Genomic DNA, 56643 nt, shown 5'->3' on the forward strand with positions numbered 1-56643 from the left:
CCAGACCCGTACCGTGCCGTCTTCTCCGCCACTGGCCACGCGTCTCCCGTCAGGTGACCATGTAGCGCTCCACACCATGCGCTCGTGGCCGCGCATCCCTCGCCCCGTCCGCAAGGGGCGCGGGGAACTGCGCGAAAACCCGACCACCGGGCCCCGTCCGATCAGCTCGCCTCGCTCCCGCAGGGGCTCAGTGGCGGTGCATTCGTCCTGCTATCGCATGGCCCACGAACAGGTACACCACCGCCGCCAGCCCGTACCCCGCGACCACCCGCGCCCACGCCTCGTCGAACGTGAACAGGTCATGGGACCAGCCCGCGAGCCAGTCCGCCGCGCCGTGCACGAACCGCACCAACTCGTTGGCCCGGTTGGCGTCCAGCAGATACATCACAATCCACAGGCCCAGGATGAAGGCCATGACATCGGCGACGGCCGCGATGACCGTGCCGGCCTGATTGGCACCGCGATATCTAGACGACATGGACTGCGGATTGCCCGAACCCCCGTCCGCAAACGTCACCCGAACGGCCCTGTCGGGGCGGCGTACCCCCGTGGTGCGGGTGAGGCTGCCGGTAGAGCAGCCGTCCCCGCCGAGGTCCGGAGGAACCCGTGCCCGCACCTGTACACCACCGCCCCCGCCCCCGCATACGCTCCCTCGTCCTGACCCTCACCCTGTGCACCACCCTGCTCGCCGGCGCCACCGCGTGCGGTACCAGCAGCACCGCGCAGGAGGCCGCCGCCTACATCGCCGTGGCCACGCCCTCCCCGTCCACCCCGGCGGAACGCCAGAAGTTCGCCAAGACCCGCTTCGTGGCGAACGCCGGCCTCGCTGCCGGGGCGACGTACCAGTGGATCGTGAAGCCGTGGAAGGCGGGCGCGTTCAAGAAGGGCGCCAAGGGCCGGAGCGCCGCACTCGTGAAGGCGGGCCTCGCGGGCACCTTCGCCTACAACCGGCTCAAGGCGGCCCAGCGCAACGCGCAGGGCGACCCCGCGCTCGCCAAGGCCCTCGCCCCGCTCGGCGCCGCCATCGACTCGCTGAAGGGCCTGCCGGCCCGGCTGCGCGGGGGCGACGAGTCGGCCGCCGGCGCCTTCGACGACGTCATCGGCAAGGTGAAGGGCGCGGGAAGCCGCGCGGGCGCACCCGTCGGCAACCAGGTCCCGACCACCCGCCAGCTCGCCGGGGGCTGACCTGAGTCTTCCTCACATCTCGTACACTCCTGTCGAGTTGATCATTTCACTCGACAAGGACGCGCATCTTGGCCTCTGCCCGGCTCCGCCGCACGACCCGTCTCGCCGCCACCTCGACGGCCCTCGCCCTCTGCCTCCTCCCGCTGTCCTCGGCCCCCGCCCTCGCGGCCGGCACGAACCCCTCCGCCCCGCATCTCGACGCCGTCGAGAAGACGTTGCGCGAGGTGTCGCCCGGCCTCGAGGGCCAGGTGTGGGAGCGCACGGAGGGCAACCGGCTGGACGCCCCGGCCGACGACCCCTCCGGCTGGCTGCTCCAGACCCCGGGCTGCTGGGGCGACGCCGGCTGCGCGGAGCGGGTGGGGACCAAGCGGCTGCTGGCGAAGATGACCGAGAACGTCGCACGGGCCCGGCACACCGTGGACATATCCACCCTGGCGCCGTTCCCCGACGGGGCGTTCGAGGACGCGATCGTCTCCGGGCTCAAGAGCGCGGTGGGCAACCGCGGTTCGGGCGACCGGATCAAGGTGCGGATCCTGGTGGGTGCCGCGCCGATCTACCACCTGAACGTGCTGCCGTCGAAGTACCGCGACGAGCTGGTCTCCCGGCTCGGCGACGCCGCCGACGGCGTCAGCCTCAACGTGGCCTCCATGACGACCTCCAAGACCGGGCTGTCCTGGAACCACTCCAAACTGCTCGTCGTCGACGGCCAGTCGGCGATCACCGGTGGCATCAACGGCTGGAAGGGCGACTACATCGACACCACGCACCCGGTGTCGGACGTGGACCTCGCCCTCACCGGCCCGGCGGCGGGTTCGGCGAGCCACTACCTGGACCAGCTCTGGTCCTGGACGTGCCAGAACAAGAGCAACCTGACCAAGGTCTGGTTCGCCGCCTCCGCGCAGGCGTCCTGCATGCCGACCCTGTCCGACTCCACCGCGCCCTCCTCCCCCTCCTCCCCGCCCGGGGACACCCCGGTGATCGCCGTCGGCGGACTCGGCGTCGGGATCAGGGACCGCGACGAGTCCTCGACGTACGGCCCCGAGCTGCCGACCGCCCCGGACACCAGGTGCGGTGTCGGCCTGCCCGACCACACCAACGCCGACCGCGACTACGACACGGTCAACCCGGAGGAGAGCGCCCTGCGGGCGCTGGTGGGCAGTGCGACCAGCCACATCGAGATCTCCCAGCAGGACATGAACGCCACCTGCCCGCCGCTGCCGCGCTACGACATCCGGCTGTACGACGCGCTGGCCGCGAAGATGGCCGCCGGGGTGAAGGTCCGCATCGTCGTCAGTGACCCGGCCAACCGCGGCGCGGTGGGCAGCGGAGGCTACTCGCAGATCAAGTCGCTGGCCGAGGTCAGTGACGTCCTGCGGGCGCGCCTGACCCGGATCACCGGCAGCCGGGCGAGTGCCGACGCGGCCATGTGCGGCACCCTCCAGCTCGCCTCCGCCCGCGTCGCCGACAGCGCGACCTGGGCCGACGGCAAGCCGTACGCGCAGCACCACAAGCTGGTGTCGGTGGACGGCTCGGCCTTCTACCTCGGCTCGAAGAACCTGTACCCGGCCTGGCTGCAGGACTTCGGCTACATCGTGGAGAGCCCGAAGGCGGCCTCCCAGCTGGACGCCGAACTGCTCACCCCCCAGTGGAAGTACGCCCAGCGCACCGCCACCTACGACTACGCCCGCAACACCTGCCCGTCCTGACCGGGACGAGCACGAACTCCCGCTGTTTTCCTAGGCGTTGAGTTCGGCCAGCACGCGCAGGGTGTGAGGGTCCGGGGACAGTGCCAGAAGGTCTGTCACCGGGCCCTCGCGCCACGACTCCAGGCGCTCCGCGATGCGTTCACGCGGGCCCACCAGGGAGATCTCGTCGGCGAAGGCGTCGGGGACGGCCAGCACCGCCTCCTGTCTGCGCCCCTCCTGGAACAGGCGCTGGATGCGGCGCGCCTGCTCCTCGTAGCCCATGCGGGCCATGAGGTCGGCGTGGAAGTTGCGGGCCGCGTGGCCCATGCCGCCGATGTAGAAGCCGAGCATCGCCTTCACCGGCAGCAGGCCCTCGGCCACGTCCGCGCACACCCGTACCTGGGCCATCGGGGCGATCAGGAAACCCGGCCGCAGGTCGGTGAGTGCCGCCTCGTAGGCGCCCGGGCGGTTCGGGGCCCAGTACAGAGGGAGCCAGCCGTCCGCGATCCGGGTGGTCTGCGCCACGTTCTTCGGGCCCTCCGCGCCCAGCAGCACCGGCAGGTCCGCGCGCAGGGGATGCGTGATCGGCTTGAGGGGCCTGCCGAGTCCGGTGCCGTCCGGGCCCGGGTAGGGCAGGGGGTGGAAGCGGCCGTCCAGCGCCACCGGGGCCTCGCGGCGCAGGACCTGGCGCACGACCTGCACGTACTCCCGGGTCGCGGTGAGCGGCGAGGCGGGGAACGGGCGGCCGTACCAGCCCTCGACCACCTGCGGCCCGGACAGGCCGAGGCCGAGCATCATCCGCCCGCCCGACAGATGGTCCAGGGTGAGCGCGTGCATCGCGGTCGTGGTGGGGGAGCGGGCCGCCATCTGGGCGACCGCCGTCCCCAGTCCGATCCGTGACGTCCCCGAGGCGATCCAGGTCAGCGGGGTGAAGGCGTCCGACCCCCAGGACTCGGCGGTCCACACCGAGTCGTACCCGAGCCGCTCCGCCTCCTGGGCGAGGGAGAGGTGGTGCGCCGCCGGGCCGCGACCCCAGTAGCCGAGTGCCAGTCCTAGTCGCATCCCGCCTCCGCGCGAACGGTCGTTGACGGTCCGTCAGGTCGTGTCGTGCGACTGTAGGGCAACGGCCCCCCGCCCGGAAGGGCGAGGGGCCGTCGAAGCGGGTGGCGGGTCAGCCGCGCTGGATGCCGCTCGTGTCCTGGAGCACACCGCGACGACCGTCCTGCGTCTGCGCCACCAGGCCCGGACCGCGCTGCTCGACGGCCAGGTACCAGGTGCCCGGGGCGAGCTCGGCGATCGGGTTCGGCGAGCCGTCCTCCCCGTACAGCGGACGCGGCACCGGCACCGCGAACCAGAACGGCGCGAAGTCGGAGGCCGCCGCGGCCGCCTGCGGCTGCGCCGCGGCCTGGGGCTGCATCTGCGCCTGCGGCTGGGGCGCGCCGAAGGCCTCGCCCTGCTGCGGCTGCGGGCCGCCGAACGACTGCTGCTGCTGGACGCCCGGGTAGCCGTAGCCGGCGCCCTGCTGCATGCCGTAGGGCGCCGGGGCGGCGGGCTGGGGCGCCGACAGGAGCGCGGCGTTCAGGGCTGGGACCAGCGGGGTGGCGATCGCGGCGCCCGCCAGCAGCAGGGCGGCGATCAGGCCCAGGATGAGTCCGGCGCCCGCGCCGACGTCCGCGCCCTGGTAGACGTCGCTGAACGCGCCCAGCGGGTCCAGGATCGTCCAGAACGACGTCCACGCGGCGAAGACGGTCAGGGCGACGCCGACCTGGCCGAGGTCGAGGCCGATGACCTTGCGCGGCTGCGGAAGCGCGCGGGTGAGGACGATCAGAACCGCGCCCACGATGCCGGCGACGTACATGCTCATCACGCGGCCGAGGTCGTCCCAGGCGTTGAAGCTCTTGCTGCCGGAGCTGTCGAACATGTCCAGGAACGACGCGATGAACAGCAACACCGCTGCTCCGATCACCACGCCGTCGCCTCTAGTGAGGGAGCGGATATTCACTTCGGGTCCTTCGTCTGTCGTCTGAACGTCGTAGTGGAGGCGTCGCCGTCACCGCCTCGGCCGTGTCGGCCGGTGGCGCTGTGCTGGGCGCGGGGGTGGCCCCTCATCGTCGGGATGACACTATCGTCTGCCCGGCGCGGGTGTCCGCCCGGTTCGGATCGTTGATCGCTACCCGCGCAGGAAGCCCACGATTCCCTCAGAGATCCCTTGCGCCGCCTTCTGCCGCCACGCGCCGCTGGTGAGCTGCGCCGCGTCCTTGCTGTCGCGCATGTTGCCGCACTCGATGAACACCTTGGGGACCGTCGACAGATTGAGGCCGCCGAGGTCGCCGCGCACGACCAGGCCCGTGCCGTGGCCCAGGTAGTTGGAGGGCGCGCTGCCCGTGGCCCGGACGAAGCCGCCCGCGATGTGCTCGCCGAGGGACCGCGACGGGGCCACGATCGGCCGGGTGTCCGCCGCGCCCGAGCGCACCGCGTCGGGAAGGATGACATGGAACCCGCGGTCGCCGGCCGGGGCGCCGTCCGCGTGGATGGAGATCGCCGCGTCGGCGTGCGCCTGGTTGCCGATCCGGGCCCGCTCGTCCACGCACGGGCCCCAGGGCCGGTCGCCGTCCTGGGTGAACTTCACCGTGGCGCCCTGCTTCTGGAGGGTCGTGCGCAACCGCCGTGCCACGTCCAGCGTGAACCGGGCCTCGGTGTAACCGGAGTTGGTGGCCGTCCCGGTGGTGTCGCACTCCTTGCTGTTCGTCCCGATGTCCACCTTGCGGCCGATCTCCGAGGCGTGCCGGAAGTTGCCCGGGTTGTGCCCCGGGTCGATGACCACGACCTTGCCCGCGAGGGAGCCGGAGCCGGCGACGTGGGCACCCGGTGTCGCGGCGGGCGGCACGGCGGGCCGCTTGGCGTCGTCCTGCCCCGGGGACGCGGTGCCGGAGGCGGTGGTGGCCGGGGAGCTCTTCGCCGACGCCGCGCCCGAGGGGCCGTGACCGGGGGCGGCCACGGCCTCGTAGACCAGCCATCCCACCACCGCGGCCGGCACCAGCGCGGCCAGGGCGAGGGTCAGCGGACCGCGCCGGGTGCGGCGGGGCTCGGGGGCATCGAACTCGGGACCTGCGTACGACATGACTGCGACCCTAACGGCCACCCGGCTCCGGCCGTGCGCGTGACACCGGGACGCGTCGGAAGCGAGGCGTCGGAGAGCGAGGCGTCGGCACCGGGAGCCCGGCGGCGGGCGGCGCGTGGCCGACGGCGTGTGGCCGGCGACGGGTGCCCTGCCCGCTACCGCTCCGCGGGCGCCGTCCGCCGCAGCACGCGCAGGGAGCCGGTCGCCGACACCTCCGTGAACTCACCGGACTCCAGCGCCCGCAGGTACACGCGGTACGGCGCCTGGCCGGTGAACTCGTCCTCCGGTTCGGGGAAGACGTCGTGGATGACGAGCAGCCCCTCGGGCGCGACGTGGGGGGCCCAGCCCTCGTAGTCGGCGCCTGCGTGCTCGTCGGTGTGGCCGCCGTCGATGAAGACCAGGGCGAGGGGGGAGTTCCACAGCGCCGCGATCTGCGGGGAGCGGCCGACGAGCGCGATCACGTGCTCCTCCAGACCGGCCCGGTGCAGGGTGCGCCGGAAGGTGGGCAGGGTGTCCATCAGGCCGATCTCGGGGTCGACCGTCTCCGGGTCGTGGTAGTCCCAGCCCGGCTGCTGCTCCTCGCTGCCGCGGTGGTGGTCGACGGTGAGCGCGCTGACCCCGGCGGACCGGGCGGCGTCGGCCAGCAGCAGGGTGGAGCGCCCGCAGTACGTGCCGACCTCCAGCAGCGGCAGCCCCAGCCGCCCGGCCGCCGCGGCGGCCTCGTACAGCGCGAGTCCCTCGTGGCGCGGCATGAACCCCTTGGCGGCCTCGAACGCGGCCAGGGTCGTGGGGTCGGGCGCCGGGGACATGAGGGCTCCTTGGGAGGTGGCGTACGCGGGTGCAGGCGCCCATGCTGCCGCACCCCCCGTCGCGTGGGCGAACGGGGGGTGCGGGTGCGTCACCGGTCGGGGTGACCGTCAGGCGGTGGGACCGTCAGGCGGTGACCGTCTCGCCGGGCAGGGACAGGTCCAGGGGCACCGTGCCGTCGTCGCCCGGGTGGGTGGCCGAGGAGGCGTGGGGGCCGTGGCCGGTGGCCATGGCGGCGACCACGTAGGGCCCCTCGCTCGGCACGGCCAGCGCGTAGCTGCCGTCCTGCGCCGACAGCGTGGCGCCGGCCTGGCGGCCCCGCCGGTCGATCAGCGTGACCTTGGCGCGGGCGACCGGAGCGCCGTCGGCGCCCAGGACCCGGCCGCGGAAGCCGCGCAGGGCCTCCTCGGCGCGCTCCAGGGCCGCGTCCTCCTCGCTGCTGGCGCGCAGCTGCGGCACGGCGGCCGGGCGCTGGCGGGGCAGGAAGAGGGCGAGCAGCAGGCCGAGGGCGACCGCGGCCGTGGCGATCAGGAAGGAGACGCGGAAGCCGTGCATGGTCGGGATCGTGAAGCCGTGCACCGTCTGCGCGGTGTTGGTGAGCACCATGCCGATGACGGCGCTGGAGACCGAGGTGCCGATGGACCGCATCAGGGTGTTCAGGCCGTTGGCCGCGCCCGTCTCGGAGGCCGGGACGGCCCCGATGATCAGCGCGGGCAGCGAGGAGTAGGCGAGGCCGATGCCGGCGCCGATGACCACCGAGGTGACCACGGTCTGCCAGGCCGCGTCCATCAGGCCCAGGCCGCCGCCGTAGCCGATGCCGATGATCACCAGGCCGGTGATCAGGGTCGCCTTGGGGCCGTAGCGGGCGGACAGGCGGGCGTAGACCGGCGCGGTGAACATCATCGTCAGGCCCAGCGGGGCCACGCACAGACCCGCGACGACCATCGACCGGCCCAGGCCGTAGCCGGTGGCGGAGGGGAGCTGGAGCAGCTGGGGCAGGACGAGCGAGATGACGTAGAACGAGACGCCGACCATGATCGAGGCGAGGTTGGTCAGCAGCACCTCGCGGCGGGCGGTGGTGCGCAGGTCCACCAGCGGGGCGCTGATGCGCAGCTCCATCACGCCCCACAGGACGAGGACGACGGCGGAGGCCGCGAACAGGCCGAGGGTGGTGCCGGAGGACCAGCCCCAGTCGCTGCCCTTGGTGATGGGCAGCAGGAGCAGCACGAGGCCGGCCGACAGGCCGATCGCGCCGAGCACGTCGAAGGTGCCCTCGGCGCGGGCGGGGGACTCCGGTACGACCAGGAGGGTCAGCACGATGGCCAGGACGCCGAGGCCGGCGGCACCGAAGAACAGGGCGTGCCAGTCGGTGTGCTGGGCGACCAGGGCCGCGGCGGGCAGCGCGAGTCCGCCGCCGACGCCGATCGAGGAGCTCATGAGCGCCATCGCCGAGCCGAGCTTCTCGCGGGGCAGCATGTCGCGCATCAGGCCGATGCCGAGGGGTATCGCGCCCATCGCGAAGCCCTGGAGCGTACGCCCGACGATCATCGGGAGCACGGCGTCGGTGAGACCGCTGACCAGCGCGCCGACCACCATCACGGCCAGGCTGGTGAGCAGCATCCGCCGCTTGCCGTAGAGGTCGCCGAGGCGGCCCATGATCGGCGTGGCCACGGCGCCGGAGAGAAGGGTGGAGGTCAGGACCCAGGTGGCGTTGCTGGGCGCGGTGCCCAGCAGCTGCGGCAGGTCCTTGATCACCGGGACGAGCAGGGTCTGCATGACTGCGACAACGATGCCCGCGAAGGCGAGCACCGGCACGAGCGCGCCGGAGGGCCTCCGTGTGGGCTGGTCGGTCGTTGTGGGCGTCATCGGGTGGGGCCTCCAGGCCGGGAGTGGAGCGGTACGTGTACGTCGACACGGGGACCGGGGTCGACGAGGTGGGGAGCGGGCGGTGTGTAAGCCCCGCGTAAGCCTCGGAGGGGTCAACCCGGTATGCCTGGGCAACTATTCCGATGCTTCGGCCCACTAACGAATCCTTGACCATTCCATGGGTTACTGAACCGCCGTCAGGCGCTGGCCAGTTGGTGGAACGTGTTCTACTCTGCGCGCCATGACGTCCTACGTGGTCGGTGTCGGCATGACCCGCTTCGAGAAGCCCGAGACCCGGCAGTGGCAGTACTGGGACATGGTCCGCGAGGCGGGGAACGCGGCGCTCGCGGACGCCGGCCTCACCTACTCCGATGTGGAACAGGTTCCTGTCGGCTACTGCTTCCAGCCCTCCACCGCCGGACAGCGCGCCGCCTACGAACTCGGCCTGACGGGGGTTCCCGTCTACAACGTCAACAACAACTGCGCCACCGGCTCGACCGCGCTGATGCTGGCCCGGCAGTTCGTGGAGGGCGGCGCCGGCGACTGCGTGCTGGCGCTGGGCTTCGAGAAGATGCGGAAGGGGTCCCTCGGCTCGGGCACCGGCGGAGAGGACCTCGCCGCGTCGCCCGTGGCCCGGCACTACGGGATCATGGCCGCCCGGCACGGCTTCGAGAAGGCCCCGCCCACCGCGCAGCTCTTCGGCGCCGCCGCCCGCGAGCACATGGAACTCCACGGCACGACCGCGGCCCAGCTGGCGGCCGTGGCCGCCAAGAACCACCGGCACTCGGCGCACAACCCCTACGCGCAGTTCAGGGACGTGTACGAGGTGGACGAGATCCTCGCCGCCCCCACCGTGCACCGCCCGCTCACCCGGCTCCAGTGCTCACCCACGTCGGACGGCGCCGCCGCCGCGGTGGTCGTCTCCGAACGGTTCGCCCGGCGCCGCGGCCTCACCGACCGGGCCGTCGAGATCGTCGCCCAGGCCATGGCGACGGACACCGAGGAGAGCTTCGCCTCCGGCTCGTGCATCGACGTCGTGGGGCAGCCGGTCAGCAGGGAGGCGGCACGGCAGGTCTACGAGCGGGCCGGGTGCGGCATCGAGGACGTCGACGTCGTGGAACTGCACGACTGCTTCTCCGTCAACGAGCTGCTCACCTACGAGGCGCTCGGCATGTGCGCGCCGGGGGAGTCCGGCAAGCTGGTCGAGTCGGGCGCGACGACGTACGGCGGGCGGTGGGTGGTGAACCCGTCCGGCGGCCTGATCTCCAAGGGCCACCCGCTGGGCGCCACGGGCCTCGCCCAGATCGCCGAACTGGCCTGGCACCTGCGCGGCGAGGCAGGCCCCCGCCAGGTCGAGAACGCCCGCACAGCCCTGGCCCACAACATAGGCCTGGGTGGCGCGGCAGTGGTCACCCTGCTGCGCGGCCGACCACGCTGAGGCCTCCCGGGCGCGCACCAAAGGCGCGCGGGGAACTGCGCGACCGGCCACGACGGCGCCGCGGTCGAACGACGGCCCGGTGAGCCGTGACGCCGGTCCGCGCCTGAGCGGGCATGGTGCAAGGGCCTTTCAGGGCCGGCCTGTCGCTGGGCGGTTGGGCGCGCTCCGAAGGGGCGCGGGGAACTGCGCGACCGGCCACGACGGCGCCGCGGTCGAACGACGGCCCGGTGAGCCGCGATGCCGGGCCGGGCCCTGAAAGGGGCCCTCAGAGCCAGCCCTGTTGCCGGGCCTCCCGGACCGCCTCCATGCGGTTGCGGGTGCCCGTCTTGCCGATCGCGGCGGACAGGTAGTTGCGGACCGTCGACTCGGACAGATGCAGCCGCGCGGCGATGTCGGAGACCGTCGCCCCGTCCACGGCCGCCTTCAGCACGTCGCACTCGCGCGCCGTCAACGGGTTGGGTCCCGCGCTGAGCGCCGCGGTGGCCAGCGCCGGGTCGACCACCGTCCCCCCGGCCAGCACCCGCCGTATCGCGGCCGCCAGTTCCTCCACCGGACCGTCCTTGACCAGGAAGCCCGCCGCGCCCGCCTCCATCGCGCGGCGCAGATAGCCGGGCCGCCCGAAGGTGGTCAGGATCAGCACCCTGCAGTCCGGGACCCGCCCGCGCAGCTCGGCCGCCGCCTCCAGACCGCTCATGCCCGGCAGTTCGATGTCCAGCAGGGCCACGTCCGGGCGGTGGGTGAGCGCCGCGTCCACGATGGCGTCGCCCCGCGCGACCTGCGCGACGACCTCCATGTCCTCCTCCAGACCGAGGAGCAGGGCGAGAGCGCCGCGCATCATGCCCTGGTCCTCGGCGAGGAGGACTCGGGTGCGGGCCGGCGACCGGTGATGTGAGGGCATCTCATCCACGGACCCAGCGTAGTCTCGGTGACCCGCCCACCCGCCCGGGGCGGCGAGCGTGCGCCGGCTGCCGCGCCGACCCTCAGCCGCGGGCCGCGTGCGCGGAGTCCTCCACCGGGAGTTCCGCCGTCACCGTGAACCCACCGCGGGGGCACGGGCCCGCGTGCAGCGAGCCACTCGCCGCGGCGAGGCGTTCCGTGAGGCCCTTCAGACCCGTCCCGCCGACCCCGTCGGCACGGGTGGCGGGCTTGTCGCCCGCGCCGTTGTCCGTGACCGTCAGCCGCACCCGCTCGGGCGTCCCCTCCACCGCGATCTCGCAGCGGGTGCCGCCGCTGTGCCGTACCGCGTTGGTCACCGCCTCGCGGACCACCCACCCCAGCAGCGCCTCCGCCTGCGGCACCAGGGGCGGACCCGACCGCCGCAGAACCGGTTCGATGCCCGCTGCGGTCAGAGCCGAGCGCGCCCGCTCCAACTCCGTGGCCAGGCTGCCCTCCCGGTAACCCGTCACGGCCTCCCGGATCTCCGTGAGCGCCTGGCGCCCGACGGATTCGATGTCGCCGACCTGGGTGAGCGCCGCGTCCAGGTCGCGGGGCGCCAGACGCCGGGCCGCCTCCGACTTCACCACGATGACCGAGAGCGTGTGGCCGAGCAGGTCGTGCAGGTCGCGGGAGAAGCGCATCCGCTCCTCCTCCACCGCGCGCCGGGCCAACTCCTCCCGAGCGGAGCGCAGTTCGCGCACCGCCTCGGACAGGGACAGGATCGCGGCCGTGACCACCGTGGAGATCCAGGTGGCGTACGCGATGCTCAGGCCGCTCCAGCCCTCGCGGACGCAGGAGACCGTGCCCGCGAGCAGGGCCACCGCCGTGCCGACGCTGCGCAGCGACGTCCGCATGGCCGCGCCCGTCGCCAGGCCGAGCAGCGGGAAGAAGTACAACCAGTTCCCGCCGTAGCCGATGGCCAGAGCGCAGGTCACCACGGCCATCAGGCCGAGCGCCACCCGGGTGGACAGCGCCTCGCGCGCCTCCTTCACGAAGGAGCGGAAGGAGACGTAGATGTAGAGCGAGTTGAACGTGAACAGGCCGAGACCGCCTATCCACGGGTTCGGGGTGCGGCCCTGGAGGAGGTTGGAGAAGGCGCCCATCCCCAGCAGCAGCCAGGGCAGCAGGGTGAAGCCGGACTGTGGCGGCCCCAGCCTCTCGGGCAGGGTCCCCGCCTTGCGGCCCGCGCGGTACTCGGCCTTGAGGCGCTCCTTGTTCTCCTTGTACCAGCGCTGCTGCTCCCGCCCCTGCCGCAGTGCGGACCGCGCCCCCTCCACGTGCCAGGAGACCGCGTGTCCGACCCGGCGTGGGATTTCGCGTACCCAGGACATGTCCCGCCTCCCTCGGTCAGGCGTGCGCCGCGCTGCGGCGGTACGACAGCACAGCGTACGAGCCGAAGACCGCCAGCCAGCCGGCCAGGACCAGCGTCGCGCCGAGCGCAGGGGCGCGGCCGTCGGCGATCGCGGTACCGAGCCGGGCGAAGCCGCTCGTCGGGGTGCAGGCGGAGACCGCGCGCAGCCAGCCCGGGAACAGGGAGATGGGGAACCACAGGCCGCCGAGCACGGCGAGCCCCAGGTTGCAGATCATGTTCACCACCCCCGTGGTCTGCGCGGTCAGCCGGTAGCCGTTGCCGAGCCCGAGCAGGGTGAAGGGAACCGAGCCCAGCCACAGCAGCAGGGCGATCGCCGCCCACTGCCACACGGCGAGTCGTACGCCGTTGACCAGACCGCCCGCCGCGAGCACCGCGACGATCGCGGGCAGCACCGTCACCGAACCGGTCAACGCCCGCCCGACGACGACCTGGCGCGGGGTCATCGGGGTCACCCTCAGCTGCCGCAGCCAGCCGACGGCACGGTCCTCGGCGACCCCGCCACCGGTGTTCAGGGCCGAGCCGACGGCGCCGTACGCGGCCATCCCCACCATGGAGGCGGCCTTCCAGGAGCCGTCGCCGCCACCGAGGTTGGTGAACAGCAGGTACATCATCACCGGCATCGCGATCCCGCCGATCACGAAGCCCACGTCGCGCAGGGTCCGGCGCACTTCCAGGCGCAGGTAGTCCAGCATCACACCGCCTCCGTCTTCCGCGTCGACTCCGTCCGCGTCGGCCCGGGCGCCGTCAGGGCCAGGAACGCGTCGTCCAGCGACGCGGGGGCGACCCGCAGGCCGCGTATCGCGTCCTGCCGGGCCAGCGCGACCACCGTCGCGTCCGAGTCGTCCGTCCGCAGCAGCGCCCGGCCCCCGCGCACCTCCACCGACCGCACCCCGGGCAGCAGGGCGAGGCCCTCGGCGCCGGTCCCGGCCAGGTCGACGGAGACCAGGCTGCCCCCGGCGGCCCGCCGCAGCTCCTCGCCGGTGCCGTCGGCCACGACCCGTCCGCGGTCGACGACGACGATCCGGTCGGCGTACGCGTCCGCCTCCTCCAGATGGTGCGTCGAGAACAGCACGGTGTGCCCGAGCCCCGCGTACGCCCGCATCGCGTGCCAGAAGGCGTGCCGCGCCTCCACGTCCAGCGCGGCCGTCGGCTCGTCCAGGACGAGCAGCGCGGGGTTCCCGGCCAGCGCCACCGCGAACCGCACCCGCTGGGTCTGTCCGCCCGAGAGCCGGTCCACCCGCCGCCCGGCCAGTTCGGCGACCCCGGCCAGCTCCAGGGCCCGCGCCACGGGCATCGGGGCCGGGTAGCGGCCCGCCACGAACGCGACCAGTTCCCCCACGGTCACCCGGGGGACCGCCCGGGCCTCCTGCAGCATGGCGCCCACCCCGCCCGCGAGCACGGCGCGTTCCGGGGTGGTGCCGAAGAGCCGCACCGTGCCCTCGTCGGGCTCGTTCAGGCCGAGCAGAAGCGAGAGGGCGGTGGACTTCCCGGCGCCGTTGCGGCCGAGCAGCGCGACCGTCTCGCCGCTCGCGATCCGCAGATCCACCCCGTCGACGGCGCGCACCGCGCCGTAGGTCTTCACCGCCCCGGTGAAGGACACGGCCGGCGGTGCCCCCGCCGCCGTCCGCTCCCCGGTCGGTCTCGTCCCGGCCGGCGTCGTCCCGGCTGTCTTCTTCATGCCCACGACGCTACGGAGAGGGGCGCGCCCGCGGCAGAGGCGCTTGTACGGACCCCGGCGGTACGAATGTCACGGGTGGCGGGCCCGGCCGCTCCGGGCCGGGCCGCCGGCTGACGCGGTGTCAGCGACGGTCTTCACAAGTCACAGGGGCTGGGCTATACAGGGATCGCCGTACTGGAACGCGTTCTAGAACGGGCGGGTTCCACGGCCCGTGACGACCCCGGTGCGGCCGACGGTGCGGACGGCCGTGCCGGGGTCTTGCCCGCCAGCGTCAGGAGCGCCATGCCCATCGATGCAGCCAAGGCCCTCGCGGCCGAGCCCCGGACCGCCGAGATCGGCTGGGACAGCAGGGACGTCCAGCTCTACCACCTCGGCATCGGCGCGGGCCGGCCGGCGACCGACCCCGCCGAGCTCCGCTACACCCTGGAGTCCCGGCTGCAGGTCCTGCCGAGCTTCGCCACCGTCGCCGGCACGGGCGCACCGGGCGGTCTCAGCGCGCTGTCCCTGCCCGGCGTCGAGGTCGACCTCGCCCGCATCCTGCACGGCGGCCAGTCGCTCACCCTCCACCGCCCCCTGCCCGCACAGGGCCGGGCGACCGCCACCGGCCGCCTCGCCGCCCTCTACGACAAGGGGAAGGCCGCCGTCCTCGTCCTGCGCACCGACGTCAGCGACGCCGAGGGGCCGTTGTGGACCAACGACTCGCAGATCTTCCTGCGCGGTGAGGGCGGCTTCGGCGGTGAACGCGGCCCCTCCACCCGCCTCGAACCGCCGACCGGCGCACCCGAGCAGGTGGTGGAGCGCCCGATCCGCGAGGACCAGGCGCTGCTGTACCGCCTGAGCGGCGACTGGAACCCCCTGCACGCCGACCCCGAGTTCGCCCGGCTCGCCGGCTTCGACCGGCCCATCCTGCACGGCCTGTGCAGCTACGGCATGACGCTCAAGGCGGTGGTGGACACCCTGCTCGACGGGGACGTCACCCGCGTCCGCTCCTACTCCACGCGCTTCGCCGGGGTCGTCTTCCCGGGCGAGACCCTGCGCATCCGCCTGTGGCGGCAGGAGGGTTCGGTACGGGCCGCCGTGAGCGCGGTCGAGCGGGACGACGCCCCCGTCCTCGCGGACACGTTCGTCAGGTACGCCTGAGCCCCCGTACGTCTTCAGCACGTCCCCAGCTACGTCCTCAGCGAGTCGTCAACACGTCTTCAGCACGTCGTCGGTACTTCTTCGAGGGGAGCCGCACCCATGCGGGCAGCCATTCTGCACGAGATCGGCCAGGACAAGCTGGAGGTCCTGGACGACGTCGAGGCGACGGGCTTCGGCCCCGGCAAGGTCAGGATCCGGGTGCACGCCACCGGGCTGTGCCACTCGGACCTGTCCGCGATGAGCGGCGTCCTGCCGCAGCCCGCCCCCTTCGTACCCGGACACGAGGGCGCGGGCGAGATCCTCGAGGTCGGCGAGGGCGTACGCGAATTGAAGCCCGGTGACCGGGTGCTGGTGTGCTGGCTGCCGTCCTGCGGCGCCTGCCCCGCCTGCCGACGCGGCCAGACCCACCTGTGCCTGGCCGGGTTCATGAACGCCGGCACCCCCAACTTCAGGCGCCCCGGCGGCGATGTCTTCGGCTTCGCGGGCACCGGGACCTTCGCCGAGGAGGTCGTGGTCGACGCCGGCTGCGCGGTGCCCGTCCCGGACGACGTGCCGTACGACATCGCCGCCCTCATCGGCTGCGGCGTCACCACCGGGCTCGGCGCCGCCCTCAACACGGCGGGCCTGGAGGCCGGTTCGTCCGTCGCCGTGATCGGCTGCGGCGGCGTCGGCATCTCCGCCGTCCAGGGCGCGCGACTGGCGGGCGCCGCCGAGATCGTCGCCGTGGACCCGGTGCCCTCACGCCGCGAGGCGGCCCTGCGCTTCGGGGCCACCCAGGCGGTGGCGCCCGACCAACTGCCCGACGCCAAACAGCGGATCACCGGCGGCGAGGGGTTCGACCACGTCTTCGAGGTCGTGGGCAGGTCCGCCACCGCGCGCACGGCCTACGAGAACACGCGGCGCGGCGGCACCCTCGTCGTGGTGGGCGCGGGCGCCATGGACGACCACCTCCAACTCAACATGTTCGAGCTGTTCTTCGACGAGAAGCGCATCCTGCCCTCGATGTACGGCGGCGGGGACGTGCTGCGGTCCTACGAGCGGACCATCGCCCTGTGGCGCGCCGGACGCATCGACCTGGCCGGACTGATCACGCACCGGGTGCCGCTCGCCGGGATCAACGAGGCGCTGGAGCAGATGCGCACGGGTGCGGCGCTGCGCACCTGCATCGAGATCTGAGCCGCCTTCCCCCTGGTGCCCACGATGCTCCTGCCGCATCGCCGCATCGCCGCATCGCCGCATCGCCGCATCGACACACCGACGCTCCCGACGAGAGGACTCCGATGTCGCAGCCACTGGAAGGGCTGTCCGCGATCGTGACCGGCGCGGGCCGGGGCCTGGGCCGGGCCGAGGCGCTCGAACTGGCCCGGCTCGGCGCGGCCGTCGTCGTCAACGACTACGGGCAGCCGGGCCGGGACGGTTCGGGCGAGGCGTCCGCCGCCCCCGCCGAGGACGTCGCCGCCGAGATCCGCGCGGCGGGCGGCCGGGCCGTCGCCCACACCGGGGACGTCGCCGACTTCGAGACGGCCCGCGAGCTGGTGGAACGGGCGGTCACCGCGTTCGGCAGGCTGGACGTCCTGGTCAACAACGCGGGCATCCTGCGTGACCGCATGGTCTTCTCGATGGCCGAGGACGAGTGGGACTCGGTCATCCGGGTCCACCTCAAGGGCCACTTCAACACCACCCGCTTCGCCGCCGCCCACTGGCGGGAACGCTCCAAGGCGGCGGGCGCACCGGTGTACGGGCGGATCGTGAACACCTCCTCGGAGGCCTTCCTCGCGGGCTCGGCGGGTCAGCCCAACTACGCGGCGGCCAAGGGCGGGATCGTCGGCCTGACGACGTCGACGGCGCTCGCCCTCGCCAAGTACGGGGTGACCGCGAACGCCATCTGCCCCCGGGCCCGCACCCGGATGACCGAGGACGTCTTCGCCGCCCTCGCGCGGCCGGAGGACGGCCTCGATCCGCTCGCCCCCGAGCATGTCGCCCCGCTCGTCGGCTACCTGGCCTCGCCCGCGGCCGCGCGGATCAACGGGCAGCTCCTCGTCGTGCACGGCGGGATGGTGGCCGTCGCGGAACGGCCGCGGGTGGGGGCGAAGTTCGACACCAAGCAGGACGCGTTCACCTACGACGAACTGGACGCGCTGCTCACCCCACACTACGCCCAGCGCCCGGAAGGGGAGACGTTCGCGGCGGCGCAGGTCCTCGCCCTGCGGCACGAACGCCCGTGAGGCAAGGGCGACGACAACGGCGGCGGCCCCGTCCGTCGAGTGACGGACGGGGCCGCCGCCGACGCGTCAGGCCTGACCCTGCTGCTCGTCCGGCTTGCGGTGCCGGCCGTGCGGCGTCTCCTCCTGGTCCTGGACGGAGACCGAGCCACGGTGTCGGCCGTGCCCCGGGTACTCCTCCGTCTCGATGTCCACAGGAGCTGTGGTGCTCGTCTCGCTCATGGTGGTACTCACCCCGTCAACCTGATCTTTCGTACAGCCGGGCGAGTCTAACGGGCGGCTGCCACGGCGACGTCAGGGGTCGGAGCGCGTGTCGGGGTCGGGCCCGAGGCGGGCACCGGAGCCACGGCGCCGACCACACCCCCGGCCGTCGCCCGGAGCGGGGCCGGGGGAACGGGCGCGGCCGTGGCCCGGAGCGGGGTCGTGGGCGCAGGTACGGCCGTGGCCCGGAGCAGGGCCGAAGGCGCGGATGAGGTGGGCAACAGCGAGGGCGACCGGCCCGCGGCCGGGGCGAGCGAGGCCGTGGCCGGGGTCCCGCGACCGCCGATGCGCCCCTCCCCGTCCCCGAGCGGCCTCCTGCGCGTCTCGACGGGGATCACCCCGTGCCGCACCCACACCAGGGGACTGTGCTCGCCCACCCCCGACGGCTGCCGCCGCCCCGACGCAACCGCCCCCGGAGCCGTCGTACCGCTTCCTTGGCCGTCGCCGCCCCGATGTATCGGCCTCTCCCAGGCCCGTTCCGCACCCAGCCGCGCCACCGCCTTCGCCGGCGCGGCCGCCGTACCACCGCTCTGGGTTTCGCCCCCTCGGTGCGTCGGCCCCTCCCCGGGACGTGCCGTACCCCGACGCAGCAGCGCCTGCTGCAGCGGTACCGGTCGTGTCGCATCCCGTTGCACGGTCGAGGGTCGGCCGGACGGGCCCCCCGCGCTGCCGGTCGAGGTTCCGCCCGTCGCCGGCGGGAGCGGGCGGGCGGGGGCCGTGAGGCGGGCCACCCCGCACCGCACCGCCCCGTGGGCGTACGGCAGTCGCAGTTCGCCCTCCCGGGTCCACAGGCCCGCGCCCGCCAGCCAGCCCTCCGGCGCCGCGAAGTGGTGCAGACGGCGGTCCGCAGGGCGCCACACCCCCACCCAGCGGCCGGTAGGGCCCTCGATCCGCAGGGCCACCGCACAGCCCTCCGGTGTCAGCGCCTGACCCGGCTGGATCGCGAACGGCACGGTCGGGCAGCCCAGGCGCAGGCACTCGGGGAAGCGCACCGGCAGCGCGCTCCCCAACACCCCCCAGCCCAACCGGTCCTGGCCGGGCTCCGGCGCGTCCGAGCGGATCAGCAGCAGCCCGCTGTCCGGGTCGGCCAGCAGCAGACGGTCGTTGCTCCCCTCCGCGATCTGGAGCAGCGGCGAGACCTCCCCGCCGCGCGCCAGATCGACCACGACCGTCTTCGTCGGGCCCCCGTCCTCGGTGCGATCCAGCGCCAGCAGCCGGCCCGCCCGGTCCAACCACACCCCGCCCGAGCACCGGCCCGGCACCAGGGCCACCCGCCGCGGCCCCGACCGCCCGTCGGTGACCAGCCACACCGCCGTCGCCCCGGCGCCCGTGGCGAGCGCGTACGCGCGGTCCCCACCCGGCACCGGCGGCAGCAGCCGCAGCGCCCGGGCCGGGTCCTCCAGCACACCGAGCGGCAGTTCCCCGGTCCCGGTACCGGCCGGGTACAGCAGGGAGAACCGGTGCCCCCCGGGCACGGCCCGGTGGATCAGCACCCGCCCGTCCGCCAGCGGCTGCACCTCGGTGCCGGGCTCCTCGGGCTGCGGGCCGGGCAGCGGCACGGCGTACGGCTCCGGGCCGTCCAGCGTCCAGCGCTCCGGGAACCAGGACGGTCCGGCCGGCGCGAGCCGCGCCGCGTAGGCCCCGTCCGCGGTGATCACGCACCCGGACCGGACCGCCCACGGGTCCCCGTCCGCCGTCGCGGTCACCGTCGCGGTCCCTGCCGCGGGTGCGGTCCCCGCCGCCGTCGCGAAGGCACATTCCGTCATCGTTCGGTCACCTCCGGCGAAGAAGGTAGTTATCCCCACGCGCTTGTGACCCCCACCGGGGTCCACTTCACACATAAGGGTGTTCGTGCGGCCGTTCCCTGGAACAAGAGGGGGCGGATGTGCTGGACGACGGGGCGCACGGTGTCCGCCGCACCACCCCCGCCCCGGAACGACCCGTGGCCGGTGGGCTCAGCACCGGGGGCAGGTAGCCTTTCCCCGTGCCCCGTCTGTCTGAAGTCATCACCGCCCTGGAGACCCTGTGGCCCGCAGAGCGGGCCGAGTCCTGGGACGCGGTCGGTACGGTCACCGGCGACCCCGACCAGGAGGTCTCCCGGGTCCTGTTCGCCGTCGACCCCGTCCAGGCGATCGTCGACGAGGCGGTGACGCTGGGCGCGGACCTCCTGGTCACCCACCACCCCCTCTATCTGCGCGGGACGACGACCGTGGCGGCCGCCACCTTCAAGGGCCGGGTCGTGCACACCCTCATCAAGAACGACATCGCGCTGCACGTCGCGCACACCAACGCCGACCGCGCCGACCCGGGCGTCAGCGACGCGCTCGCCGGAGCACTCGACCTGCGGGTCCTGCGCCCCCTGGAAGCCGACCCGTCCGACCCCGACGGCCGCCGCGGCATCGGGCGCGTCTGCGAGCTCGACCACCCGCTGACCGTCCGCGAGCTCGCCGCCCGCGCCGCGCGGCGGCTGCCCGCCACCGCCCAGGGCATCCGCGTCTCGGGCGACCCGGACGCGCTGGTGCGCACCGTCGCCGTCAGCGGCGGCTCCGGCGACAGCCTCCTCGACTCCGTCCGCGCGGCCGGCGTCGACGCCTTCCTCACCGCGGACCTGCGCCACCACCCGGCGTCCGAGTTCATGGCGGCGGGCGCCCACCGTCCTCTCGCGCTGCTCGACGCGGCGCACTGGGCCACCGAATGGCCCTGGTGCGAGCTGGCCGCGGGCCAGCTCGACGAGATCTCCGACCGTCACGGATGGGGCCTTCGCGTCCACGTCTCGAAGACGGTCACCGACCCCTGGACCGCGCACGCGGCCTCCCCCTCGACCTCGACCGACACCCCTGGAGCCCCCAACTGAACGCCGCGCCCGCCGACCAGATCCGACTTCTCGACGTCCAGGCCCTGGACGTACGCCTCCAGCAGCTCGCCCACAAGCGGAAGTCCCTGCCCGAGCACGCCGAGATCGAGTCGCTGACCAAGGACCTCACCCAGCTGCGCGACCTGCTGGTGGCCGCGCAGACCGAGGAGAGCGACTGCGCCCGTGAGCAGACCAAGGCCGAGCAGGACGTGGACCAGGTGCGCAAGCGCGCCACCCGCGACCAGCAGCGCCTGGACTCCGGCGCGGTCACCTCCCCGAAGGACCTGGAGAACCTCCAGCACGAGATCGTCTCGCTCGCCAAGCGTCAGGGCGACCTGGAGGACGTCGTCCTCGAGGTCATGGAGCGCCGCGAGTCCGCGCAGGAGCGGGTGGACGAGCTGACCGGGCGGGTCGCGTCGGTGCAGTCGAAGATCGACGACGCCACCGGGCGCCGGGACGCGGTCTTCGAGGAGATCGACGGCGAGGCCGCCTCGGTCACCAAGGAGCGCGAGGTCGTCTCCGGCTCGGTGCCCGCCGACCTGCTCAAGCTGTACGACAAGCTGCGCACGCAGCAGGGCGGCGTCGGTGCGGCCAAGCTGTACCAGCGCACCTGCCAGGGCTGCCGCCAGGAGCTGGCGATCACGGAGCTGAACGAGATCCGCACCGCCGCCCCCGACACGGTGGTGCGGTGCGAGAACTGCCGCCGCATCCTGGTGCGCACCTCCGAGTCCGGTCTGTAGTCCGGGCCCCTCGAAGGCGTACGGGGCGTACGGCGTGCGGGAGTTCATCGTCGAGGCCGACGGCGGGTCCCGGGGCAACCCGGGACCCGCCGGGTACGGCAGCGTGGTGCTGGACGCCGCGACGGGCGAAACGCTGGCGGAGCGGGCCGAGTTCATCGGTGTCGCCACCAACAACGTCGCGGAGTACCGGGGGTTGCTGGCCGGGCTGTGCGCGGCCCGCGCACTGGACCCGCAGGCCCGCGTCCACGTCCGCATGGACTCCAAGCTGGTCGTGGAGCAGATGGCCGGCCGCTGGCGGATCAAGCACCCGGACATGCGGCCCCTGGCCATGCGGGCCGCCGCCGTCCTGCCGCGCGAGCGGGTGACGTACGAGTGGATCCCGCGCGAGCGGAACAAGCACGCCGACCGCCTGGCCAACGAGGCGATGGACGCCGGGACCTCGGGGACCCCGCCGGAGTCGGAGCCGGAGCTGGAGCCGCGGCCGACCCCGGCCGCCGCCGCACCGGACACGGGGGACGCCGACGTCCGCGCCGCCCGCCACGTCGCCACCGCCCCGGCCGCCGGCCGCACCCCGCCCCCCGACCTGGGCGCCCCCGCCACCTTCGTCCTGCTGCGGCACGGCGAGACGGCCCTCACCCCGCTCAAACGGTTCTCCGGCAGCGGCGGCGAGGACCCGTCCCTGTCCGAGGCGGGCCGCCACCAGGCACAACGCGTCGCCGGGGCCCTCGCGGCCAGGGGGAGCATCCAGGAGATCATCACCTCCCCCCTGGCCCGCTGCCGGGAGACGGCCGCCGTCGTCGCCGCGCGCCTGGGGCTGGAAGTGAGCGTGGCGGACGGCCTGCGCGAGACGGACTTCGGGGCGTGGGAGGGCCTCACGTTCGGCGAGGTCCACCGCCGCCACCCCGACGACATGGCCGCCTGGCTGACCGACCCGGACGCCGCGCCCAGCGGCGGCGGCGAGAGCTTCGTGGCCGTCGCCGACCGGGTCGCCGCCACCCGGGACGAGCTGCTCGCCTCCCGCGCGGGCCGCACGGTCCTGCTTGTCTCGCACGTCACCCCCATCAAGACCCTGGTCCGCCTGGCCCTCGGCGCGCCCGCCCGGGCGATGTTCCGCATGGACCTGTCGGCGGCGTCCCTGAGCGCGGTGGCGTACTACGCGGACGGCAACGCCACCGTCCGCCTCCTCAACGACACCTCGCACCTGCGCTGAGGCGCCCCGCCCGCCGAGCCGCGCTCAGTGGACCTCGTCCACCAGCACGTCCAGCGACCAGGCGCCGCCCGCCCGCGCGGGAGCCGCCGCCTCCACCACGTACCCGAGGTCGCGCAGCGCCTCCACCAGCCCCGCCGGATCCTTAGGCGCCGCCCCCTCGGCCAGCAGGGAACGCACGATCCGGCCCTTCGTGGCCTTGTTGAAGTGGCTGACGACCGTCCGGGTCGGCGCGTGCAGCACCCGCACGCTCGCCGTCCGCCCCGCGACCTCGCCCCTGGGCTTCCACGCGGCCGTGTACGCGGAGGACCGCAGGTCCAGCACCAGCCCGTCGCCCGCCACCTCGGGCAGCACCGAGGCCATCGGCGCCCGCCAGTACGCGCCGAGCGTGCCCAGACCGGGCAGCCTCACCCCCATCGAGCAGCGGTAGGACGGGATGCGGTCGGTGACGCGGACGGCACCCCACAGCCCGGAGAAGACGAGCAGCGACCTCGCCGCGCGCCGCCTGGCCGCCGCGTCCAGCGAGGGCAGGTCGAGAGCGTCGTAGAGGACCCCCGTGTAGATCTGCCCGGCCGGCCGCGCCCCGGCCGTCCGCAGCCCGGCGTTCTTCGCGACCTCGCCCCGCAGCCCCTCGCTCAGCCCGAGCACCTCGCGGGCCTTGTCCTCGTCCCCCGAGCACAGCTCCACCAGCTCACCGAGCACGGCCTCACGGGCCTCACGCAGCCCCGGCAGCGACAGCGACCCCGGGTTCAGCGGAGCGCCGCGGCCGGAAGCGGCCTTGCCTTCGGACGGCGGGAGCAGGACAAGCACGGGGGACTCTCCTTCATACTGCTGCATACGGCGAACGGGCGGACCGCGCACGGGCGGACCGGCGCACGGACTCCGCGCCAGCCTACGGCGTGCTCCCGCGACGCCGTGGCACGCCCAGCAGCACGCGAGGGGGGCGGGGCATGCCGGAACAGGCACGCTGGACGGCACTGCGACTGGGCCGCGGGGGACCGCGACTGGACCTCCTGACGGCCCGCTTCGACACCCATGTGTACGCCCCGCACGCCCACGACGAGTACACCATCGGCGTCTCCGTCGGCGGCTGCGAACTGATCGGCTACCGCGGCGGCCACCTGCGCACCGGGCCCGGCTCCATCGTCGTCCTGGCCCCCGGTGAGATGCACACCGGCGGCCCCGCCTCCGCCACCGACGGCTACGCCTACCGCGCCCTGTACGCCGACCCCGCCCTGCTGGCCGAGGGCGTCCGGGGCGGCGGGCCGCACTTCGGCGAAGGGCTCCTGGACGACCCCGAACTCGCCGCCGCGATCCGCCGCACCCACGCCGAACTGGCCCGCTTCCCCGATCCGTTGGAGGCCGAGTCCCGGCTGCCGTGGCTGCTCACGGCGCTGGTCCACCGCCACGCCACGGCGGCGACCCTGCCCAGGACCGTCCCCGGTGCCCACGCGATAGCCCGCACCGTCCGCGACCGCCTCGCCGACGAACTCCTCGAACCCCCCTCCCTGGCCGCCCTCGCCGCCGACCTCGGCCTGTCCCGCTACCAACTCCTGCGCGCCTTCCGTACGACGGTCGGGATACCGCCGTACGCCTGGCTGGCCCAGTACCGGGTGGCCCGGGCCCGCACCCTGCTGGAGCACGGCCTGCGTCCCGCCGACGTGGCGGCCCGGGTGGGCTTCGCGGACCAGGCGCACCTCACCCGCTGGTTCCGCCGGGTGCTCGGGGTGACCCCGGCGGCGTACCGCAACAGCGTTCAAGACGGCGGATAGCCCCGCGGCGAAGACTCACCCCATGACTGCACGCGGCTGGTTCCTGTTCTCCCTGATGGGAGTGGTCTGGGGCATCCCCTATCTGATGATCAAAGTGGCGGTGGACGCGCTGTCCCCGGCCACGGTGGTGTTCACGCGCTGCGCGCTCGGCGCCGTGCTCCTGCTGCCCTTCGCGCTGCGCCAGGGAGGCCTGGCGCTGACCCTGCGACGGCACTGGCGCCCCATGCTGGCCTTCGCGGTCATCGAGATCATCGGCCCCTGGTTCACCCTCACCGACGCCGAACGGCACCTGTCCAGCTCCACGGCCGGACTGCTGATCGCCGGCGTCCCGATCGTCGGTCTCGCCATGGCCCGCCTCCTCGGCGACACGGAACGGCTCGGCGTCCGCCGCGTGATCGGACTGACGCTCGGCCTGGCGGGTGTGGCGGTCCTCACCGTCCCCCATCTGACCGGGGGCGACGCCCGCTCGCTGGCCGAGGTGTTCCTGACGGTCCTCGGCTACGCCACCGCACCGCTGATCGCCGCACGCCGCCTCAAGGACGTCCCCACCCTCCAGCTGACGGCGCCCTGCCTGGCCCTTGCGGCCCTGGTCTACGCCCCCGCGGCGCTCGCCGACCGGCCCGCCACCCTGCCCTCGGCCCCGGTCCTGGCCGCCCTCGCGGGCCTCGGCGTCCTGTGCACGGCGGTCGCGTTCGTCGCCTTCCTGGAGCTGATCAAGGAGGCGGGCCCGGCCCGCGCCACGGTCATCACCTACGTCAACCCGGCGATCGCGGTGGCTGCCGGAGCCCTGCTCCTGCACGAGACCCTGACGGCCGGCACCGCCGTGGCCTTCACCCTGATCCTGGCGGGGTCGGTCCTGGCGACGGCCGCCGCACCGAAGCGCCCCGCACGCCCGCTACCATGGTCCACACGGCAGACGAGCCGGGCGGGCGGCCGCGTGGAGTCCCCTTGAGGGGCTTCCCGAGGAACGTCCGGGCTCCACAGGGCAGGGTGGTGGCTAACGGCCACCTGGGGTGACCCACGGGACAGTGCCACAGAAAACAGACCGCCGGGGATCTCGATCCTCGGTAAGGGTGAAACGGTGGTGTAAGAGACCACCAGTGCCCAGGGTGACCTGGGCAGCTAGGTAAACCCCACCCGGAGCAAGGTCAAAAGGGAGTGCCCTGGCACTCCTGCGCGGACGTTCGAGGGCTGCCCGCCCGAGTCCGCGGGTAGACCGCACGAGGCCGGCGGCAACGCCGGCCCTAGATGGATGGCCGTCACCCCGGGCACCGCGAGGACCCCGGGGAACAGAACCCGGCGTACAGCCCGACTCGTCTGTCGCTCCCTGCGGCTTTGCCGGGGTTGATCACAGGGTGAACAGGGCCCCGCGCCATGTCCACCCCGCGCCGAGGACCGCCTCCTGCAAAGGGGTCTTCAGCTCCGCGGAATCGAAGAGGAACTCCTCCGTCTTCTGGAGGCGGCCGTCGGCTCCTCGCTCGACCGTCCAGCGCCGGGAGACGGTCTTCACCTGCCCGCGGGACTGCTCTGCCACCAGTGCCAACCTAGGTGTACTTCCGATCCAGTTGACTTCCCACTCGCGGTCGAGAGCGCGGACCTCTCGGCTCTCCGGGACCAAGCGCATCCTGATCTGAAGAGTCCGGCTCACCTGGGTCCGGGCGAAGAAGGTGTGCCAGGCCGGATCCCGGATACGCCACTCCGCGACCAGATCGGCCCCCTCAGCGGCACCATCGCGCACGACATAAGGCGTGTCCGGCCCGCTCACGTCGAGCAACGCCGTCCGGACCTTCTCGACGGATCGCGGCGCGACGCCGCTTTGCGGGCGCTTGGTACCGGTGAATATGTCGAACAACCCCATCAAACTACCTCCCGTGAAAGCTTGGTTACTCAAAGTAACATCTGTGTGTGCGTGGTACGCGCGTCTGAGCGGTACACCTAGGGCTTTCGGTGTCTGCCGGTTCCTGCGGCGAGGTTCGGAGTCGGCTTCGGCTTCGGGGGTGGGGCGATCTCGGAGGCCGGGAACAGGGTGCGTCTCGCCTCCGCGAGGTTCGCCGCCAGGCCGTGGGGTTCCCACAGGCGGCCGTTCCATCGCTGGATCGCCCGGGGCGCGTCGGGGTGCAGATGCGACCCATGGGGGCCTTCGCCGTTCACGAGAGGTACGGCGCGGAGCTGTCCGATCCTCGCGTCGCGGCGCTCGGCCCACTGGGACAGCGACTCGTCGTCCATTCCCCGCAGGGTAGTGGCTCGGGCGAGCCGGTGTTCCCCGCGCGGCGTCTGCCGGGCGGCGAGGTGGGTGGCCGTGTCAGCCGGTACCTGGGCGGCACCGGCTGATCGGATCCAATTTCCTCTACGGAGGTGCCCATCGCGATAGGCCGGCATCCGGCATGGCCCTGGAGGGGAAACACCGAGCGACTGACCACCGCAGCCCCCGGAGAGGATGGGCGGCCCACCGGTTGGACATCGCCATCCAATCCATCATGACGGTGCGTCAGCAAGGGGAATTCGGCGGCGTCACTCGAACAGTCGAGCATGGGCGAGCAGATTCGTTTCGGTACTTCGTATGGGCATCCTGTATATCCATCGCACGTTCACATTCCATGAGTGCCGCCGCCTCGTGCATTCCGTGCACCCCGCGCCGACCTGCGAGATTGTCTCGGCGCAAGGGGGCGGCGGCGGGGCGGACTTGCTCCAAACGGGTGATTGGATGAGCTGACCCTTGTCACACGATCGGGCGCATGCGTCACTGGAAAGGTGAAACCGGCGGGCTGCCCATCCCCGTGCCGGGGGAGCGTTCTGACAGGCAGCGTGTGTCGGTTTTCCTCATGTCCGCAAGCGGGGCGCAGGCCGCCCCGCGGCGAACTGAGTGCGCCGGGGCGACTGCGCGACCGCTCGCCCCGGGCCCCGCAGCACCCCTGAGCCGCCTTCCGCTCCCCCGGAAGCGCAGGCGAGGGCTGACGGTGGCCGTTCATCGGCACGGGCCCCCGGGCCGCTCCGCCGGTTTCGCGTGTCCCCGCAGCGCAGAGCACAAGGAGTCCCCATGCCCATCTCCCCGAACCAGGGTTCCACCGCCGGCGGCACGGCGGTGACCATCACCGGCGTGAACCTCGCCGGGGCCACCTCGGTGAAGTTCGGCACGAAGTCGGCGACCATCACCTCCAACACACCGACCATGGTCGGCGTGACCTCCCCGTCCGGTACGGGCGTGGTCGACGTGACGGTGACGACGGCGGGCGGTACCAGCAACCCGCTCTCGTTCTACTACATCGGCCCCCCGTTCCTGTCCGACCTGAACGCCGACTCGGGGCCGACGGCCGGCGGCAACACGGTCACCCTCACCGGCACGGGCCTCTCGACCGCGACCGAGGTGCTGTTCGGCGCGAACTCCGCGACCCCGACCGTGGTCTCGGACACCACGCTCACCGTCACGGTGCCGGCCGGGGCGGCCGCCGGATCGGTCGCGGTGAGCGTGACGACCGCGGGCGGCGTCGCCGGTGGACTGTCCTACGTCTACGTCGACGCGCCCACGGTGACCCAGTTGACCCCGACCTCGGGGCCGTCGACCGGCGGCACGAGCGTGACCATCACCGGGACGGGCTTCAACACCACCCAGTCGGTCACCTTCGACGGCGTCCCCGCGCCGTTCGCCGTGCTCAGCAGCACCACCCTGGTGGCGGTCACCCCCGCCGGATCCCCCGGCGCGGTCGACGTCACGGTCACCACCACCGGTGGCGGCGCGACGGCCTCCGGCGGCTACACCTACGTCAACTCGCCTCTCGTCTAGGCCCGGACGGCCGGCGCGGTCCGCCGCGGTCGGCCGTAGGCCCACGGCCCGGTCCCGTACCGGGCGGCGATGATCCCCCGTCCGGGCGGTAGCGAGTCCCCCCTCCGCCCGGACGGGCCCCCAGCCATCCGCTTCCGGCAGGTCCCCACCCGGAACCGGCCGGGCGGCGCACCAAGGAGTAGGAGCACAGCCATGGCCGCCCCCGTAGTCACCTCGGTCAGTCCCACCGCCGGGCCGCCCGCCGGCGGAGCCACCGTCACCGTCGTCGGCACCGGCTTCACCGGTGTCACGTCCGTCAGGTTCGGCGGCGTCGCCGCACCCTCGTTCACCGTCGTCAGCAGCACGCAGATCGTGGCCGTGACGCCCCCGGGCACCGGCGCGGTCAACGTCACCGTCACCACCGGCGGGGGCACCAGCTCCCAGACCGTCACCTACACGTACGTCCCCGCCCCCACCCTGTCGAGCCTGTCACCCGCCCAGGGGACGGTCAACGGCGGCACGGTGGTGACGCTCACCGGGACCAACCTCTCGGGGGCGACGTCGGTGCGCTTCGACGGCGTGCCCGCGCCGTCGTTCACCGTCGTCTCCGCCACCCAGATCACCGTGGTGACCGCGGCCCACGCGGCCGGGACCGCCGCGGTCACCGTCACCACCACGGGCGGTACCAGCAACTCCCTCACCTTCACCTTCGTGTCGGTGCCCACCGTCACCGCCGTGTCGCCCGGTCAGGGCCCCCTCGCCGGAGGCACGCTGGTGACGCTCACGGGGACGAACCTGACGGGGGCGACCGCCGTGCGCTTCGACGGCGTCGCGGCGGCCTCGTTCACCGTCGTCTCCTCGACGCAGATCACCGCGACGACCCCGGCGCACGTGGCCGGCGCCGCGCCGGTCACCGTCACCACCCCGGGCGGCACCAGCAACCCGGACAGCCCGAGCGCGTACTTCTTCTACGAGGCGGTACCGACCCTGGCCTCCGCGCAGCCGACTTCGGGCCCCTCCACGGGCACCAACACGGTGACCCTGACCGGCAGCGGGCTGCTCGGGGCGACGGCGGTGAGCTTCGGCGGGACCCCGGCGACGTCGTTCACGATCGTCTCCTCGACGCAGATCACCGCGGTGGCGCCCGCCCACGCCGGCGGTTCCGTGTCGGTGACGGTGACCACCCCCGGCGGCACCAGCAACCCCGTCACCTACAGCTTCGTCGACGCTCCCACCCTGACGTCCCTCAACCCCGCCCAGGGGCCCGCCTACGGCGGCAACCCGGTCACGCTGACCGGAACGAACCTCACCACCACCCTGAGCGTGCTGTTCGGCGGCGTCCCCGCGGCGTTCACGGTCCTCTCCTCGACCGAGGTCGTCGCCACCGCCCCGGCCGACGCCCCGGGCGCGGTCACCGTCACGGTCACCACCGCCGCGGGTGTCAGCAACGGGCTGACGTACACGAGGGTCGGGGCGCCCGGCATCTGACCCCGCGAATTCGGGAATTCCGGCCCGCGGCTCCGTACCCGCCTTTTCGGCGGCGGGATAAGAAACACAACTCGGAGTCGTGGTGCCGGGGTTTTCGCCGCAGGACTGAAGGGCCGAAAGGCCGGAGAAGATCGATTCTGCTCGTGTCTTACCAAGAATTGCGCACTGTCTGCGCTTTTATTTTCACGTCTCCCCTTAATCGCACAGGCGCGGAGGAAGGCGTGGTAATTCGCGATGCGTAGGAAAGTCGTTTCATCTTTTGTTCTAGGGGCGGTGAGTCTCGGCCTGGCGTGCGAGCTGGCCGGGCCCGCCCTGGCGGGCCCGGGGCTCGCGGGTGCCGTACGGTCCGCGACGGTCGCCACCGAGGCGTGGCGGAGCCGGTCCGCGGCGGCGGTCACGGGGATCGTCGACGTCAGAACGCGTTTGAGTATCCGCGCCCTGCCGACGAGTCACTCCGACGAACTGGGCAGCTACCCCGACGGCGCCCGGATCGGCCTGCTGTGCTGGACGTCCGGGGAGCCCGTCGAGGGTGACTCGACGTGGTACCGGCTCTCGGAGCGCTCGGGCTGGGTGGCGGGCCGCTACGTCAGGGTCTCGGGAAGCGTGCCGTTGTGCGACGACGGGGGCAGCACGGGCCCGATGGGCCCCACCGGCCCGACGGGCCCGACCGGCCCCGCCGGCGCCCACGGGGCCACGGGTCCCACCGGTCCCATGGGCACGCACGGGGTCACCGGAGCCACCGGACCCATGGGGACGCACGGGGTCACCGGAGCTACGGGAACCACCGGTCCTACGGGTCCGCATGGGACTACGGGAGCGACGGGAACCACCGGTGCCACCGGTGCCACGGGCGCCACGGGTGCCCATGGACTCACCGGGGCCACCGGGGCGGCAGGGGCCGCCGGAGTGACGGGGGCGACCGGGCCCATGGGCTCACAGGGCGCGACCGGCACCACGGGTCCGCAGGGCGCGACCGGTGCCACGGGCTCCCAGGGCGCCACGGGTGCGACGGGTGCCACCGGAGTGAGCGGACTCACGGGTGCCACCGGGGCCACGGGACCGACCGGTTCGCTGGGCGCGACCGGTGCCACGGGCCCGACGGGTTCCGCGGGATCCATCGGCGCGACGGGCGCCACCGGACCTGCCGGAACCGGCGGCGCGACGGGCGCCACCGGAGCGGACGGCGTGACCGGGGCGACGGGTGCTGACGGTGCCACCGGGCCGACGGGTGCGGACGGCGCGACCGGCGCCACCGGGCCTGCGGGAACCGACGGCGCGACTGGCGCCACGGGTGCCGACGGCGCCACCGGGCCCACGGGTGCCGACGGGCTGACCGGTGCCACCGGAGCGGACGGCGTGACCGGTGCCACCGGGCCGACGGGCGCTGACGGGCCCACCGGGCCCACCGGTGCTGATGGTGCCACCGGGGTCACAGGGCCGACGGGTGCTGATGGTGCCGTCGGGGCGACCGGGGCGACCGGGGCGACCGGGGCCACCGGGCCCTCGGGTACCGCCGGTTCCACCACCGTCGCCGGAACGGGCGGAACCGTAGGACCCGGTGGGACGCAGGCCTTCGTCGCCCAGTGCGCGGTCGGCCAGACGGCCATCGGCGGTGGCTGGCTGTCCGACAACGACGAGGTCTACGCCGTGCGCAGCTTCAAGAGCACGACCACGAACCCCGACGACGGCTGGACCGTCAGCTTCCACAACAACTCGGCCACCGACGCCCTCGTCACGCCCATCGCCTACTGCGTACCGACCACCTGACCGAGACCGACGACCGGGAGCGGTGCGAGGCCTCCGGGGCATCCCGCCCGGAGGCCTCGCACCGCCGCTACTCCTCGAACAGCGCCTCCTGCTGCCCCACCGCCTTCTCCCGCAGCCGCCTGGCGCGGGTCCCGACCACCGCCGCCGTCACCACCGCCGTCACCGCGAACGCCACCGGGACCATCCAGTCCCGGTTCAGGGCGTGGCCGCACAGCGTGTCCATGGAGAGCCGGCCCGGTCCGGCCACGGCGAGACTCGCCGCCGTGAGGCCGAGGGACGCCGGGTACTCGAAGCCGCCGCTCTGCGCGAAGAAGCCGTTCGGCGCGTGGACGGCCGCCGCACCCGTCATCGCGCCGACCGCCGCCGCGCCCGCCGCCGGAGTGGCGAGCCCCAGGGCCAGCAGGGTGCCGGTGCCCGTCTCGGTGAGCCCGGACACCAGGGCGTTCACCTTGCCGGGCCGATAGCCCACGGACTCCATGAACTGCCCGGCCGCATCGAGGCCCGGGCCACCGAACCAGCCGAACAGCTTCTGGGTGCCGTGCGCCGCCAGCACCCCACCGGTGCCCAGCCGCAGCAGCAGAAGTCCCACATCACGTCGGTCGATACAGCTCACGGTCACTCCCGGTGCGGACGACGGGCCGGACGGCGGGCGCGGATCCCTTCCCCGCACCCACCGTCCACCGTCCACCGCCCGGGAGTGTCCGGCCCGTTCACGGTGCCGTTCGGGTGGCGGGCGCGGGGGACCGGTGTGACGCTGCGGCCATGACCATTCAGATCACCAGGCTGAGCGACCCGGCCGTCCGCGCGTTCGTCACCGCCGTCAACGCCCATGACCGCGAGGGCTTCCTCCAGGTGCTGGCACCGGACGCCACCATGTCCGACGACGGCGCGGACCGGGATCTCGCCGACTGGATCGACCGGGAGATCTTCACCACCAACGGGCACATGGACGTGGACAACGAGTCCCACGGCGGGCGTTCCCTCATCGCGCGCTACCGCAACGACACCTGGGGCGAGATGCGCACCCGCTGGTCCTTCACCGTGGACGACGACGGCAGGATCTCCCGCTTCGAGACCGGCGAGGCCTGAGGGCTGCCCGACCGTTCCCGCCTGCCGCCCCTCACCCGATTCTCACCCGTGCGGAGCAGCGCCCCGCGCGGCCGTTCGAGGGGGTGTTCCGGGGCCGGCTGGGCCCGTGCCCGCGCGCCCGACCGCGCTCCTGACCGCACCGTGACCCGGCCTTTACCTCCCTTTTGTCACCCCGCCGCATGTCGCCCGGGGTCGCCTTTGTACGGTCCCCGAATGCGCGACCTCTCCCCACCCTCGCCGCCCCCGCCCCCGCCCGCCGCCCGGATGTCCCGCCGAGCCGTCCTCGGGTTCGCCGCCGCCCCGCTGGCCCTCGCCGCCCCCGCCCCCGCCCTGGCCGCCACGACCATCGGCGGCGAACGGCTGGGCCGTTCCGGTGTCCAGGTGCATGGCGGCGCGGGATTGCCGCGCAAGCTCAGCGCCCACTCCTGGCTCGTCGCCGACCACGACAGTGGCGAGGTGCTCGCCGCCTACAACGCCCACCAGCGCCTCGCCCCGGCCTCCACGCTGAAGATGCTGTTCGCGGACACCGTGCTGGACAAGTTCGAGCGGACCCGCACCCACAGGGTGAGCGACGCCGAACTCGCGGACATCCCGGAGGGCTCCAGCCTGGTCGGCGTCAAGCCCGGGCTCACGTACAGCGTCGAGCAGTTGTGGCTCGGCGTCTTCCTGCGCTCGGGCAACGACGCGGTGCACGTCCTGAGCCACATGAACGGCGGTGTCGCCAAGACCGTGGCCGAGATGCGGGCCAAGGCGCGGGACCTGCAGGCCCTGGACACCAGGGTGGAGAGCCCTGACGGCTACGACCATCCGGGCCAGGTCTCCTCCGCGTACGACCTCACGCTGTTCGCCCGGCACGGCCTGAAGAACCCCGACTTCCGCGGGTACTGCGCGACACGGACCGCCGACTTCCCGGCGGGCGCGGGCAGGACGTTCCAGATCCAGAACACCGACCGCCTGCTCACCGGGGCGTGGGGGCTCGGCACCTACCAGGGGATCATCGGCGTCAAGAACGGCTACACGACCCACGCGGGCAACACCTTCACCGGCGCCGCCACCCGCGCGGGGCGCACCCTCCTCGTGACGGTCATGCACCCGGAGCCGGGCGGCAACGGCGTCTACGAGGAGACGGCGGCCCTGCTCGACTGGGGCTTCGCGCAGGCGGCAGCCGTGCGGTCGGTGGGCGCGCTGGTCGATCCGCTCAGCGAGGGCGGGGTGAAGGCGGTGCCCTCGTCCACGGGGGTGCCGGTGAAGGGCGCGGCCGGGGCGAACGGGTCGGCCGCGGGGGGCGGTTCGTCCTGGGCGCTGGCCTCGGCCGCCGGGGGAGCGGTCGCGCTGCTGGCGGGCGGGGCGTACGCGGTGCGCGCGAGGCTGCGGCGCAAGGAGGCGACGGCGGGCGAGGGCCGGCACCGCGGCTGAGGCGCGTGCCCGCCGCTCAAGTCCCGCGGCGGCCCCACGCGTTCACGTATGGGGCAGCCGTCCCGCGTGCCGGTGCGCACCTCGCGGTCCCGTGCGAGGTCCACCCCCTGCCCGGCCGCGGAACGGCTGCCGCCCCCCCAGATGTGGTGTGTGGAGCACCGGCGCCTCATATGTGAAGCTCCGGTGGAGGAGATTTGAGCATAAGCCCACCACGTGCCGCAACATGGCGGAGTGATTCACTCCGTTTGTGCACATTGGTGGTTGCGTGCGCGGGCCTGAGAACATGGGCGCCGAACCGAACGAACAGGGGAGGGGCACATGCCCGAGCGTGGCCGCACCGCGCACGAGGACAGCGAGCCTGACGGTGACATAGGCACCTCACCGCGAGGGGGCGTGTCGGCACCCCCCGTCCCGGGCGTCGCGCAGCGCCGTACCGGCCTCCTCGTCACCTTCATCCTCGGCGGCCTGACCGCGACGCCCCCGCTGGCCATGGACATGTACCTCCCGTCCCTGCCGGAGGTCACCACGTCCCTGCACGCGCCCGCGGCGACCGTGCAGCTCACGCTCACCGGCTGCCTGGCCGGAATGGCGCTCGGCCAGTTGCTCGTCGGCCCGATGAGCGACCGGTGGGGGCGCCGCCGGCCCCTGCTCACCGGCCTCGTGATCTATATCGTCGCCACCGCGCTGTGCGCGATCGCGCCCTCGGTCCAGGCCCTCGTCGCCTTCCGCCTCCTGCAGGGGCTCGCGGGCGCGGCGGGCATCGTGATCGCCCGTGCCGTCGTCCGCGACCTGTACGACGGTGTGGCCATGGCCCGGTTCTTCTCCACCCTCATGCTCATCTCCGGGGCCGCCCCGATCGTGGCCCCGCTGATCGGCGGTCAGATCCTGCGGGTGACGGACTGGCGGGGCGTGTTCGTCGTGCTGACGGCCGTGGGCGTCGCGCTCACCGCCCTGGTGTGGGTGAGGCTGCCGGAGACCCTCGCTCCCGAGCGCCGGCGCGGCGGCGGGGCCCGGGAGGCGTTCCGCGCGATGCGCTCCCTGCTGGCCGACCGCGCGTTCGCCGGCTACACGCTCGCGGGCGGGTTCGCGTTCGCGGCCCTGTTCGCGTACATCAGCGCCTCGCCGTTCGTGGTCCAGGAGATCTACGGCGCCTCCCCGCAGACCTTCAGCCTGCTGTTCGGCCTCAACTCGGTGGGCCTGGTGGCCGCCGGGCAGATCAACGGCAAGATCCTGGTCGGCCGGGTCGCCCTGGACAAGGTGCTGGCGACCGGGCTCGCGGTCGTCACGCTCGCCGCGACCACCCTGCTGCTGCTCTCGACGGGGGTCCTCGGCCGCACCGGGCTCGTGCCGGTCGCCGTCGCCCTCTTCGTCCTCATGTCGGCGATGGGCCTCACCCTGCCCAACACCCAGGCGCTGGCCCTGATGCGCACCCGTGAGCACGCCGGAGCCGCGTCCGCGCTGCTCGGCACGAGCTCCTTCCTCATCGGCGCCGTCGCCTCGCCGCTCGTCGGGATCGCCGGGGAGCACACCGCCGTCCCGATGGCCGTCGTCCAACTGGCGGCAGCGCTGGTGGCGGCCACCTGCTTCGTGGCACTGTGCCGTCCCTGGAACCGGTACGCGGGCGCGGAGAGCGGGGGCACCCCCTCCGCGGCGCCCCGGAGCGAGCGGGGGAAGTGAGCTGAGCGGGCCGAGACTGCGCGTCGACACCCCGGAGCGGGCGGGACTCGATCCGGGGGAACTGCGGCTGCTGGTGGACGAGGTGCGCGGCGCCGTCCGGGGGGAGCACCCGTGGGCCCCGGGCGCCGTGGTGGTGGCCGGGCGCGGTCCGGTGATCGCGGTGCAGGAGGCGGTCGGCTGGGCGGTGCGGTACACGGCGTACGACGCGGCGACGGATCGCGGGGTCGAACTGCCGGCCGCGGCGCGGGTGCCGGTGAGCGTGGACACGCCCTTCGACCTGGCCTCCCTCACCAAGCTGTTCACCGCCCTCGCCGTCGTCCAGCAGGTGGAGCGCGGCGCCCTCGGCTTGGACGCGCCCGTGGCGCAGTACCTGCCGGACTTCCGGGCGATGGCGCGGCACGGCGTCACGGTGCGCCAGCTGCTGACCCACACCTCCGGACTGCGGCCCGAACTCCCGCTGTACGCCTTCTCGTCGCCGCGGGAGCGGTTCGACCTGCTGCGGGCCGAGGAACCGGTGAGCGCGCCCGGCACGTACCGCTACTCGGACCTCAACCCCCTTCTCCTCCAGCACGCCCTGGAACGCGTCACCGGACGCACGCTCGACGTCCTCCTGCGCGACGGCGTCACCCGGCCGCTGGGCATGACCGCGACGGGCTTCGGGCCGTGCCCGGACGCGGCGGCGACGGAGGACCAGCGGCCGCCCTGGGCCAAGGCGCGGCGGGGGATGGTGCGCGGTGAGGTCCACGACGAGAACGCGTGGGCGCTCGGCGGCGTCACCGGCCACGCCGGGCTGTTCGCGACGGGGCGCGACCTCGCCGTGTTCTGCCGGACGCTGCTGTCGGGCGGTTCCTACGGGCCCGCCCGCGTCCTGGGGCCCGACGCCGTCGCCCTGCTGCTCGACGCGCCCGGCCTGGGCTTCGCCGTGGACCAGCCGTGGTTCATGGGGGAGCTGTCGGGCCGGGGCGCGGCGGGCCACACCGGGTTCACGGGCACCTCGCTGGTCCTGGACCGCGCGACGGACACGTTCCTCGTGCTCCTGTCCAACGCGGTCCACCCCCGCCGCCGGAACCCGGACAACCGGGTGCGGGTGGCGACGGCGAACCATCTGGCCCGGGCGGTACGGGGGGTGTGAGGCGGCCGACCGGTCGGCCGGGGGCGAGGGCCGAGGGGGCGGGTGGGACCTGAGAGAATTCGCGGGTGAACGACCCTGCCCTCCCCGCCGACGCCCTGCGTGCCGCCCTGGCCGGTCTGCTCGACGGCCTGCCGCCCCGCCAGGCCGCTCAGGCCGTGGAACGGCTGATCGCCAACTACCGGGGCACCACCCCGACGGACGCGCCCGTCCTGCGCGACCGCGCCGACGTGGCCGCGTACGCGGCGTACCGGATGCCCGCCACGTTCGAGGCGGTGCGGGCGGCGCTGGAGGCGTTCGCCGACGCGGTGCCGCACTGGTCGCCGGCGGGCCATGTGGACATCGGTGGCGGCACGGGTGCCGCGACCTGGGCCGTCAGCGCCACCTGGGACGGCGACCGCCCCGTGACCGTGCTCGACTGGGCCGAGCCCGCGCTCGCCCTGGGCCGGGAGATCGCCGCCGCCAACCCGGCCCTGAAGACTGCCGAGTGGCGCCGCTCTCGTATCGGAGCGGCGCTCTCGCTGGAGAGCACCGATCTCGTCACGGTGTCGTACGTCCTCGGCGAGCTCACCGAGGAGGACCGCGCGGCCGTGGTGGACGCCGCGGCCGGCGCCGCGGGCACCGTCGTCGTCGTGGAGCCGGGCACCCCCGGCGGCTACGCCCGCGTGATCGAGGCCCGCGACCGGCTGATCGCCGCCGGGTTCCGCGTCGCCGCGCCCTGCCCGCACAGCGCCGCCTGCCCCATCGTCCCCGGCGAGGACTGGTGCCACTTCTCGGCCCGGGTGAGCCGCTCCTCCCTGCACCGGCAGGTCAAGGGCGGATCGCTGGCCTACGAGGACGAGAAGTTCAGCTACGTCGCCGCCACCCGCCTCCCGGCCGTCCCGGCCCCCACCCGGATCGTGCGCAAGCCGCAGATCCGCAAGGGCCTGGTCCTGCTGGACCTGTGCGCCCCGGACGAGACGCTGCGCCGCGAGACGGTGACCAAGCGGCACGGCTCCCTGTACCGCGCGGCCCGCGACACGTCCTGGGGCGCGGCCTGGCCCCCGCCGCGGGACACCACCCTGTAGGACACCGCCCCGTAGGGCACCGCCCGCCGCCGCGACGGGCGGCGTCCACGGGGCGATCGCACCCTCCGGTCACTCCACGCTCCGCAGGGTGGGACCATGGATTCTCGGACCACCACAGCGAGGCGAGGGGATACATGAGGCAGAGCAGGCTCAGCCAGTGGCTGCGCGGACGCAGGCCCGCCCCGGTCGACGAGGTCGGCGCGGCCGCCACCCGCGAGGCACAACTGCTCGCCGCCGCGGCCGCGGGCCTGCCGCTCGCGCCCGCCGCGCACCCGGTCGGATACCGCTGCTCCTGCGACCGCGTCGGCTGTCCCACACCCGCCCGCCACCCGGTCTCCTTCGCCTGGCAGACGCAGTCCACCACGGACCGCGGGCAGATCGAGCGCTGGGCGCGCAACGAGCCGCAGGCGAACTTCGTGACCGCCACCGGGATGGTCCACGACGTGCTGGACGTCCCGCGCGCGGCCGGTGACCAGGCGCTGGAGCGGCTGCTGGCCGCCGGGATCGAGGTGGGTCCGGTCGCCGTGACCGGCGACGGGCGCATGCTGTTCTTCACCCTCACGCGCGGCACGCCGGAGGACGAGGACGAGTGGTGGCCGTGCGAGCTGGACTGCCGTCCCGAGACGATGGACGAGCACCCGGGACTGAGGTGGCACTGCCGCGGCTCGTACGTCCTGCTGCCGCCCGCGCGGCTGCCGGGGGACCTGGGGGTGGAGTGGGTGCGCGGACCGGAGTGCGCGCTGCCGGACCCGTTGAGCGTGCTGGAGGCGCTGACCGACGCGTGCGCGCGGTACGCGGGGGACAACGAGGACACGGACCTCGCCGAATGGCACCGCTGACCGCGCGGTAGCCCGCGGCGCCCCCGGCCGCTCGCGCCCCCCGCGGCTACGCGTCCTTGCCGGCCTTCAGCTTGCGCCAGACCCCGCTCAGAGCCTGAAGGTCGTCCTCGTCCAGGAGGTCGGTGAAGACCGGGGCCAGACAGGCGCGGCGGGTGGCGTCGGCCGCCCTGAACAGGGCGTGGCCCTCGGGGGTGAGCGCGACCTCGACCGAACGGGCGTCGCGCGGTGACGGGGTGCGGGTGACCAGGCCCCGGCCCTGGAGGGCGTCGACCACGCGGGAGACCTGGCTGCGGCTGAGCATGGTGCTGTTGCCCAGGACCGAGGCGGGGACCGGGTCGGGGCTGGAGGCCAGCCAGAGCAGCACCTCGAACCAGGAGACCGGCAGGTCGTGCGCCTTGGTGAGCGCGCGGTCCACGCGGTCCGTCAGCACGGTGCCGGCCCACACCAGCCCGTAGAAGGCGTAGTCGGCCTCCGGCATCGCTGCCTCCGCGAGCTTCTTCTTCGTCATGTCGTCATTCTATCGGTTGCGTGTGCACGCACATAAGTGCATCATGGTGTGTGTACACGCACTCAAGTGCTGCCGTGTACGACCCGTACAAACTCGTACAGGCCCGTACGACCCCATGAAAGGCCCGCCATGTCCTCCCAGTCACCCAAGGTCGTCCTCATCACCGGCACCTCCTCCGGGATCGGTCTCGCCGCCGCCGTGGCCGCCGCCCGCGCGGGCTGGACCACGGTCGCCACGCTGCGCGACCCCAGCCGCTCCGACGCCCTGCGCAAGGCGGCGGCCGAGGCGGGGGTGCGGCTCGACATCCGCCGGCTCGACGTCACGGACGAGGACTCGGTCCGCACCGCGATCGAGGGCGTGCTCGCCGACCACGGGCGCCTGGACGCCGTCGTCAACAACGCCGGCGCGGGCCACCTCGGCACCCTGGAGAACGAGTCCGTGGCCGACGTGCGCGAGGTCATGGAGGTCAACTTCTTCGGCGTCCTCACCGTCTCGAAGGCCGCCCTGCCCCACCTGCGCGCCACCGGCGGCCGTCTGATCACCGTCTCCAGCGTGGGAGGTGTCATCGGCCAGCCCTTCAACGAGGCGTACTGCGCGGCCAAGTTCGCCGTCGAGGGATACATGGAGAGCCTCGCCCCCGTCGCCGCGGCGCACGGCGTGTCCGTCTCCGTGGTCGAACCCGGCGCCGTGGCCACCGAGTTCGTCGCCAACGTCGGCGTGGACCTTCAGGGCGCCGTCGCCGAGGCCGGGGTGTACGCGCCCCAGCTGAGCGCCTATCTGAACCGGACGGTCGCGCAGTTCAGCGGCAGCGCCGCGCAGACCCCCGAGGGCGCCGCCGCCTCGGTGATGGAGGCGCTGACCGCCGACGCCCCCGCCTTCCGCCTGCAGACCTCCGACTGGGCCCGTGGCTTCGTGGGCACCAAGCTCACCGACCTGGACGGCTCCGCGGTCCTCGGCCTGACCAACAGCTGGATCGCCTGACGGCCACGGGCGGAAGCGGAAGCGGAAGGGTACGAGCACGGAGCCGGGCGGGGCCGAGGCCCCGCCCGGCTCCGTGCCCTACTCGCCCTTCGCCCCGGTCAGGCCCTCGATCCGGCTCAGGAACCGCACCTTGCCCCGCTCCGGGTCCAGGACCGCCTCGTTGGAGACGGTCTGGAGCGTCAGCGACTGGTGGACGTCGCCGGTCAGCAGCGCCTTGACGGTCGGGTTGGCGGCATCGCGGGGCGAGCCCTGGGACGCCGTCTCCTTCTGGTAGTGCCGCGTGGTGAAGAACACCAGCGCGCCCCCGTCCGCGGTGCGCAACCCCACCGGTGCGTACGCGCCGCCCGCCAGCGGCTCGTCCACGTACTGCCGTACGAGACCCGGCCTGCTCCCGTTCCTCTGGCGCGTGGCGCGCCACCCCGAGGTGTGGGGGCCGTCGGCGAACGTGTCGCCGCCGGAGCGGAGGTACCGCGTGTAGGTCGCGCCCAGCGTGTCGGGCCGTACGGCGAGCGTCGCGTCGTCGGCGGACACCGGTTCGGCCCAGCCGTCCGCGTCCTTCTTGAACGTGGGGACGTCGCCGGGGGCGAGGATCGTCAGATACGACGCCGCCCACACCTTGTCCGGACCCGAACGGGTGAAGACCAGCAGCCAGTGGGCGTCCGCGCTGCCCTTGTTGGCGTGCGCGTCGGCGAGGAACCAGCGCGGCCAGCCGGCCTTGCGGGGGATGGTGAACGTCGCGTCGGTCAGCTTCAGCGGGGTGTGCCCCGGGTTGCCGCCGGGGTTGTTCCGGTGCCCCGCGGCCACCTTGCCGCCGTCGATGTCGCCGAGCGCGCCGGTGACGCGGTCCGCGTCCTTCGACCGGTCGTACGTCCGGTCGGCCTCGTTGTACGCGGCGAGGAAGTCCCGCAGCGCCCGGGCCGCCTCGGACCGGGCCGCCGTCGGCACGACCTCGCGTTCGCCGTGCACCACGACACAACCGCTCGCGACGGCGGCCACGGCGAGCGCGGCCGCCGTCGCGCGTGCGCACCGGGCGGCCGCACGCGCACGGCGGGTACGCCCCGGGCGCGGACTACGAAGCGTTCGAGGGCTGCGATCCCCGTGATCCCTGCTCATCCGTGACCTTCACCTTCCCCTTCCCGGAGGCGAACCCTACCGGGGAGAGGAACAGGGCGAGCGTGGGCACCAGGTAGAGGGCCCACACCGAGACCTGAAGGACCGTCGGGTCCGGCTGGAAGTTGAACACGCCCTTCAGGAGCGCGCCGTACCAGCTGTCCGGGTCGATCGTGCCGCTGATGTCGAACGCCAGGTTCGTCAGACCGGGCAGCAGGTCGGCCTCCTGCAGGTCGTGGAAGCCGTAGGCGAGCACGCCCGCCGCGACCACGACCAGCATGCCGCCGGTCCAGGTGAAGAACTTGGCGAGGTTGATCCTCAGCGCACCCCGGTAGAACAGCCAGCCCAGCACGACGGCCGTGGCGATGCCCAGGGCGACGCCGATCAGCGGGCGCGGGGTGCCGTCGCTGGCCGCGTGCACCGACGCCCACACGAACAGGGCGGTCTCCAGGCCCTCGCGGCCCACGGCGAGGAACGCGGTGGCCACCAGCGCGCCGGTGCCCATCCGCAGGGCCGCGTCCAGTTTGCCGTGCAGCTCGGACCTCAGATGCCGGGCGGTGCGCCGCATCCAGAAGACCATCCAGGTCACCAGGCCCACCGCGACGATCGACAGGGAACCGCCGAGACCCTCCTGCGCCTTGAACGTCATCTCCTGGGAGCCGTACTCGAGGACGCAGCCGAAGCCCAGCGCGATGGCGATGGCGATGGCGATGCCGGTCCAGATCGGCCGCAGGGCGTCCCGGCGGCCCGTCTTGACCAGGTAGGCGATCAGGATGCAGACGACGAGGCTGGCCTCCAGCCCCTCGCGCAGGCCGATCAGGTAGTTGGAGAACACTGGCTACGCCTCCTTCGTGAACAGCGTCCGGCCCCACCAGTCGTCCTTGTCGCGGACGCCGGGCGGGACGGCGAAGACGGCCGAACCCACGTGCTGGATGTACTCGTTGAGCGCGTCGGACGCCGACAGCCTGCGCTGGAGCGGGATGAAGCCCTTGCGTACGTCGCGCTGGTAGGCGAGGAAGAACAGGCCGGCGTCCAGTCGGCCGAGCCCGTCGGTGCCGTCGGTGAAGGAGTAGCCCCGGCGCAGGATCGTGATCCCGTCGTTGGAGTCGGGGTGCGCCAGCCGGACGTGCGCGTCCGGCTTCATCGCCTTCAGGAACGGCTCGTCGCGCTCCTTGGCCTTGCCGACCGGGGCGCCCTCGCCCTTGTCCCGGCCGAAGACGTCCTCCTGCTCCTGGAGCGAGGCGCGGTCCCAGGTCTCGATGTTCATCCGGATGCGCCGGGCGACGAGATAGGAGCCGCCGGTCATCCAGGGCTGCCCGTCCCCGTCGCCGACCCAGACGAACTTCTTCAGCCGGTCCGTCTCCGTGCCCGCGATGTTGCGGGTGCCGTCCTTGAACCCCATGAGGTTGCGCGGGGTCTGGGCGCCGGGGGTCGTGGAGGAGGTCTTGCCGAAGCCGAGCTGCGACCAGCGGATGGCGACCTTGCCGAAGCCGATGCGGGCCAGGTTGCGGATCGCGTGCACGGCGACCTGCGGGTCGTCCGCGCAGGCCTGGACGCACAGGTCGCCGCCGGTGCGGGACCTGTCCATGTTCTCGCCCGGGAACTTCGGCAGGTCGACCAGGGCCGCCGGGCGCCGGCCCGACAGGTCGAACTTCTCGAACAGCGACGGACCGAAGCCGATCGTCAGCGTCAGCCGCGACGGCTTCAGGCCCAGGGCCTCGCCGGTGTCGTCCGGCGGCGCCTCGGCGAGACCGCCGTACGCGCCGTCGCCGACGGCCTTGCCGGCGGTCATCCGCCGGGCGGCGGCCGTCCAGTCCTTGAGCATCTGGACCAGCTCGGCGCGGTCGTCCGTCTTCACGTCGAACGCGGCGAAGTGCAGCCGGTCCTGGACGGGGGTGGCGATGCCCGCCTGGTGCGCGCCGTGGAAGTCCACGGCGGCACCCATGGCGGCCGCCGCCGGGTCCATGTCGTCGCCCGTACGGTTCACCGCGGCGGCGGCGCCACCGGCCACGGCCGCGCCGAGCGCGAGGCCCGCACCGCCCCAGCCGATCAGCGCGCGCCGGGAGGGCGCCGCGCCGCCGCCCGACTCCGGGCCCGGCGCCGCGTCGGCGCCCGATCCGTCGCCCGGCCCGGAGTTCGACCCCGTGCCCGTGTCCGTGCCCGTGTCCGTGTCCGTGTCCGTCATGTTCCCGGTCCCCTACTGTCCTTCGACGTTCCGCTCGGCCTCGATCTCGATCTCGCCGTGCCTACTTCACGACGGCGGCGGCGAGCTTGGACAGCGGCTCGGCGAGTGCGTTCACCGAGTCCGACAGCTCCTTGCGCTGGTCCTTGGTCACCTTGTCATACGAGGTGAAGTCGTACGACGTCTTGCCCGTGCGGTACTTGTCGAGCAGCGTGTTCAGCGCCGTGAACTGCTTGTCCAGTTCCCGGGTGAGGGCGGCGTCGTTCTTCTGCGCGACCGGCTTCAGCAGCTCGTACGCCTTCTGCGCGCCCTCGACGTTGGCCTTGAAGTCGGACAGGTCGGTGTGCGAGTAGCGGTCCTCCTCGCCGGTGACCTTGCCGGTGGCGACCTCGTCGAGCAGCTCCTTGGCGCCGTTGGCCATGGAGGTCGGGGTGATCTCGGCCTTGCCGACCCGCTTCTGCCAGTCGCGCAGGTCCGTCACCAGCTCGTCGGCGAGGCTCTTCTCCTCGGCGCCGATCTTCTTGTCCTGCCACAGCGCCTTCTCCAGGCGGTGCCAGCCGGTCCACTTCTGGCCGGCCTCCAGGCCGTCGGCGCGGGTGTCGGTCTTGGGGTCGATGTCGCCGAAGGACTCGGCGATCGGCTCGGTGCGCTCCCAGCCCAGGCGCGAGGGGCTGTACGCCTTCTTGGCGGCCTCCATGTCCCCGGCCTTGATCGCCTTCGCGAAGACCTCGGCGAGCGGCACGGTGGCGTCGGCCTGCTCCTGGGCGTACTCGCGGTAGTCGGCGACGGCCTTGTCCAGCCTCGGGTCGCGCGCGGCGGTCTTGCCGCCGGTGACCGTGAGCTTCTGGCGGACGCCGCGGCCCTTCATGCCCGGGCGGCAGGCGATCTCGTACGCACCGGCCTTCACCTCGGCGGTGAGCGTGTACTTGGTGCCCGGGCCGATGTTCTCCTTCTCGGAGACGATGCGGTCGTCCGGGAAGAGGATCTCGACCTCGGTCGCCTTGGAGCCCTTGTTCTCGATCTTCAGCGTGACCTGGCCGGCCGGAACGGACTTCGCGGAGGTGTCGCACGTGGAGTCGGCCGCCGTCACCTGGATGCCGTCGCCGTCCTTGGCGTCGCTTTTCGCGGTGCAGGCCGTGACAGAGGTCAGGGCCGCCGCGGCGGCGACGGCGGTGACGACGGTGTGTCTGACGGCTCGCATGCGTGCTCCAGGTGGCGAACGGCGGGCCGGCTCGGTGCGAGGCGGCCCGGGGCGAAGTGGGTGAGGCTTGCCTAAGTTACCTGAGGCTTACCTCACCCACATCCCCCGGGGCGGTAAATCAATGACCACGGAAAGATCACAGAAACGGCTCGATCACGATGGCCAAAAACACCCCCCAAGCCGTGGTCAAGGGAGCGCCAAGAGGGTGTCCCGGGGGCTCGCCGCCCGTGTGGTGTTTGAATGCCGGGGTGACCGACTACGACGTACTGCGGGTCTTCTGCGGGCCCGACGGGGGGCACGGCAACGAGCTCGGTGTCGTCCGCGAGGGCTCCATGGTGCCGGAGCGGGACGACCGCCAGGCGCTGGCCGCGAAGCTCGGCTTCAGCGAGACCGTGTTCGTGGACGACCCCGAACGCGGCCACCTCGACATCTACACCCCCACCCTGCGGCTGCCCTTCGCCGGGCACCCCTGCGTGGGCACCGCCTGGCTCCTCGACGTGCCCGAACTCGTCACCCCGGCCGGTGTGGTGGGCGCGCGCCTGGACGGCGAGTTCAGCTGGATCGAGGCCCGACCGGAATGGGCGCCCGCCCGCACGCTGCGGCAGTACGGGAGCGCGGCGGAGGTGGACGCGCTGGCGGTGCCGCCGGTGGGGGAGTGGGTGTACGCCTGGGCCTGGGAGGACGAGGCGGCGGGCCGCGTGCGCGCCCGGGGCTTCCCCGGCCGGGGCGACGGCATCGACGAGGACGAGGCGACGGGCGCGGCGGCGCTGCTGCTGACCGGCCGGCTGGGCCGCGCCCTGAACATCGTCCAGGGCGCGGGATCCCAACTCCTGACCGCGCCGCAGCCCGAGGGCTGGGTGGAGGTCGGCGGACGGGTGCGCCTGGAGCACTGAGGGCCTCGGCGCCCGTGCCCGCGGCGCCGGCCCGGCGCGTCCCGGCCGTGGTCACGGCAGCGTGAGGATCTCCGCCCCCGTCTCGGTCACGACCAGCGTGTGCTCGAACTGCGCCGTGCGCTTGCGGTCCTTCGTCAGCACGGTCCAGCCGTCGTCCCACATGTCGTACTCGTGCGTCCCGAGGGTGAGCATCGGCTCGATGGTGAAGGTCATCCCCGGCTGCATCACGGTCGTCGCGTGCGGGCTGTCGTAGTGCGGCACGATCAGGCCGGAGTGGAACGACGAGCTGATCCCGTGCCCCGTGAAGTCCCGCACCACGCCGTACCCGAAGCGCTTGGCGTACGACTCGATGACGCGTCCGATGATGTTGATCTGCCGGCCGGGCCGCACGGCCTTGATCGCGCGGCTGAGGGACTCCTCGGTGCGCTCCACCAGCAGCCGGGACTCCTCGTCGACGTCCCCGACCAGGTACGTGGCGTTGTTGTCGCCGTGCACCCCGCCGATGTAGGCCGTCACGTCCAGGTTGATGATGTCGCCGTCGCGCAGCACCGTGGAGTCCGGGATGCCGTGGCAGATCACCTCGTTGACGGAGGTGCACAGCGACTTCGGGAAGCCGCGGTAGCCCAGGGTCGACGGGTAGGCGCCGTGGTCGCACATGTACGCGTGCGCCACCCGGTCCAGCTCGTCCGTGGTGACGCCCGGCGCGATGATCTTCGCGGCCTCGGCCATCGCCCGCGCCGCGATCCGCCCGGCGACGCGCATCGCCTCGATGGTCTCGGGGGTCTGTACCTCGGGGCCCGTGTACGGCGCGGGTGAGGGTTTCCCCACGTACTCGGGACGGCGGATGTTTCCGGGTACGGAACGGGTGGGAGACAGCTCTCCCGGTACGAGCAGTGACTGGCCAGACATGCCAGCGAGTCTAACCAGCGGGTGTGCGGGAACATGGGCCCTGGCGAAAGGAGCTCCTTCGATGGCGCTGTTCAAGAAGCGGACGGCCGGGAAGCCCGGTGAGTGGTTCTACTGCCTGGTCCACCAGAAGGTCGAGGAGGGGCCCGAGTGCCCTGCGAAGGACCGGATGGGTCCTTATGCCTCCCGCGAGGAGGCGCAGCACGCGATGGACATCGCGCGGGAGCGGAACGAGGAGTGGGAGACGGACCCTCGGTGGCATGACAAGGCGGGAGCCGAGCGCGAGGACGACTGACGCCCAGCCGGACGCACCCGATTCGCGCAGTTCCCCGCGCCCCTGTCGGGTGGGCTTCGGCCGTGTCGTCCACCGCGGGTGCGCTGTGGCTGGTCGCGCAGTTCCCCGCGCCCCTGTCGGGCCGCGGTCGCCCATAAGGGGCGCGGGGAACTGCGCAAAAGCGGCCACCGGCCCGCACCCGACGACGCACCGAGCACGGGCACCCCATAAGGGGCGCGGGGAACTGCGCAAAACCGCCCGCCGGCCCGCACCCGACGACGCACCGAGCGCGGGCACTCCATAAGGGGCGCGGGGAACTGCGCAAAAGGGGCCACCGGGCCGCACACGACGCACCGAGCGCGGGCACCCCTACAAGGGGCGCGGGGAACTGCGCGAAACCCCGCTACCGGGTCACGCCGGGGCACCGGTTCGGTGGGCCCTCAGGCGTCGCGCGTGCACGTTCGTACGCGCGTCGTACCGCATCAGACTCGGCAGGCACACCGCCAACACCCCCACCGCCCCCGCGCACAACAACCCACCCGCCCAGACCGACACCCGCACGCCCCGCCACGCCGCCATCCCACCCGAGCGGACCTGCCCGAGCTGCGGGCCGACGGAGTAGGACAGCAGCTCGATCCCGGCCAGCCGGCCCCGCAGCTCGTCGGGGATCGTCTGGTTCCACATCGCCCCCCGGAAGATCCCGCTGACCATGTCGAACCCCCCGCCCAGCGTCAGCAGGAGCAGCACCGGCCAGACGTCGTCCACGACACCCACCGCCGCCACCGCGAGCCCCCACGCCGCCGCCGCGAGGACCACCATCCGCCCGTGCCGGTGGATCCTCGCCGTCCAGCCGCTGGTCAGCGACACGATCAGCGCCCCGGCGGGCATGCACGCGTACATCAGGCCGAGCGACCACCGCGCGCCCAGCTCGTCGGCCAGGAACGGCAGCACCGCCAGCGGCATCGCGAACAGCATCGCGGCGATGTCGACCACGTACGTCCCCAGCAGCTCCTTGCGGCTCCACGCGTAGCGCGCACCCTCCGCGATCGAGCGCAGCGAGGGCGCCGCGGCCTCGTGCGCGGCGGGCGACGCCGCGAGCCCGAGGCTCAGCACCACCGACACCGCGAAGGTCACCAGGTCCACCGCGTAGGCGGGGCCCGATCCGGCGTACGCCACGACCACGCCCGCCAGCGCCGGGCCCGCCACCCCGCCGACCGTCCAGCGCAGCGAGTTCAGCGCGGTCGCGGCCGGCAGGTCCTCGTGCGCCACGATGCGCGGCAGCAGCGAGTCGAGCGCGGGACGCTGGATCGCGCCCAGCGCCGAGGACAGCGCGGCCACGGCGTACAGCGGCCAGATGCCCGGCCGCGGCAGCAGCGCGTTCACCAGCAGGACGGCTGTCAGCAGCCCCTGCCCCGCCTCGGTGAGCAGGATCAGCTTCCGCTTGTCGTAGGCATCGGCGAGTGCGCCCCCGTACAGGCCGCACACGATCAGCGGCAGGAGTTCCACGGCGCCGATCGCGCCCACGGCCGCCGCCGACCCGGTGAGGTCCTTGAGCTGGACCGGCAGGGCGACGAAGGTGAGGAACGTGCCGAAGTTGGTGATCAGGCCGGCCAGCCACAGCCTGCGGAAGTCCGCCGAGGCGCGCCAGGGCGCGAGGTCGGGGAGCAGGGCGCGCGCCCGGGACGTGCGGGTGGGTGCGGCGGGGGCGGGCAGGGGCGGAACGGGGGCTTCTTCGGTCACGACGGGCCATGCTCAGCCGATCGGGACGCCCCGGGCAACCGGTTTTCCCCGTGGTCACCAGCGGGGCGGCGGCGGTGACGTCAGCAGATCGGCCAGCCTGGACAGCCGGTCCCGGAAGGGGTGGCGGCCGCGCGGAGCCGGCAGCGCGTTCTCCCCGGCGGCGGCGCTCACCAGGTGCTGGACCGTGTCCAGGTCCAGGTCGGTGTCCTGGGGGACGGCCAGGGCCTCGTGCGCCATCGCCGTCAGTTCGCGGTCCCCGGCGTCCAGCGCCAGCACCGTCGCCCCGGCGCGCCGCGCGTCGTGGACCCGCTCCAGGAGGTCGGGGTCCGGGATGCCGGGCGACACCACCAGCAGCGTCTCGCCGCGCCGCGCCGCCGACAGCCGCCCCGGCCCCACCGCCAGATGGGCCGGATCCACGGCCCGCGCCCCGTGCCGGACCAGTGTCGGGGACAGCTCCGGGGTGCCGGACCAGGCCGCCTCGTCCGCCAGGTGCGCGGCCAGGTGCCATGGCTCGTACTCCCGCGTGCCCACGAGGAGGAGCCCGCCCCCGTACGACACCACGGACGAGCGCAGCGTGCCCGCGAACCGCCGGGTGGCCCCCAACCACTCGGTCCCGGCGAGCACTTCACGGAGCAAGGCGACCCGTACGGCGTCCATGCGACGGCATACTGCCGCAACCGGCGTCCCGAATCCGGCATTCGGCCACACGTCACTCGTACCGGTCCCTTCACCGCATCCGCCCCGGCCCGACCGTCCCCCCGCGCCGGCACCACCGATCGGCCCGCGCGCACCGCCGTCCGACGGCCCACCGCCTGTCCCGGTCCCGCCCGTGTCGGCGCCGCCGCCCGTCGGATCGCGCCCCGGGGCCGGTGAGTTCGGCGTGCGCGAGGCGGGCGACCTCGGCGGGTCCCGGTGCTCGCCCGCACCCGAAGCGGGCCCCCGGAGCGGGTCGGGCGGAGCACGTAGAGTCGGCCCATGACCTCCAGCAGCTCCAGCAACTCCAGCGCCGCCGGCGACAGCGCGGCCAAGGCTCCCGCCAAGGACCCCTGGGACCTCCCCGACGTGTCCGGGCTCGTCGTGGGCGTGCTCGGCGGCACCGGGCCGCAGGGCAAGGGCCTCGCCTACCGGCTCGCCCGCGCCGGGCAGAAGGTGATCATCGGTTCGCGTGCCGCCGAGCGCGCGCAGGCCGCCGCCGAGGAGATCGGCCACGGCGTCGAGGGTGCCGACAACGCCGAGGCCTCCCGGCGCAGCGACATCGTGATCGTCGCCGTGCCCTGGGAGGGCCACGGCAAGACGCTCGCGTCGCTGCGCGAGGACCTGGCGGGCAAGCTGGTCGTCGACTGCGTCAACCCGCTCGGCTTCGACAAGAAGGGCGCCTACGCGATCAGGCCCGAGGAGGGCAGCGCCGCCGAGCAGGCCGCCGCCCTGCTCCCGGACTCCCGGGTCGCCGCCGCCTTCCACCACCTGTCCGCCGTGCTGCTCCAGGACCCGCAGATCGAGCAGATCGACACCGACGTCATGGTCCTGGGAGAAGAGCGCGCCGACGTGGAGATCGTGCAGGCGCTGGCCGGGCGCGTCCCGGGCATGCGCGGCGTGTTCGCGGGGCGGCTGCGCAACGCCCACCAGGTCGAGTCCCTGGTCGCCAACCTGATCTCCGTCAACCGCCGCTACAAGGCCCACGCCGGGCTTCGGGTGACCGACGTCTGAGGGGCCCGCGGGCATGGGGGACACTGGACGCGTACCAAACCGTACGACCCGTACGACCGCGCCGTCCGTCCGTCAGGAGCCGACCCCCATGCCCCGCCTCGCCCTCTACGCCCTCGTCGTGTGCGTCCTCGCCGTCGCGGCGGCCGTCATCTCCTTCGTGCAGGGCATCTGGCTGGTCGGCGTCGTCTGGGTGCTGCTGGCCGGGCTGTCCTCCAACATGACCTGGTACTACGCGCGCCGGGGCCGCGGCCGGGGGCGCGGCGGGTCGGTCACGGGCTGACGCACAGGTCCGCGGTGGGCTGCCAGAAGCGGTAGAGCGCCTGACCGCAGTAGCTGTGAAGGTCGTCGATGCCCAGGGTGCCCAGGAACGAGTGGACCGTGTCGAAGAACGCGGCGTTCACCTGCGGGATCCACAGGACGGCGAACACGGCGAGCAGCCCGAACGGGGCGAACGGCTCCACCTGGCGCTTCACGCCGTACGACAGCCACGGCTCGATCACCCCGTAGCCGTCCAGGCCCGGCACCGGCAGGAAGTTCAGGATCGCGGCCGTCACCTGGAGCAGGGCCAGGAACGCCAGCGCGTACTGGAACTGCGCGGGCACGCCGTCCAGCGCGTGCAGCCAGAACGGGGCCGTGCACACGACGGCGAACGCCACGTTCGTCAGCGGGCCCGCCGCGGAGATCAGGCTGTGCCGCCAGCGCCCCCGGATGCGGTCGCGCTCGATGAACACCGCGCCGCCCGGCAGACCGATCCCGCCCATGATCACGAAGAGCACCGGCAGGACGACGCTCAACAGGGCGTGCGTGTACTTCAGCGGGTTGAGGGTGAGATAGCCCTTCGCGCCGATCGAGATGTCACCGCTGTGCAGGGCGGTGCGCGCGTGCGCGTACTCGTGCAGGCACAGGGAGACGATCCACGCCGCCGTCACGAACAGGAACACGGCCACACCGGGCTGCTCGGCGAAGCCGCTCCAGGTGGCCCAGCCGGTGACCGCCGTCACGGCGAGGAGCCCGACGAAGACAGGGCTGATCCTGCGGTCACTGCGCCGGGTGGCGGCGGTGGTCATGCGGCTCCTCGGGCTCGTGTGCTGTGTCGCGGTGGGTCGCGGGCCGTCCGGCCGTGCCGGACGCATCCCGAAAACGTCTGGCGAACGGTACCTGGTTCCGGAGACGGTAGGGGGAGGGACGGCGGCGGGAGCGGGCCGGACGGGGAGCGAGGGGGAGCGGGGATGACGACGGTGGTCCACGAGGGCCGGGGGCGACGACGGCCGTGCCCCGGTCCGACCCGACATGTCCGGGACGCACCGCACCGGTCCCGTGACCCGCGCTGACCCGGACAGGGACAATAGGCCCGTGCGCTATCGCATCCTCGGCACCACCCAGGCGTCCCGCGCCGACGGCAGCTCCGTCCCCGTCGGCGGGGCACGGCTGCGCGCCCTTCTGACCGTGCTCGCGCTGCGGGCGGGCCGGACCGTGCCCGCGGCCCTCCTCGTGGACGAGGTGTGGGCCGGCGAGCCGCCCGCCGGCGCCACCGGCGCCCTCCAGGCTCTGGTCGGCCGGCTGCGCCGGGCGCTCGGCGCGGACGCGATCGAGTCGGTGGACGGCGGCTACCGGCTGGCCGCGACCCAGGACGACATCGACCTGCACCGCTTCGACCGGCTCGCCGGTGAGGGGCTGCGCGCCCTGGCCGACGGCGACCCGGCGAAAGCCGAGACCGCACTCGCCGACGCCCTCGCCCTGTGGCACGGGCCGGCCCTCGCCGACCTGCCCGACCGCCGCGCGGAGACGGCCCGCTGGGAGACCCGCCGGCTGGATGCGCGCCGCGGCCGGCTGAGCGCCGCGCTCGCCCTCGGCCACGGCGAGGAGCACCTGCCGGAACTCACCGCCCTGTGCGACCTCCACCCCCTGGACGAGCCCCTTCAGGCGCTGCGGCTGCGTGCCCTGCACGCCGCCGGCCGCACGGCTCAGGCACTGGCCGCCTACGAGGACGTACGCCAGCTGCTGGCGGACCGCCTCGGATCCGACCCCGGCGCCGAACTGCGCTCCCTGCACGAGGAGTTGCTCCGGCCGGACGAGCACGGCTCGCCGACACCGCGCGGGAACGCCGCCCCGGGTCCCGCACCGCGCCCGTCCGTCGCCGCCCTCGCACCCGTGCCGCCCGCTCCCGCGTCCCGGCCCGCGCCGTCCCGCGGTGACACCGGCGCCGTCCACCCCGCGCCGTCCGGCAACCTCCGGGCCCGGCTCACCTCGTTCGTCGGCCGGGACACCGACATCGGCACCCTGCGCGACGACCTCGCCGCCGCCCGCCTGGTCACGCTCCTCGGGCCCGGCGGCGCAGGGAAGACCCGGCTGTCGCAGGAGGCCGCCGAAGCCGTCGCGCCCGCCATGCCGGACGGGGTGTGGATGGCCGAACTCGCCCCGGTGGACGCTCCCGAGGACGTCCCCGAGGTCGTGCTCACCGCGCTCGGCGCACGCGAGACCGTGCTGCGCGGCGCCGGCGCGGAGGAACTGCGCGCGGCGGCCGAACGCTACGACGACCCGCTCGTCCGGCTCGCCGAGCACTGCGCGCCGCGCCGCATGCTGCTGATCCTCGACAACTGCGAACACGTCGTGGACGCCGCCGCGCACCTGGTCGAACACCTGCTGCGGCACTGCCCCGGGGTCACGGTCCTCGCCACCAGCCGCGAGGCCCTGGGCGTCCCCGGCGAGCGGCTGCGCCCCCTCGGGCCGCTCCCGCAGCGCTACGCCCTCGAACTGCTGGCCGACCGCGGTGCCGCCGTCCGGCCCGGCTTCCGCGTCGAGGACGACGCCGAGGCGGTGGCCGAGATCTGCCGCCGGCTCGACGGACTGCCGCTGGCCATCGAACTCGCGGCCGCACGGCTGCGGATGCTCTCCCCACGCCAGATCGCCGACCGGCTGGACGACCGCTTCCGGCTGCTGACCTCCGGCAGCCGTACCGTGCTGCCCCGCCAGCAGACCCTGCGCGCCGTGGTCGACTGGTCCTGGGACCTGCTGGACGAGGACGAACGCGCGGTGCTGCGGCGGCTGTCCGTCTTCGCCGGCGGCTGCGACCTGACCGCCGCCGAGGCCGTGTGCGGGCCCGCCGCCCTGGACGCGCTCGGCTCCCTGGTCGACAAGTCGCTGGTGGTGGCCGAGCCCACGGCCGGCTCGGAGATGCGCTACCGGCTCCTGGAGACCGTCGCCGAGTACGCCGGTGAGCGGCTCGACGCGGCCGGCGAACGGCCCGCCACCGAGCGCGCCCACCTCGCCTACTATCGCGAACTCGCGCGCACCACCGACCCGTTGCTGCGCACCCCGGGCCAGCGCGCCGCGATCGGGCGCTTCCAGGTGGAGTACGAGAACCTGCGCACCGCGCTGCGCCACGCGGTCGCCGCCCGCGACGAGCACGAGGGCCTGTGCCTGGTCCTGTCGCTGTTCTGGTACTGGCAGATGGTCGACCTGCGCACGGAGGCCCGCACCTGGTCCACCGCCGTGACCGCGCTGGGCCCCGACCCCTTCACGCTGCCCGTCCGGCCCGCCCCGGACATCCACGAGAGCTGCACCGACGCCCCGCCGCCGCTGCGCCCGGAGGTCCTGGAGGAGGCCCGGCGCGGCGCCCATCTCATCCGTATGTCCTGCATGGACATGGACAGCCAGGGGTGGGAGACGGAAGAGGCCCGGCAGAAGATGCGCGTCATCAGCGCGACCTACCGGCCCGGCCAGCCGCAGACCTGCCGGATGCCCGGGTTCCTGTGGTTCTTCGCCGTCCTGTTCGACGCCGACACGGACCGGATGCACACCGTCATCGACGAGACCGTACGCGCCTGCCGCGCGCTCGGCTACGACTGGGAGCTGGGCCAGGCCCTCCAGTCGCGGGCCAACGTGCTGGCCAACCGCGGCGACTGGGTGGGCGACGCGACCCGCGACGCGGAGGAGGCGCTGGAGATCTTCCACCGGCTCGGGGACGCGTGGGGCGCGGCCGAGGCCCTGTCCGCCCGGGGCGAGGCACGGGAGCGGGTCGGCGCGTACCTGCTCGCCGCCGCCGACTACCAGGCCGCCCGGGAGCACGCCGAACGGCTGGGGGCCCACGCCCAGACGGCCGTCCTCGGCGCCCGCCTGGGCAGCGCGCTGATCGACGCGGGGGAGGGCGAGCGGGGCGAGCGGCTGCTGCGCCAGTCCATCGCGGAGACCACCAGCTCGTTCAGCGAGGCCCGGCCCGCCGCCCGGCTGTTCCTGGCGACCTGGCTCGGCCGCACGGGCCGCGTCGCCGAGGCGCGAGAGCAACTGCTCACGCTGCGCGAGGAGTTCGCCGCCGCCGCGTTCGTGGTGTTCGACGGCTTCATGCTCGGCCTGGAGGCGTGGCTGGACGCGGCGGACGAGCGGTACGACGAGGCCCTGGAGAAGGTGCGCACCGCGCTCTCGCGCTCCCTCGACAAGATGAGTCTGGTGATCGCACCGCACATGGTCACCATGAACCTGACGACCGCCGCGACCGTGCTCGTCCACTGGGACGGCGGGCGCCGGGCCCTGGACGCGGCGCGCTGCCTGGGGGCCTGCGACCGGCTGCTGCCGCCGGGCCATGTCCGCGGCCCGGCGGAACGCGAGATCCGCGAACGCGCGGAGAGCGAGGCGCGGGCCGCGCTGGGCGACGAGGCCTACGAGGCGGCGTACGCCGAGGGCGACGGCCTCTCCCCGAAGGAGGCCGTCGCCCTGGTCTGACGCGGATCGCCGAGCGCGGGGCCGGTCAGGTCTTGTTCGTGAACTTGCGGATGGCGATGGGCGCCATCACCAGGGTGAGGAGCGCCGACCAGCCCAGCGTCATCAGCACGTCGTGGGCGATCGGCTGGTGGCCGTTCATCAGGCCGCGGGCCGCGTCGGCGAGCGAGGAGAGCGGGTTGTAGTCGGTGAAGGACTGGAGCCAGCCCGGCATGGTCTTCGTCGGGGCGAAGATCGACGAACCGAACTGCAGCGGCATCAGCACGAGGAACCCCATCCCCTGGACGGCCTGGGCACTCTTCATCACCACGCCCAGGGTCAGGAAGATCCACATGACCCCGAAGCCGAAGACCATCGACAGGCCGATGGCCGCGAACAGGCCGGGCACGTTCGACACCGTCAGGCCCAGCAGGAACCCGACCGCGAGCAGGACCGCCGTGGCGACCAGCATGCGGCCGATCTCCACCGTGATCTTGGCGATCAGCACGGAGCCCCGGCTGATGGGCAGGGACCGGAAGCGGTCCATCACGCCCTTCTGGAAGTCCTCGTTGAAGCCGGTGCCGACTCCCTGCGCGATGTTCATGCCCATCATGGCCATGAGGCCCGGGACCACGTAGTTCACATAGGCGTGCCGGTTGTCGGCGCCCGCGATGGCGCCGCCGAAGACGAACACGAACAGCAGGCAGAAGACGATCGGGAACAGGACCGCGTCGAACATCGACTCGGGGTCCTGGCGGATCCACAGCAGGTTGCGGCGGACCAGCGCGCCGATGTGGCGCAGGTTGCCGCGCAGTCCGATCCGGCCGTCGGTGACCGGCGCGGGGGGAGCGGTGACGGTTGCCGCGCTCATGCGGCGACCTCCTCACGGGCGGGGGACGCGTCCTCGGTGGCACTGGCCTTGTGGCCGGTGAGCGAGAGGAACACCTCGTCCAGGCTGGGAAGTTCGGTGGAGATGCCGGCGAGCGTGATGCCGCGGGCGGTGAGCGCGCCGAGCACGGCGGTCAGCTGCTCGTCGCTGAGGATCGGGACGAGGACGGTGCCGCTCCCGGCGTCCACGGTCGCCCTGCCGGGGCCGGTCAGGCCGAACTCGTCCAGCGCCGCGGCCGTCGGGCGCAGCTGAAACGGGTCGGCGGGGCGCACACGCAGCGTCCTGCCGCCCACCTTGGCCTTCAGCTCGTCGATGCGGCCGCCGGCGACGACCCTGCCGCGGTCGATGACGGTCAGCTCGGAGGCCAGCTGCTCGGCCTCCTCCATGTACTGGGTGGTCAGCAGGACGGTCGCGCCCTCGGAGACCATCCGCTTGACCTCGGTCCACACCTCGTTGCGGGTGCGCGGGTCGAGTCCCGTGGTCGGCTCGTCCAGATACAGCACGGCCGGGTGCCCGATCAGCGAGGCGGCGAGGTCGAGGCGGCGCCGCATGCCGCCGGAGTACGTCGACGCCGGGCGCTTGGCCGCCTCGGTGAGCGAGAACCGCTCCAGCAGGCCCTCGGCGCGGGCCCTGGCCTCTCTGCGGGGCAGGTCCAGGAGCCGGCCGATCATGTAGAGGTTCTCGAAGCCGGAGAGCTTCTCGTCCACCGAGGCGTACTGGCCGGTCAGACCGATCACCCGCCGGGTGGCCCGCGGCTGGCGGACGACGTCGAAGCCGGCGACCGTGGCCCGGCCGGCGTCCGGCGCGATCAGGGTGGACAGGCAGCGCACGAGGGTGGTCTTGCCGGCGCCGTTGGGTCCGAGCACACCGAGGACGGTGCCCTCGCGCACGTCGAGGTCGACCCCGTCCAGTGCCTTGGTCTCGCCGTAGTGCTTGACCAGCCCCCGTACGGTGACGGCCGCGCCGGCGGCGGCGTCGCTGGGGTTGTCGTCGATTCGCGTCATGACAGGGACTGTGTCAGCCACCACCGACAAACCGCCG

52 protein-coding genes, 1 other RNA gene and 2 pseudogenes are annotated in these 56643 nt (G+C 73.5%); 27 read left to right on the plus strand and 28 right to left on the minus strand.

Going from position 1 to position 56643, the window contains the following annotated elements:
- Both AB0C59_RS30125 and AB0C59_RS30130 read right to left on the minus strand, forming a co-directional pair.
- The coding region (locus tag AB0C59_RS30125; protein WP_363010296.1) for a WD40 repeat domain-containing protein at positions 1–96 on the minus strand (96 nt) is incomplete at its 3' end.
- Positions 97–187: 91 nt separating this feature from the next.
- Positions 188–478, minus strand: a complete 291-nt coding sequence (locus tag AB0C59_RS30130) for a hypothetical protein (RefSeq protein ID WP_363010298.1) — start codon at positions 476–478, stop codon at positions 188–190.
- A 128-nt stretch (positions 479–606) separates the two neighbouring features.
- On the opposite strand from AB0C59_RS30130, the gene AB0C59_RS30135 reads away from it, so the two are divergent.
- Both AB0C59_RS30135 and AB0C59_RS30140 read left to right on the plus strand, forming a co-directional pair.
- A complete protein-coding gene (locus tag AB0C59_RS30135) occupies positions 607–1185 on the plus strand; it encodes a hypothetical protein (RefSeq protein WP_363010178.1) in 579 nt (192 codons plus the stop codon).
- 68 nt (positions 1186–1253) lie between these two features.
- Positions 1254–2891: a phospholipase D-like domain-containing protein gene (locus AB0C59_RS30140; RefSeq protein WP_363010180.1), complete on the plus strand. Its 1638-nt coding sequence runs from the start codon at positions 1254–1256 to the stop codon at positions 2889–2891.
- A 30-nt stretch (positions 2892–2921) separates the two neighbouring features.
- On the opposite strand, the gene AB0C59_RS30145 is transcribed toward AB0C59_RS30140, so the two are convergent.
- The 5 genes from AB0C59_RS30145 to AB0C59_RS30165 all read right to left on the minus strand — a co-directional run bounded on the left by AB0C59_RS30145 (position 2922) and on the right by AB0C59_RS30165 (position 8664).
- Positions 2922–3932, minus strand: a complete 1011-nt coding sequence (locus AB0C59_RS30145) for an LLM class F420-dependent oxidoreductase (RefSeq protein ID WP_363010182.1) — start codon at positions 3930–3932, stop codon at positions 2922–2924.
- Between the two features lie 109 nt (positions 3933–4041).
- On the minus strand, positions 4042–4872 hold the full coding sequence (locus AB0C59_RS30150) for a hypothetical protein (RefSeq protein ID WP_363010184.1): 831 nt from the start codon (positions 4870–4872) through the stop codon (positions 4042–4044).
- 168 nt (positions 4873–5040) lie between these two features.
- Positions 5041–5991 carry an N-acetylmuramoyl-L-alanine amidase gene (locus AB0C59_RS30155; RefSeq protein WP_363010186.1) on the minus strand — a complete coding sequence of 317 codons (951 nt, stop codon included), beginning with the start codon at positions 5989–5991 and terminating at the stop codon, positions 5041–5043.
- A gap of 155 nt (positions 5992–6146) precedes the next feature.
- Positions 6147–6800: a class I SAM-dependent methyltransferase gene (locus tag AB0C59_RS30160; protein WP_363010188.1), complete on the minus strand. Its 654-nt coding sequence runs from the start codon at positions 6798–6800 to the stop codon at positions 6147–6149.
- A gap of 124 nt (positions 6801–6924) precedes the next feature.
- Positions 6925–8664 carry an MFS transporter gene (locus AB0C59_RS30165; RefSeq protein ID WP_363010190.1) on the minus strand — a complete coding sequence of 580 codons (1740 nt, stop codon included), beginning with the start codon at positions 8662–8664 and terminating at the stop codon, positions 6925–6927.
- Positions 8665–8905: 241 nt separating this feature from the next.
- Between AB0C59_RS30165 and AB0C59_RS30170 the strand changes: the two genes are divergently transcribed.
- Positions 8906–10102: a lipid-transfer protein gene (locus AB0C59_RS30170; RefSeq protein ID WP_363010192.1), complete on the plus strand. Its 1197-nt coding sequence runs from the start codon at positions 8906–8908 to the stop codon at positions 10100–10102.
- Between the two features lie 265 nt (positions 10103–10367).
- On the opposite strand, the gene AB0C59_RS30175 is transcribed toward AB0C59_RS30170, so the two are convergent.
- From AB0C59_RS30175 to AB0C59_RS30190, 4 genes are all read right to left on the minus strand, one after another.
- Positions 10368–11000: a response regulator transcription factor gene (locus AB0C59_RS30175; protein ID WP_363010300.1), complete on the minus strand. Its 633-nt coding sequence runs from the start codon at positions 10998–11000 to the stop codon at positions 10368–10370.
- 82 nt (positions 11001–11082) lie between these two features.
- Positions 11083–12369 carry a sensor histidine kinase gene (locus AB0C59_RS30180; RefSeq protein ID WP_363010194.1) on the minus strand — a complete coding sequence of 429 codons (1287 nt, stop codon included), beginning with the start codon at positions 12367–12369 and terminating at the stop codon, positions 11083–11085.
- Positions 12370–12385: 16 nt separating this feature from the next.
- A complete protein-coding gene (locus tag AB0C59_RS30185; RefSeq protein WP_363010196.1) occupies positions 12386–13102 on the minus strand; it encodes an ABC transporter permease in 717 nt (238 codons plus the stop codon).
- Positions 13102–14010, minus strand: a complete 909-nt coding sequence (locus tag AB0C59_RS30190; protein WP_363010302.1) for an ABC transporter ATP-binding protein — start codon at positions 14008–14010, stop codon at positions 13102–13104. Before AB0C59_RS30190 ends, AB0C59_RS30185 begins: the two co-directional genes overlap by 1 nt.
- A 360-nt stretch (positions 14011–14370) precedes the next feature.
- Here AB0C59_RS30190 and AB0C59_RS30195 point away from each other — a divergent pair, with 360 nt between their 5' ends.
- The 3 genes from AB0C59_RS30195 (at position 14371) to AB0C59_RS30205 (ending at position 17453) form a co-directional block, all read left to right on the plus strand.
- On the plus strand, positions 14371–15228 hold the full coding sequence (locus tag AB0C59_RS30195; RefSeq protein WP_363010198.1) for a MaoC/PaaZ C-terminal domain-containing protein: 858 nt from the start codon (positions 14371–14373) through the stop codon (positions 15226–15228).
- Positions 15229–15327: 99 nt separating this feature from the next.
- Positions 15328–16404, plus strand: coding sequence for a Zn-dependent alcohol dehydrogenase (locus tag AB0C59_RS30200; RefSeq protein WP_363010200.1), 1077 nt, complete (start codon positions 15328–15330; stop codon positions 16402–16404).
- A gap of 104 nt (positions 16405–16508) precedes the next feature.
- A complete protein-coding gene (locus AB0C59_RS30205; RefSeq protein ID WP_363010202.1) occupies positions 16509–17453 on the plus strand; it encodes a 3-oxoacyl-ACP reductase in 945 nt (314 codons plus the stop codon).
- A 66-nt stretch (positions 17454–17519) separates the two neighbouring features.
- Here the strand turns inward: AB0C59_RS30205 and AB0C59_RS30210 are convergent, their stop codons facing one another.
- Both AB0C59_RS30210 and AB0C59_RS30215 read right to left on the minus strand, forming a co-directional pair.
- The gene (locus AB0C59_RS30210) at positions 17520–17672 is read right to left on the minus strand and encodes a hypothetical protein (RefSeq protein ID WP_363010204.1); all 153 of its coding nucleotides are present in this window, start codon (positions 17670–17672) and stop codon (positions 17520–17522) included.
- Between the two features lie 749 nt (positions 17673–18421).
- Positions 18422–19477 (minus strand): annotated as a pseudogene (locus AB0C59_RS30215) (hypothetical protein); the annotation flags it as partial.
- 218 nt (positions 19478–19695) lie between these two features.
- On the opposite strand from AB0C59_RS30215, the gene AB0C59_RS30220 reads away from it, so the two are divergent.
- The 3 genes from AB0C59_RS30220 to AB0C59_RS30230 are packed head-to-tail and all read left to right on the plus strand — an operon-like array spanning position 19696 to position 22515.
- The gene (locus tag AB0C59_RS30220) at positions 19696–20565 is read left to right on the plus strand and encodes a Nif3-like dinuclear metal center hexameric protein (RefSeq protein WP_363010206.1); all 870 of its coding nucleotides are present in this window, start codon (positions 19696–19698) and stop codon (positions 20563–20565) included.
- A complete protein-coding gene (locus AB0C59_RS30225; protein WP_363010304.1) occupies positions 20562–21305 on the plus strand; it encodes a C4-type zinc ribbon domain-containing protein in 744 nt (247 codons plus the stop codon). The genes AB0C59_RS30220 and AB0C59_RS30225 overlap by 4 nt, the downstream gene beginning before the upstream one ends.
- Positions 21306–21339: 34 nt before the next feature.
- A complete protein-coding gene (locus AB0C59_RS30230; protein ID WP_363010209.1) occupies positions 21340–22515 on the plus strand; it encodes a bifunctional RNase H/acid phosphatase in 1176 nt (391 codons plus the stop codon).
- A gap of 24 nt (positions 22516–22539) precedes the next feature.
- Here the strand turns inward: AB0C59_RS30230 and yaaA are convergent, their stop codons facing one another.
- Positions 22540–23322, minus strand: coding sequence for a peroxide stress protein YaaA (gene yaaA, locus AB0C59_RS30235; protein ID WP_363010211.1), 783 nt, complete (start codon positions 23320–23322; stop codon positions 22540–22542).
- Positions 23323–23462: 140 nt separating this feature from the next.
- Between yaaA and AB0C59_RS30240 the strand changes: the two genes are divergently transcribed.
- The 3 genes and pseudogenes from AB0C59_RS30240 to rnpB all read left to right on the plus strand — a co-directional run bounded on the left by AB0C59_RS30240 (position 23463) and on the right by rnpB (position 25604).
- Positions 23463–24284, plus strand: coding sequence for an AraC family transcriptional regulator (locus tag AB0C59_RS30240; RefSeq protein WP_363010213.1), 822 nt, complete (start codon positions 23463–23465; stop codon positions 24282–24284).
- Positions 24285–24369: 85 nt separating this feature from the next.
- Positions 24370–25086, plus strand: a pseudogene (locus AB0C59_RS30245) (EamA family transporter); the annotation flags it as partial.
- Between the two features lie 115 nt (positions 25087–25201).
- Positions 25202–25604, plus strand: an RNA gene (gene rnpB, locus AB0C59_RS30250) — RNase P RNA component class A.
- A gap of 28 nt (positions 25605–25632) precedes the next feature.
- Here rnpB and AB0C59_RS30255 read toward each other — a convergent pair.
- On the minus strand, positions 25633–26142 hold the full coding sequence (locus tag AB0C59_RS30255) for a hypothetical protein (protein WP_363010215.1): 510 nt from the start codon (positions 26140–26142) through the stop codon (positions 25633–25635).
- Positions 26143–26219: 77 nt separating this feature from the next.
- Positions 26220–26510 (minus strand): DUF6087 family protein, encoded by a 291-nt coding sequence (locus AB0C59_RS30260; protein ID WP_363010217.1) that lies wholly within the window; start codon positions 26508–26510, stop codon positions 26220–26222.
- An 811-nt stretch (positions 26511–27321) separates the two neighbouring features.
- Here AB0C59_RS30260 and AB0C59_RS30265 point away from each other — a divergent pair.
- From AB0C59_RS30265 to AB0C59_RS30275, 3 genes are all read left to right on the plus strand, one after another.
- Positions 27322–28065, plus strand: coding sequence for an IPT/TIG domain-containing protein (locus tag AB0C59_RS30265; RefSeq protein WP_363010219.1), 744 nt, complete (start codon positions 27322–27324; stop codon positions 28063–28065).
- A 192-nt stretch (positions 28066–28257) separates the two neighbouring features.
- The gene (locus tag AB0C59_RS30270) at positions 28258–29532 is read left to right on the plus strand and encodes an IPT/TIG domain-containing protein (protein ID WP_363010221.1); all 1275 of its coding nucleotides are present in this window, start codon (positions 28258–28260) and stop codon (positions 29530–29532) included.
- 273 nt (positions 29533–29805) lie between these two features.
- On the plus strand, positions 29806–31299 hold the full coding sequence (locus AB0C59_RS30275; RefSeq protein ID WP_363010223.1) for a hypothetical protein: 1494 nt from the start codon (positions 29806–29808) through the stop codon (positions 31297–31299).
- Positions 31300–31366: 67 nt separating this feature from the next.
- Here the strand turns inward: AB0C59_RS30275 and AB0C59_RS30280 are convergent, their stop codons facing one another.
- A complete protein-coding gene (locus AB0C59_RS30280) occupies positions 31367–31912 on the minus strand; it encodes a DoxX family protein (protein ID WP_363010225.1) in 546 nt (181 codons plus the stop codon).
- Positions 31913–32061: 149 nt separating this feature from the next.
- On the opposite strand from AB0C59_RS30280, the gene AB0C59_RS30285 reads away from it, so the two are divergent.
- The 6 genes from AB0C59_RS30285 (at position 32062) to AB0C59_RS30310 (ending at position 38516) form a co-directional block, all read left to right on the plus strand.
- The gene (locus tag AB0C59_RS30285) at positions 32062–32388 is read left to right on the plus strand and encodes a nuclear transport factor 2 family protein (RefSeq protein ID WP_363010226.1); all 327 of its coding nucleotides are present in this window, start codon (positions 32062–32064) and stop codon (positions 32386–32388) included.
- A 213-nt stretch (positions 32389–32601) separates the two neighbouring features.
- Positions 32602–33804: a D-alanyl-D-alanine carboxypeptidase gene (locus AB0C59_RS30290; protein WP_363010228.1), complete on the plus strand. Its 1203-nt coding sequence runs from the start codon at positions 32602–32604 to the stop codon at positions 33802–33804.
- A gap of 318 nt (positions 33805–34122) precedes the next feature.
- A complete protein-coding gene (locus AB0C59_RS30295; protein ID WP_363010230.1) occupies positions 34123–35481 on the plus strand; it encodes a multidrug effflux MFS transporter in 1359 nt (452 codons plus the stop codon).
- A 1-nt stretch (position 35482) separates the two neighbouring features.
- Positions 35483–36613, plus strand: a complete 1131-nt coding sequence (locus tag AB0C59_RS30300; RefSeq protein ID WP_363010306.1) for a serine hydrolase domain-containing protein — start codon at positions 35483–35485, stop codon at positions 36611–36613.
- Positions 36614–36678: 65 nt separating this feature from the next.
- Positions 36679–37677: a small ribosomal subunit Rsm22 family protein gene (locus tag AB0C59_RS30305; RefSeq protein WP_363010232.1), complete on the plus strand. Its 999-nt coding sequence runs from the start codon at positions 36679–36681 to the stop codon at positions 37675–37677.
- 134 nt (positions 37678–37811) lie between these two features.
- Complete coding sequence (locus tag AB0C59_RS30310) at positions 37812–38516, plus strand: bifunctional DNA primase/polymerase (protein WP_363010234.1); 705 nt, start codon at positions 37812–37814, stop codon at positions 38514–38516.
- A gap of 46 nt (positions 38517–38562) precedes the next feature.
- Here the strand turns inward: AB0C59_RS30310 and AB0C59_RS30315 are convergent, their stop codons facing one another.
- A complete protein-coding gene (locus AB0C59_RS30315) occupies positions 38563–39024 on the minus strand; it encodes a MarR family transcriptional regulator (RefSeq protein WP_363010236.1) in 462 nt (153 codons plus the stop codon).
- Positions 39025–39153: 129 nt separating this feature from the next.
- Here AB0C59_RS30315 and AB0C59_RS30320 point away from each other — a divergent pair, with 129 nt between their 5' ends.
- A complete protein-coding gene (locus AB0C59_RS30320) occupies positions 39154–40005 on the plus strand; it encodes an SDR family oxidoreductase (RefSeq protein ID WP_363010238.1) in 852 nt (283 codons plus the stop codon).
- Positions 40006–40083: 78 nt separating this feature from the next.
- Here AB0C59_RS30320 and AB0C59_RS30325 read toward each other — a convergent pair whose 3' ends face one another.
- The 4 genes from AB0C59_RS30325 to efeO all read right to left on the minus strand — a co-directional run bounded on the left by AB0C59_RS30325 (position 40084) and on the right by efeO (position 44498).
- Entirely contained in the window at positions 40084–41118 is a 1035-nt protein-coding gene (locus AB0C59_RS30325; protein WP_363010240.1) for a hypothetical protein, read from the minus strand.
- Complete coding sequence (gene efeU / locus AB0C59_RS30330; RefSeq protein WP_363010242.1) at positions 41075–41950, minus strand: iron uptake transporter permease EfeU; 876 nt, start codon at positions 41948–41950, stop codon at positions 41075–41077. The genes AB0C59_RS30325 and efeU overlap by 44 nt, the downstream gene beginning before the upstream one ends.
- A gap of 3 nt (positions 41951–41953) precedes the next feature.
- Positions 41954–43300: an iron uptake transporter deferrochelatase/peroxidase subunit gene (gene efeB / locus AB0C59_RS30335; protein WP_363010244.1), complete on the minus strand. Its 1347-nt coding sequence runs from the start codon at positions 43298–43300 to the stop codon at positions 41954–41956.
- A 61-nt stretch (positions 43301–43361) separates the two neighbouring features.
- Complete coding sequence (gene efeO / locus AB0C59_RS30340) at positions 43362–44498, minus strand: iron uptake system protein EfeO (RefSeq protein ID WP_363010246.1); 1137 nt, start codon at positions 44496–44498, stop codon at positions 43362–43364.
- 248 nt (positions 44499–44746) lie between these two features.
- On the opposite strand from efeO, the gene AB0C59_RS30345 reads away from it, so the two are divergent.
- A complete protein-coding gene (locus tag AB0C59_RS30345; protein ID WP_363010248.1) occupies positions 44747–45391 on the plus strand; it encodes a PhzF family phenazine biosynthesis protein in 645 nt (214 codons plus the stop codon).
- 51 nt (positions 45392–45442) lie between these two features.
- Here the strand turns inward: AB0C59_RS30345 and map are convergent, their stop codons facing one another.
- Complete coding sequence (gene map / locus AB0C59_RS30350; protein WP_363010250.1) at positions 45443–46300, minus strand: type I methionyl aminopeptidase; 858 nt, start codon at positions 46298–46300, stop codon at positions 45443–45445.
- Between the two features lie 61 nt (positions 46301–46361).
- Here map and AB0C59_RS30355 point away from each other — a divergent pair, with 61 nt between their 5' ends.
- A complete protein-coding gene (locus AB0C59_RS30355) occupies positions 46362–46592 on the plus strand; it encodes a hypothetical protein (RefSeq protein WP_363010252.1) in 231 nt (76 codons plus the stop codon).
- 390 nt (positions 46593–46982) lie between these two features.
- Here AB0C59_RS30355 and AB0C59_RS30360 read toward each other — a convergent pair whose 3' ends face one another.
- Entirely contained in the window at positions 46983–48284 is a 1302-nt protein-coding gene (locus AB0C59_RS30360) for an MFS transporter (protein WP_363010308.1), read from the minus strand.
- An 81-nt stretch (positions 48285–48365) separates the two neighbouring features.
- The gene (locus tag AB0C59_RS30365) at positions 48366–48968 is read right to left on the minus strand and encodes a hypothetical protein (protein ID WP_363010254.1); all 603 of its coding nucleotides are present in this window, start codon (positions 48966–48968) and stop codon (positions 48366–48368) included.
- 318 nt (positions 48969–49286) lie between these two features.
- Here AB0C59_RS30365 and npdG point away from each other — a divergent pair, with 318 nt between their 5' ends.
- On the plus strand, positions 49287–50018 hold the full coding sequence (npdG, locus tag AB0C59_RS30370) for an NADPH-dependent F420 reductase (RefSeq protein WP_363010256.1): 732 nt from the start codon (positions 49287–49289) through the stop codon (positions 50016–50018).
- Between the two features lie 13 nt (positions 50019–50031).
- A complete protein-coding gene (locus AB0C59_RS30375) occupies positions 50032–50298 on the plus strand; it encodes a hypothetical protein (RefSeq protein WP_363010258.1) in 267 nt (88 codons plus the stop codon).
- Here AB0C59_RS30375 and AB0C59_RS30380 read toward each other — a convergent pair.
- On the minus strand, positions 50288–51085 hold the full coding sequence (locus tag AB0C59_RS30380) for a site-2 protease family protein (protein ID WP_363010260.1): 798 nt from the start codon (positions 51083–51085) through the stop codon (positions 50288–50290). The two genes, AB0C59_RS30375 and AB0C59_RS30380, sit on opposite strands and share 11 nt — an antisense overlap.
- A 223-nt stretch (positions 51086–51308) precedes the next feature.
- Here AB0C59_RS30380 and AB0C59_RS30385 point away from each other — a divergent pair, with 223 nt between their 5' ends.
- The gene (locus AB0C59_RS30385; protein WP_363010262.1) at positions 51309–54737 is read left to right on the plus strand and encodes a BTAD domain-containing putative transcriptional regulator; all 3429 of its coding nucleotides are present in this window, start codon (positions 51309–51311) and stop codon (positions 54735–54737) included.
- Between the two features lie 25 nt (positions 54738–54762).
- On the opposite strand, the gene AB0C59_RS30390 is transcribed toward AB0C59_RS30385, so the two are convergent.
- Positions 54763–55584: an ABC transporter permease gene (locus AB0C59_RS30390; RefSeq protein ID WP_363010264.1), complete on the minus strand. Its 822-nt coding sequence runs from the start codon at positions 55582–55584 to the stop codon at positions 54763–54765.
- A complete protein-coding gene (locus AB0C59_RS30395) occupies positions 55581–56606 on the minus strand; it encodes an ATP-binding cassette domain-containing protein (protein WP_363010266.1) in 1026 nt (341 codons plus the stop codon). The genes AB0C59_RS30390 and AB0C59_RS30395 overlap by 4 nt, the downstream gene beginning before the upstream one ends.
- Between the last annotated feature and the right edge of the window lie 37 nt (positions 56607–56643).

The sequence above is a fragment of the Streptomyces sp. NPDC048664 genome, assembly GCF_040650555.1.
Classification (GTDB): domain Bacteria; phylum Actinomycetota; class Actinomycetes; order Streptomycetales; family Streptomycetaceae; genus Streptomyces.

Coding starts and splice junctions, on each gene's coding strand:
- AB0C59_RS30130 (WP_363010298.1), bottom strand. CDS start 478: ATGTCGTCTAGATATCGCGGTGCCAATCAGGCCGGCACGGTCATCGCG.
- AB0C59_RS30145 (WP_363010182.1), bottom strand. CDS start 3,932: ATGCGACTAGGACTGGCACTCGGCTACTGGGGTCGCGGCCCGGCGGCG.
- AB0C59_RS30155 (WP_363010186.1), bottom strand. CDS start 5,991: ATGTCGTACGCAGGTCCCGAGTTCGATGCCCCCGAGCCCCGCCGCACC.
- AB0C59_RS30160 (WP_363010188.1), bottom strand. CDS start 6,800: ATGTCCCCGGCGCCCGACCCCACGACCCTGGCCGCGTTCGAGGCCGCC.
- AB0C59_RS30165 (WP_363010190.1), bottom strand. CDS start 8,664: ATGACGCCCACAACGACCGACCAGCCCACACGGAGGCCCTCCGGCGCG.
- AB0C59_RS30170 (WP_363010192.1), top strand. CDS start 8,906: ATGACGTCCTACGTGGTCGGTGTCGGCATGACCCGCTTCGAGAAGCCC.
- AB0C59_RS30175 (WP_363010300.1), bottom strand. CDS start 11,000: ATGCCCTCACATCACCGGTCGCCGGCCCGCACCCGAGTCCTCCTCGCC.
- AB0C59_RS30180 (WP_363010194.1), bottom strand. CDS start 12,369: ATGTCCTGGGTACGCGAAATCCCACGCCGGGTCGGACACGCGGTCTCC.
- AB0C59_RS30185 (WP_363010196.1), bottom strand. CDS start 13,102: ATGCTGGACTACCTGCGCCTGGAAGTGCGCCGGACCCTGCGCGACGTG.
- AB0C59_RS30195 (WP_363010198.1), top strand. CDS start 14,371: ATGCCCATCGATGCAGCCAAGGCCCTCGCGGCCGAGCCCCGGACCGCC.
- AB0C59_RS30200 (WP_363010200.1), top strand. CDS start 15,328: ATGCGGGCAGCCATTCTGCACGAGATCGGCCAGGACAAGCTGGAGGTC.
- AB0C59_RS30205 (WP_363010202.1), top strand. CDS start 16,509: ATGTCGCAGCCACTGGAAGGGCTGTCCGCGATCGTGACCGGCGCGGGC.
- AB0C59_RS30210 (WP_363010204.1), bottom strand. CDS start 17,672: ATGAGCGAGACGAGCACCACAGCTCCTGTGGACATCGAGACGGAGGAG.
- AB0C59_RS30240 (WP_363010213.1), top strand. CDS start 23,463: ATGCCGGAACAGGCACGCTGGACGGCACTGCGACTGGGCCGCGGGGGA.
- AB0C59_RS30255 (WP_363010215.1), bottom strand. CDS start 26,142: ATGGGGTTGTTCGACATATTCACCGGTACCAAGCGCCCGCAAAGCGGC.
- AB0C59_RS30260 (WP_363010217.1), bottom strand. CDS start 26,510: ATGGACGACGAGTCGCTGTCCCAGTGGGCCGAGCGCCGCGACGCGAGG.
- AB0C59_RS30265 (WP_363010219.1), top strand. CDS start 27,322: ATGCCCATCTCCCCGAACCAGGGTTCCACCGCCGGCGGCACGGCGGTG.
- AB0C59_RS30270 (WP_363010221.1), top strand. CDS start 28,258: ATGGCCGCCCCCGTAGTCACCTCGGTCAGTCCCACCGCCGGGCCGCCC.
- AB0C59_RS30285 (WP_363010226.1), top strand. CDS start 32,062: ATGACCATTCAGATCACCAGGCTGAGCGACCCGGCCGTCCGCGCGTTC.
- AB0C59_RS30290 (WP_363010228.1), top strand. CDS start 32,602: ATGCGCGACCTCTCCCCACCCTCGCCGCCCCCGCCCCCGCCCGCCGCC.
- AB0C59_RS30295 (WP_363010230.1), top strand. CDS start 34,123: ATGCCCGAGCGTGGCCGCACCGCGCACGAGGACAGCGAGCCTGACGGT.
- AB0C59_RS30310 (WP_363010234.1), top strand. CDS start 37,812: ATGAGGCAGAGCAGGCTCAGCCAGTGGCTGCGCGGACGCAGGCCCGCC.
- AB0C59_RS30315 (WP_363010236.1), bottom strand. CDS start 39,024: ATGACGAAGAAGAAGCTCGCGGAGGCAGCGATGCCGGAGGCCGACTAC.
- AB0C59_RS30320 (WP_363010238.1), top strand. CDS start 39,154: ATGTCCTCCCAGTCACCCAAGGTCGTCCTCATCACCGGCACCTCCTCC.
- AB0C59_RS30325 (WP_363010240.1), bottom strand. CDS start 41,118: ATGAGCAGGGATCACGGGGATCGCAGCCCTCGAACGCTTCGTAGTCCG.
- efeB (WP_363010244.1), bottom strand. CDS start 43,300: ATGACGGACACGGACACGGACACGGGCACGGACACGGGCACGGGGTCG.
- efeO (WP_363010246.1), bottom strand. CDS start 44,498: ATGCGAGCCGTCAGACACACCGTCGTCACCGCCGTCGCCGCCGCGGCG.
- map (WP_363010250.1), bottom strand. CDS start 46,300: ATGTCTGGCCAGTCACTGCTCGTACCGGGAGAGCTGTCTCCCACCCGT.
- AB0C59_RS30355 (WP_363010252.1), top strand. CDS start 46,362: ATGGCGCTGTTCAAGAAGCGGACGGCCGGGAAGCCCGGTGAGTGGTTC.
- AB0C59_RS30365 (WP_363010254.1), bottom strand. CDS start 48,968: ATGGACGCCGTACGGGTCGCCTTGCTCCGTGAAGTGCTCGCCGGGACC.
- npdG (WP_363010256.1), top strand. CDS start 49,287: ATGACCTCCAGCAGCTCCAGCAACTCCAGCGCCGCCGGCGACAGCGCG.
- AB0C59_RS30375 (WP_363010258.1), top strand. CDS start 50,032: ATGGGGGACACTGGACGCGTACCAAACCGTACGACCCGTACGACCGCG.
- AB0C59_RS30380 (WP_363010260.1), bottom strand. CDS start 51,085: ATGACCACCGCCGCCACCCGGCGCAGTGACCGCAGGATCAGCCCTGTC.
- AB0C59_RS30385 (WP_363010262.1), top strand. CDS start 51,309: ATGTCCGGGACGCACCGCACCGGTCCCGTGACCCGCGCTGACCCGGAC.
- AB0C59_RS30390 (WP_363010264.1), bottom strand. CDS start 55,584: ATGAGCGCGGCAACCGTCACCGCTCCCCCCGCGCCGGTCACCGACGGC.
- AB0C59_RS30395 (WP_363010266.1), bottom strand. CDS start 56,606: ATGACGCGAATCGACGACAACCCCAGCGACGCCGCCGCCGGCGCGGCC.